Annotated in this window: 46 protein-coding genes and 1 riboswitch (2 of these 47 only partly in view); of the genes, 21 read left to right on the forward strand and 25 right to left on the reverse strand. The window is 71.9% G+C overall.

Features of this window, described 5'->3' with window-relative positions; all coding sequences use genetic code 11:
* From IF29_RS0107160 to IF29_RS0107170, 3 genes are all read right to left on the reverse strand, one after another.
* Positions 1-169, reverse strand: the 5' portion of a protein-coding gene (locus IF29_RS0107160; protein WP_030251173.1) for a DUF1697 domain-containing protein. The gene continues 392 nt to the left of window position 1, outside the view; the window shows 169 of its 561 coding nt (coding positions 1-169); it begins with the start codon at positions 167-169; the stop codon falls past the left edge of the window.
* A gap of 4 nt (positions 170-173) precedes the next feature.
* Positions 174-1,847 carry a glycosyltransferase family 39 protein gene (locus IF29_RS48460; RefSeq protein ID WP_198037324.1) on the reverse strand — a complete coding sequence of 558 codons (1,674 nt, stop codon included), beginning with the start codon at positions 1,845-1,847 and terminating at the stop codon, positions 174-176.
* A 258-nt stretch (positions 1,848-2,105) separates the two neighbouring features.
* Positions 2,106-3,092, reverse strand: a complete 987-nt coding sequence (locus IF29_RS0107170) for an aldo/keto reductase (protein WP_030251178.1) — start codon at positions 3,090-3,092, stop codon at positions 2,106-2,108.
* Between the two features lie 339 nt (positions 3,093-3,431).
* Here IF29_RS0107170 and IF29_RS0107175 point away from each other — a divergent pair, with 339 nt between their 5' ends.
* A complete protein-coding gene (locus tag IF29_RS0107175; protein ID WP_030251179.1) occupies positions 3,432-4,016 on the forward strand; it encodes a TMEM165/GDT1 family protein in 585 nt (194 codons plus the stop codon).
* Between the two features lies 1 nt (position 4,017).
* Here IF29_RS0107175 and IF29_RS0107180 read toward each other — a convergent pair whose 3' ends face one another.
* The 3 genes from IF29_RS0107180 to IF29_RS0107190 all read right to left on the reverse strand — a co-directional run bounded on the left by IF29_RS0107180 (position 4,018) and on the right by IF29_RS0107190 (position 8,607).
* Positions 4,018-5,028 carry a peptidoglycan-binding domain-containing protein gene (locus IF29_RS0107180; RefSeq protein WP_030251182.1) on the reverse strand — a complete coding sequence of 337 codons (1,011 nt, stop codon included), beginning with the start codon at positions 5,026-5,028 and terminating at the stop codon, positions 4,018-4,020.
* A 146-nt stretch (positions 5,029-5,174) separates the two neighbouring features.
* Positions 5,175-7,199 carry an MFS transporter gene (locus tag IF29_RS0107185; RefSeq protein WP_037594448.1) on the reverse strand — a complete coding sequence of 675 codons (2,025 nt, stop codon included), beginning with the start codon at positions 7,197-7,199 and terminating at the stop codon, positions 5,175-5,177.
* 175 nt (positions 7,200-7,374) lie between these two features.
* Positions 7,375-8,607 carry a cytochrome P450 gene (locus IF29_RS0107190; protein WP_030251188.1) on the reverse strand — a complete coding sequence of 411 codons (1,233 nt, stop codon included), beginning with the start codon at positions 8,605-8,607 and terminating at the stop codon, positions 7,375-7,377.
* Between the two features lie 215 nt (positions 8,608-8,822).
* Here IF29_RS0107190 and IF29_RS0107195 point away from each other — a divergent pair, with 215 nt between their 5' ends.
* Positions 8,823-9,992 carry a steroid 3-ketoacyl-CoA thiolase gene (locus IF29_RS0107195; RefSeq protein WP_030251191.1) on the forward strand — a complete coding sequence of 390 codons (1,170 nt, stop codon included), beginning with the start codon at positions 8,823-8,825 and terminating at the stop codon, positions 9,990-9,992.
* Positions 9,993-10,024: 32 nt separating this feature from the next.
* On the opposite strand, the gene IF29_RS0107200 is transcribed toward IF29_RS0107195, so the two are convergent.
* From IF29_RS0107200 to IF29_RS0107225, 6 genes are all read right to left on the reverse strand, one after another.
* Entirely contained in the window at positions 10,025-10,936 is a 912-nt protein-coding gene (locus IF29_RS0107200) for an ECF transporter S component (protein ID WP_051724973.1), read from the reverse strand.
* Positions 10,933-12,579 carry an ABC transporter ATP-binding protein gene (locus IF29_RS0107205; RefSeq protein ID WP_030251196.1) on the reverse strand — a complete coding sequence of 549 codons (1,647 nt, stop codon included), beginning with the start codon at positions 12,577-12,579 and terminating at the stop codon, positions 10,933-10,935. The genes IF29_RS0107200 and IF29_RS0107205 overlap by 4 nt, the downstream gene beginning before the upstream one ends.
* Complete coding sequence (locus IF29_RS0107210) at positions 12,576-13,724, reverse strand: CbiQ family ECF transporter T component (RefSeq protein WP_063757444.1); 1,149 nt, start codon at positions 13,722-13,724, stop codon at positions 12,576-12,578. The genes IF29_RS0107205 and IF29_RS0107210 overlap by 4 nt, the downstream gene beginning before the upstream one ends.
* A gap of 7 nt (positions 13,725-13,731) precedes the next feature.
* Positions 13,732-14,409 carry an SCO2322 family protein gene (locus tag IF29_RS0107215; protein ID WP_030251202.1) on the reverse strand — a complete coding sequence of 226 codons (678 nt, stop codon included), beginning with the start codon at positions 14,407-14,409 and terminating at the stop codon, positions 13,732-13,734.
* Positions 14,406-15,683: a prenyltransferase/squalene oxidase repeat-containing protein gene (locus tag IF29_RS0107220; RefSeq protein WP_030251204.1), complete on the reverse strand. Its 1,278-nt coding sequence runs from the start codon at positions 15,681-15,683 to the stop codon at positions 14,406-14,408. The genes IF29_RS0107215 and IF29_RS0107220 overlap by 4 nt, the downstream gene beginning before the upstream one ends.
* 44 nt (positions 15,684-15,727) lie before the next feature.
* A riboswitch (cobalamin riboswitch) is annotated at positions 15,728-15,835 on the reverse strand.
* Between the two features lie 77 nt (positions 15,836-15,912).
* Positions 15,913-16,968 (reverse strand): MBL fold metallo-hydrolase, encoded by a 1,056-nt coding sequence (locus tag IF29_RS0107225; protein WP_030251207.1) that lies wholly within the window; start codon positions 16,966-16,968, stop codon positions 15,913-15,915.
* A 189-nt stretch (positions 16,969-17,157) separates the two neighbouring features.
* Between IF29_RS0107225 and IF29_RS0107230 the strand changes: the two genes are divergently transcribed.
* Complete coding sequence (locus IF29_RS0107230; protein ID WP_030251210.1) at positions 17,158-18,660, forward strand: aldehyde dehydrogenase; 1,503 nt, start codon at positions 17,158-17,160, stop codon at positions 18,658-18,660.
* Positions 18,660-18,890 carry a ferredoxin gene (locus IF29_RS0107235; protein WP_030251213.1) on the forward strand — a complete coding sequence of 77 codons (231 nt, stop codon included), beginning with the start codon at positions 18,660-18,662 and terminating at the stop codon, positions 18,888-18,890. The genes IF29_RS0107230 and IF29_RS0107235 overlap by 1 nt, the downstream gene beginning before the upstream one ends.
* 143 nt (positions 18,891-19,033) lie before the next feature.
* Here IF29_RS0107235 and IF29_RS0107240 read toward each other — a convergent pair whose 3' ends face one another.
* A complete protein-coding gene (locus IF29_RS0107240; protein WP_030251215.1) occupies positions 19,034-19,630 on the reverse strand; it encodes a TetR family transcriptional regulator in 597 nt (198 codons plus the stop codon).
* Positions 19,631-19,855: 225 nt separating this feature from the next.
* On the opposite strand from IF29_RS0107240, the gene IF29_RS0107245 reads away from it, so the two are divergent.
* The 3 genes from IF29_RS0107245 (at position 19,856) to IF29_RS0107255 (ending at position 23,172) form a co-directional block, all read left to right on the forward strand.
* The gene (locus IF29_RS0107245; protein WP_037594450.1) at positions 19,856-21,193 is read left to right on the forward strand and encodes a glycosyltransferase family 4 protein; all 1,338 of its coding nucleotides are present in this window, start codon (positions 19,856-19,858) and stop codon (positions 21,191-21,193) included.
* A gap of 144 nt (positions 21,194-21,337) precedes the next feature.
* A complete protein-coding gene (locus IF29_RS0107250; protein WP_037594451.1) occupies positions 21,338-22,090 on the forward strand; it encodes a class I SAM-dependent methyltransferase in 753 nt (250 codons plus the stop codon).
* Complete coding sequence (locus tag IF29_RS0107255) at positions 22,087-23,172, forward strand: prenyltransferase/squalene oxidase repeat-containing protein (RefSeq protein ID WP_030251223.1); 1,086 nt, start codon at positions 22,087-22,089, stop codon at positions 23,170-23,172. The genes IF29_RS0107250 and IF29_RS0107255 overlap by 4 nt, the downstream gene beginning before the upstream one ends.
* A gap of 28 nt (positions 23,173-23,200) precedes the next feature.
* Here IF29_RS0107255 and IF29_RS0107260 read toward each other — a convergent pair whose 3' ends face one another.
* Entirely contained in the window at positions 23,201-23,479 is a 279-nt protein-coding gene (locus IF29_RS0107260) for a hypothetical protein (protein WP_030251225.1), read from the reverse strand.
* An 80-nt stretch (positions 23,480-23,559) separates the two neighbouring features.
* Between IF29_RS0107260 and IF29_RS0107265 the strand changes: the two genes are divergently transcribed.
* Positions 23,560-24,339 carry a maleylpyruvate isomerase family mycothiol-dependent enzyme gene (locus IF29_RS0107265; protein WP_030251227.1) on the forward strand — a complete coding sequence of 260 codons (780 nt, stop codon included), beginning with the start codon at positions 23,560-23,562 and terminating at the stop codon, positions 24,337-24,339.
* A gap of 7 nt (positions 24,340-24,346) precedes the next feature.
* Here the strand turns inward: IF29_RS0107265 and IF29_RS0107270 are convergent, their stop codons facing one another.
* From IF29_RS0107270 to IF29_RS0107290, 5 genes are all read right to left on the reverse strand, one after another.
* Complete coding sequence (locus tag IF29_RS0107270) at positions 24,347-25,363, reverse strand: LLM class F420-dependent oxidoreductase (RefSeq protein WP_030251228.1); 1,017 nt, start codon at positions 25,361-25,363, stop codon at positions 24,347-24,349.
* Positions 25,364-25,539: 176 nt separating this feature from the next.
* A complete protein-coding gene (locus tag IF29_RS43265; RefSeq protein WP_157623634.1) occupies positions 25,540-26,727 on the reverse strand; it encodes a hypothetical protein in 1,188 nt (395 codons plus the stop codon).
* Positions 26,728-26,903: 176 nt separating this feature from the next.
* Entirely contained in the window at positions 26,904-27,968 is a 1,065-nt protein-coding gene (locus IF29_RS0107280) for an N-acetylmuramoyl-L-alanine amidase (protein ID WP_232242048.1), read from the reverse strand.
* A complete protein-coding gene (locus IF29_RS0107285) occupies positions 27,958-29,661 on the reverse strand; it encodes a hypothetical protein (RefSeq protein WP_030251234.1) in 1,704 nt (567 codons plus the stop codon). The genes IF29_RS0107280 and IF29_RS0107285 overlap by 11 nt, the downstream gene beginning before the upstream one ends.
* Positions 29,662-29,802: 141 nt before the next feature.
* Positions 29,803-30,474 carry a class I SAM-dependent methyltransferase gene (locus IF29_RS0107290; protein WP_051724976.1) on the reverse strand — a complete coding sequence of 224 codons (672 nt, stop codon included), beginning with the start codon at positions 30,472-30,474 and terminating at the stop codon, positions 29,803-29,805.
* A gap of 250 nt (positions 30,475-30,724) precedes the next feature.
* On the opposite strand from IF29_RS0107290, the gene IF29_RS0107295 reads away from it, so the two are divergent.
* The 5 genes from IF29_RS0107295 to IF29_RS0107315 all read left to right on the forward strand — a co-directional run bounded on the left by IF29_RS0107295 (position 30,725) and on the right by IF29_RS0107315 (position 37,422).
* Complete coding sequence (locus tag IF29_RS0107295; RefSeq protein WP_030251239.1) at positions 30,725-32,890, forward strand: acyl-CoA dehydrogenase family protein; 2,166 nt, start codon at positions 30,725-30,727, stop codon at positions 32,888-32,890.
* A gap of 50 nt (positions 32,891-32,940) precedes the next feature.
* Complete coding sequence (locus IF29_RS0107300) at positions 32,941-34,134, forward strand: lipid-transfer protein (RefSeq protein WP_030251240.1); 1,194 nt, start codon at positions 32,941-32,943, stop codon at positions 34,132-34,134.
* Positions 34,135-34,410: 276 nt separating this feature from the next.
* Positions 34,411-35,274 (forward strand): MaoC/PaaZ C-terminal domain-containing protein, encoded by an 864-nt coding sequence (locus IF29_RS0107305; RefSeq protein ID WP_030251241.1) that lies wholly within the window; start codon positions 34,411-34,413, stop codon positions 35,272-35,274.
* Between the two features lie 77 nt (positions 35,275-35,351).
* A complete protein-coding gene (locus tag IF29_RS0107310) occupies positions 35,352-36,428 on the forward strand; it encodes a Zn-dependent alcohol dehydrogenase (protein ID WP_030251243.1) in 1,077 nt (358 codons plus the stop codon).
* A 49-nt stretch (positions 36,429-36,477) separates the two neighbouring features.
* A complete protein-coding gene (locus tag IF29_RS0107315) occupies positions 36,478-37,422 on the forward strand; it encodes a 3-oxoacyl-ACP reductase (protein WP_030251244.1) in 945 nt (314 codons plus the stop codon).
* 81 nt (positions 37,423-37,503) lie between these two features.
* Here IF29_RS0107315 and IF29_RS0107320 read toward each other — a convergent pair whose 3' ends face one another.
* Together IF29_RS0107320 and IF29_RS43270 are read right to left on the reverse strand one after the other, a co-directional pair.
* Positions 37,504-37,692 (reverse strand): hypothetical protein, encoded by a 189-nt coding sequence (locus IF29_RS0107320; RefSeq protein WP_030251245.1) that lies wholly within the window; start codon positions 37,690-37,692, stop codon positions 37,504-37,506.
* Between the two features lie 187 nt (positions 37,693-37,879).
* Positions 37,880-40,033, reverse strand: coding sequence for an alpha/beta hydrolase family protein (locus IF29_RS43270; RefSeq protein WP_051724977.1), 2,154 nt, complete (start codon positions 40,031-40,033; stop codon positions 37,880-37,882).
* 258 nt (positions 40,034-40,291) lie between these two features.
* Between IF29_RS43270 and IF29_RS0107330 the strand changes: the two genes are divergently transcribed.
* The 3 genes from IF29_RS0107330 to IF29_RS0107340 are packed head-to-tail and all read left to right on the forward strand — an operon-like array spanning position 40,292 to position 43,113.
* On the forward strand, positions 40,292-41,131 hold the full coding sequence (locus tag IF29_RS0107330) for a Nif3-like dinuclear metal center hexameric protein (protein ID WP_030251247.1): 840 nt from the start codon (positions 40,292-40,294) through the stop codon (positions 41,129-41,131).
* Positions 41,132-41,182: 51 nt separating this feature from the next.
* A complete protein-coding gene (locus IF29_RS0107335; protein ID WP_084713676.1) occupies positions 41,183-41,926 on the forward strand; it encodes a zinc ribbon domain-containing protein in 744 nt (247 codons plus the stop codon).
* 17 nt (positions 41,927-41,943) lie between these two features.
* A complete protein-coding gene (locus IF29_RS0107340; RefSeq protein WP_030251249.1) occupies positions 41,944-43,113 on the forward strand; it encodes a bifunctional RNase H/acid phosphatase in 1,170 nt (389 codons plus the stop codon).
* Positions 43,114-43,190: 77 nt separating this feature from the next.
* Here IF29_RS0107340 and yaaA read toward each other — a convergent pair whose 3' ends face one another.
* Positions 43,191-43,988, reverse strand: coding sequence for a peroxide stress protein YaaA (yaaA, locus tag IF29_RS0107345; protein ID WP_030251250.1), 798 nt, complete (start codon positions 43,986-43,988; stop codon positions 43,191-43,193).
* A gap of 263 nt (positions 43,989-44,251) precedes the next feature.
* Between yaaA and IF29_RS48920 the strand changes: the two genes are divergently transcribed.
* The 4 genes from IF29_RS48920 (at position 44,252) to fxsT (ending at position 53,021) form a co-directional block, all read left to right on the forward strand.
* Positions 44,252-46,345, forward strand: coding sequence for an NEW3 domain-containing protein (locus IF29_RS48920; protein ID WP_198037325.1), 2,094 nt, complete (start codon positions 44,252-44,254; stop codon positions 46,343-46,345).
* A 137-nt stretch (positions 46,346-46,482) separates the two neighbouring features.
* Positions 46,483-47,433, forward strand: coding sequence for a toll/interleukin-1 receptor domain-containing protein (locus IF29_RS46765; RefSeq protein ID WP_198037326.1), 951 nt, complete (start codon positions 46,483-46,485; stop codon positions 47,431-47,433).
* Positions 47,434-47,547: 114 nt separating this feature from the next.
* Positions 47,548-49,098, forward strand: a complete 1,551-nt coding sequence (locus tag IF29_RS0107360; RefSeq protein WP_030251255.1) for a VMAP-C domain-containing protein — start codon at positions 47,548-47,550, stop codon at positions 49,096-49,098.
* 962 nt (positions 49,099-50,060) lie between these two features.
* Entirely contained in the window at positions 50,061-53,021 is a 2,961-nt protein-coding gene (gene fxsT / locus IF29_RS0107365; protein WP_232242049.1) for an FxSxx-COOH system tetratricopeptide repeat protein, read from the forward strand.
* A gap of 14 nt (positions 53,022-53,035) precedes the next feature.
* On the opposite strand, the gene IF29_RS0107370 is transcribed toward fxsT, so the two are convergent.
* Both IF29_RS0107370 and IF29_RS45870 read right to left on the reverse strand, forming a co-directional pair.
* A complete protein-coding gene (locus tag IF29_RS0107370; protein WP_051724978.1) occupies positions 53,036-54,796 on the reverse strand; it encodes an HEXXH motif domain-containing protein in 1,761 nt (586 codons plus the stop codon).
* 156 nt (positions 54,797-54,952) lie between these two features.
* The gene (locus tag IF29_RS45870) at positions 54,953-55,132 is read right to left on the reverse strand and encodes a hypothetical protein (protein WP_157623635.1); all 180 of its coding nucleotides are present in this window, start codon (positions 55,130-55,132) and stop codon (positions 54,953-54,955) included.
* Positions 55,133-55,500: 368 nt separating this feature from the next.
* On the opposite strand from IF29_RS45870, the gene IF29_RS0107375 reads away from it, so the two are divergent.
* Positions 55,501-56,946 (forward strand): RNB domain-containing ribonuclease, encoded by a 1,446-nt coding sequence (locus IF29_RS0107375; protein WP_030251258.1) that lies wholly within the window; start codon positions 55,501-55,503, stop codon positions 56,944-56,946.
* 15 nt (positions 56,947-56,961) lie between these two features.
* Here the strand turns inward: IF29_RS0107375 and IF29_RS0107380 are convergent, their stop codons facing one another.
* On the reverse strand, positions 56,962-57,229 hold the 3' end of the coding sequence (locus IF29_RS0107380) for a Uma2 family endonuclease (RefSeq protein ID WP_051724979.1). Its footprint extends 296 nt past the window's final position; the window shows 268 of its 564 coding nt (coding positions 297-564); the start codon falls outside the window, past its right edge; it ends in the stop codon at positions 56,962-56,964.

The following is a 57,229-nucleotide window of genomic DNA, read 5'->3' on the forward strand; positions in this document are numbered from 1 at the left end:
CCGCGCCGCGCTCCCCGCCCGGCGGCCGGAAGAAGACGTTGCCGCTGGCGATGTAGCTGCGCACGTCCTCCAGCCCCAGCCCGCCGAAGAGCTCGCGGACCGTGGCCATCGGCGCCTTGCGGCCACCGACGTTGACGGCTCGCAGGAAGGCGATGTACGGCTCGGCCATGGCGTCAGCTCTTCCGCTCCAGGAGGTACAGGCTCATTCCGGGGACGTTGTACAGCTCGCTGATCCGGTACGCGCCCGAGTCCAGCAGGGCCTTCTGGACCTTGGCGTCCTCCGGGACGGGCCGCGCCGGTGCCATCACCAGCCACACCCGGTCCGGGGCCCCGGCGACACACGATGCCAGATCCGGGCACAGGGTCGGGCCGTAACTGCCGTTGTCGGCTGCGGATTCGGTCGTCAGGAACTGGTTCAGCGGCAGGCGGCCCCGCAGGTAGTACTCGACGCCCGCGCCCACCATGTAGAGGTGCGAGCCGCCGTAGTAGACGCCGTCCCCGGGCTTGGCCCGGTGCAGCAGGAACTGCGCCGCCGGCTGGTAGCCCCACGCGTCACCGGCCGAGTCCAGGGGGTAGTTCGTCCAACTGTGCGAGATGTAGGAGCGAACGGCCACCTGGTCCGAGTAGCCGACCAGGACGGCGGCCGCCACGCCCAGGGCGGTCACCGCGGCGAACACCCGGCGCCGGACGGCGGGCCCGGTCCCGCCGGCTGCGGGGGCCGCCCCGGGGGCCGGCTGACCCGCTGTCAACAGGCCTGCCGCGAGCCGGGCGACGGCGGCCAGCCCCGCACCGGTCAGCACGGACCAGGCCGGCAGGGTGAAGAGCATGTAGCGGCCGAACCAGTAGGACGTCGATCCGACCCGGGAGATCACGAAGATCGCGGCGATCGGCAGCACCACACTGGCGACCAGGAACAGCAGCGCGTCGCGGTGACGGCGCCACAGCAGCAGCGCGCACAGGCTCAGCACCGCGAAAAGCGCCAGGTACCCGGTGGAGGAGAACATCGGCCGCAGCATCTGCAGCAGGGTGGCCGTCGGATGCTTCAGCGAGGGCGGCTTCAGCCAGAACAGCTGGCCGTCCACCTGGGACTGACCCAGGATCAGCAGCGGCGTCAGCAGCGCCAGGGCCACCACGACGCTGCCCGCCCACCAGCGCAGGGCACGGGCCGAGCGGGTCCGCCGCCAGTGCAGCAGCAGCAGGACCGCGTGCCCGGCCAGACAGGCCAGGGCGACGATGTGGCACAGCCCGATCAGGACGAGCGAGGCACCGTAGGCCACCCAGCGGCCCTTCGGCACCGCCGGACGCACGCCCTCGGGGACCTGCCCGGGTGCCTGCTCCGGGGCCCGCTCCGGGGTCTGCCGCGCGGCGGCGTCGACGGCCCGCACCAGCAGCAGCGTGGCGAGGGCGACCGAGCAGACCACGAAGGCGTAGGCGCGGGTCTCCTGGCCGTACCGGCTGATGCCGGGCACGAGTGCGAACAGCAGGCCGCCGCCGAGACCGGCCCAGCGTCCGAACAGCAGCCGGCCGGTCAGGGCGACGCAGCAGGCGGCGCCGGCCATCGCCAGCGCCGAGGGCATCCGGAGCAGGGTCAGCGAATCACCGAAGGCGGCGGTCCAGAAGTGCAGGACGAGGTAGTAGAAGCCGGTCGACGCGTCGGTGTTGCCCAGCAGGTCGAACAGCTGGCCGAGGCTGCGGCCGGATGCGCTGACGCTCGCGAGCTCGTCGCGCCACAGCTCCGGACGGGACGAGTGGAACACGCCGATGAGGAAGGAGACCAGGGTCGGCACCGCCCACAGCGCCGTCCTCGCCCAACGGGACTCGTTGCGCGCAGTGGTCGGTGTCGGCACGGGGTGGCTGAGACTTGCTTGCTGCGGCACGCGCCACCTCGTTGGTCGTCGGAGTGCGCCGACTCACGTGCGTAGGCGGGCGTGACGGATCGTACAACGTGAATGTTGCGTCGAGGTCTGTCCACGGGCTGGCGTCGCCGGAGTCGACCCGGTAATGGGCGACTCCGGCTTCTTGCACAGCGCTGCCACCAGGCTCGGACCGCCCGGGGCGCTCTTACCGGTTTCCTGAAGCGCCTGATCCGCTGCCGGACCCGGTCGTCACCAGGCGTAGTCCTCGGGCGCGGTGCGGTGGCCCGGGAAGATCTCGTCGAGCCGGTCCAGGTCGCCCTGCTCCAGCTTGACGTCGAGCGCCTTCAGGGCGGTGTCCAGCTGGCCCGCCGTCCGCGGCCCGACGATCGGAGCGGTGACGGTCGGCTGGTGCAGCAGCCAGGCCAGGGCCACGGTCCCGGGCTCCTGGCCGAGCTTGTCGCAGAAGTCCTCGTACGCCTGCAGCTGCTCGCGCTCGGTGGCCGACAGCTTCTTGGCGCGGTCGGCGCTGCGGCCGCCCTCCTCGCCGGCCTTGCGCAGCACGCCGCCGAGCAGCCCGCCCTGGAGCGGGGACCAGGGGATGACGCCGAGGCCGTGGTACTCGGCCGAGGGCAGCACCTCCAGCTCGACGGTGCGCGCCAGCAGGTTGTACAGCGACTGCTCGGCGACCAGGCCGAGGAAGTTGCGCTTGGCCGCGGCGGCCTGCGCGGTGGCGATGTGCCAGCCGGCGAAGTTGCTGCTGCCCACGTAGAGGATCTTGCCCTGGGCGGTCAGCACCTCCATCGCCTGCCAGATCTCCTCCCAGGGGGTCGCCCGGTCGACGTGGTGCATCTGGTAGAGGTCGATGTAGTCGGTCTGCAGCCGCTTGAGGCTGGCGTCCACGGCCCGGCGGATGTTCAGCGCGGACAGCTTGTCCTCGTTGGGCCACTTCTTGCTGTCGTCGGCGCTCATGCTGCCGTAGAGCTTGGTCGCCAGCACGGTGCGCTCGCGGCGGCCGCCGCCCTGCGCGAACCAGGTGCCGACGATCTCCTCGGTGCGGCCCTTGTTCTCGCCCCATCCGTAGACGTTGGCGGTGTCGAAGAAGTTGATGCCGTCCTGGTGGGCGGCGTCCATGATGTGGTGGGCGTCGGCCTCGGTGGTGAGCGGGCCGAAGTTCATCGTGCCCAGGCACAGACGGGACACGGACAGGCCGGTACGGCCGAGTGAGGTGTACTCCATACCCTCACCCTCACCCTTGGGGGCATGGATTGTCGAGGGTGTCAGGCAAGTGGGTGTGTCAGGTAGACTTACGGCTGATCGAAGGGGAGTAGCCCCCTACCGGAACGTCGACATACCGGCAGCCCACGCGTCATGGCGGGCCGCCCGGCGCCCGGGGCACCGCAGGACGTCCGTTGTCGGGCGCGGTGCTGGTGAGACCTTCGGCCGCGCAGTCACTCCAGCTGGTACGTCGTCGTAGACCGACGTGCTTCGGCCCCGAGTCCTGCCGGGCCGAAGCGACTCCGGGAACGGATCATGAAGCCACGGCAGTGCTCATGACCTCCCGAGGACACTCACCACGTGAACATCATCATTCTGGGAATCACCTTCGGCATCATCTTCCTCGCCGAACTCCCCGACAAGACGGCACTGGCCAGTCTGGTCCTGGGCACCCGCTACCGCGCCAGCTATGTGTTCGCCGGAATCGCCGCCGCCTTCGCGGTCCACGCCGCCCTGGCCGTCGCGGCCGGCAGCCTGCTGACCCTGCTGCCGCACCGCTGGGTGGAACTGGTCGTCGGCCTGCTGTTCCTCGGCGGGGCGCTGATGCTGCTCCTGCAGAAGGAGGAGGACGAGGACGACGAGTCGGTGAAGGAACCCCGGTCCACCGGCTTCTGGCGGGTCGCCGGGACCGGCTTCCTGATGGTGCTGATCGCGGAGTTCGGCGACCTGACCCAGATCACCACCGCGAACCTGGCCGCGAAGTACTCCGATCCGCTGTCCGTGTTCCTGGGGTCCTGGCTGGGGCTGTGCGCGGTGGCCGGGGTTGCGATCGTGGGCGGTCAGAAGCTGATGAAGCACGTTCCGCTGGCGGTGATCACCAAGGTGGCCGCCGTGATCATGATCGTGATGGCGGGCGTCAGCCTGTTCGGCGCGATCACCGGCTGAGTCAGCGGTTCTGGGCCTGCAACTGCTGGGCCATCATGGCCTGGGAGTTCGGCCCGTACACGCCCTGCGGGTCGCCCTGGACGCCGAACCAGATCTGGAACGTCGCCACGTCGCGCTCGGTACGGGAGCCGTAGTTGCCGTCGACCTTGAGGCCGGGGTCGACCCACAGCGCGCGCAACTGCGACTGCAGCGTGGACACCGCCGACCCGGAGTCGCCCAGCTGAAGCGTGGTCGAGGCGGAGGCCAGTGCGGGCGATGCGGAGGCCGTGGTGCTCGCCGAGGCCGATGCCGCGCTGCTGGGAGCGGTGCTCGCCGAGGGGCTGCTGCTCCGCGAGGGCGTCGCTGCGGGCGTCGGCGAGGAACTGGCCGTGGACCGGGCCGCGGAGGTCTGCGCCACCGCCGCCCGCCGGGTCGCCGCGGCGGAGGCGGCGGCCGAGGACGAGGCGCTGCCGGCGGTGGCGGACGGGGCGTCGGACGTCGCGTCGTCCGGTCCCGACGAGGCCATCGCCACGGTCACTCCGGGCGCGGGCAGCGACTGGTCCGTGGTGTCGCTGTTGAGCATGTGCGGCAGGGCCGCCGCCACGGTGCCCAGTCCGGCCACCGCCAGCGCGCCCGCCGCCATCAGCAGGCCGCGCCGCCTGCGCCGGCCCTTCGCCGGGGGCGCGGCGCGGTGCCGGACGGCCGGCAGCGGGGAGGTGCGCAGCACCGGCAGCGCGTCGTTGCGTGGCTCCGGCAGCCGCGAGGTGGCCGGGAGGTACCGGGCGGCCGGCAGCAGCTCGCCGCTCGTGGCCGATGCCCCTGCGGCTTCAGCGGCTTCAGCGGCCTCGGCGGCGAGGTGCGCGGCCTCGGCCGGGTCCACCGGGTCGGCGGCGTCGGCCGGATGGACGTAGGGACGGACCAGTTCCGGTCCGCCGATCACCGGCAGCACCGCCGTCTCGGCGTCGTCCGGGCGGCAGCCGCAGCCGCCGCTCGACAGCGCCAGGCCGCATCTGCCGCAGATCTGTCCCACCATCAGCTCCCTGTGCGAAGTCGAACAGGGGACGATTATGCAGGACATCAGTTCACAGTGGCAGCGGTGTCCAGGGAGAGCAGCGGAAAACGCGGGGAGGGAGTGGAGCTGTGGGGATATGTCGCCCCGGTCAGTTCATCACCTTCCGGTCAGTTCATCACCTTTCCCGGGGCGTCCATCGAGTTGTCCGCCAACTCCTTGAGCATCGCCACCAGGTCGGCGTGCTGCTCCGGGGACCAGCCGTCCAGCTTCTCGTTGAGCAGGGCCAGCCGGGCCTCGCTCAGCTTGGTGACGATCTCCTCGCCGTGCGGGGTCAGCCGGATCGTGCCGTCCGGGTCCGTCCGGATCCGGCCCGACTGCTCCATCGCCGCGAGCTTGGGTCGGATCTCGTCCGGCTTGAACTTGTTGCGGCGGCAGATCTCCTCCAGCGTCACCGGACCTGCATGGTGCAGCCGCAACAGCCCGTACGCGGCCGGCACGCTGATGTCGATTCCGGACCTCTCGATGGCGCGGCCGTAGCGCTCCCAGATGTTCTCGCGGCTGGAGAGCCGGGTGACCATGCCCTCGATCTCCTCGGCCGAGGTGCGGAAGGTCGGCGGGCCGGCCGCCTCGCCCTGCTGCGAGGTGCGGGTCGAGGTGCGCAGCGGCACCTCGCGCAGGAACAGCGCCAGCAGGAAGGCGATCACCGCGATCGCGGCGGCCACCAGGTAGACCGTCTGCAGTGAGATCGCGTAGATGTGCAGGAACGGCTCCAGCAGCGGCTTCTCGGCGGCCGGTGCCTTGTGCACGATGGTCGGGTTGGCCAGCACCTCCTTCACCGGGAACTGCGCCGACAGGGTGCCGTTGGCCTGGGCCGTGTTGATCTTGTGGTTCAGCTGGTTGTTGAGCACTGTGCCGAAGATGGAGGCGCCGAAGGAGCCGCCGATGGAGCGGAAGTAGGTGACCCCGGAGGTCGCGGTGCCCAGGTCGGAGAAGTCCGAGGCGTTCTGCACCGCGATGATCAGCACCTGCATCACCAGGCCCAGTCCCAGGCCGAGCAGCAGCATGTAGACGCCCATGACGGTGTCGCTGGTGGTGTCGTCCACCTGGGCCAGCAGCACCAGCGAGACCGCGGTCAGCGCCGTGCCGATGATCGGGTAGATCTTGTACCTGCCGGTCCTGCTGATCAGCTGTCCGGTGCCGATCGAGGTGATCAGCACGCCCGCCATCATCGGCAGCAGCCGCAGCCCGGACACCGTCGGCGAGTTGCCATTGACCACCTGCATGTACAGCGGGATGTAGGAGAGGGCGCCGAACATGCACAGGCCGATGACGAAGCCGATGCCCGAGCAGACCGAGAAGACCGGGTTGCGGAACAGCCGCAGCGGCAGCACCGGCTCGTCCACCCGCTGCTCCACCAGCACGAAGGCGAAGATCAGCAGGGCCGCGCCGAAGGCGCAGCCCCAGACCTCGACCGAGTTCCAGGACCAGGTGGTGCCGCCGAGGCTGGTGATCAGCACCAGGCAGGTGGAGGCGGCGGCGAGCAGGAAGGTGCCGAGGTAGTCGATCTTCGGGCGGACGTCCGGGTTCTTGGCCTTGAGCGCGGTGGCGATCACGAACAGCGCGACGATGCCCACCGGCAGGTTGACGTAGAAGACCCAGCGCCAGTTGAGGTTGTCCACCAGGAAGCCGCCGAGCAGCGGCCCGACCACGGAGGACACCCCGAAGACGGCGCCGATGACGCCCTGGTAGCGGCCCCGGTCGCGGGGCGGGACCACGTCCGCGATCACGGCCATGGCCAGCACCATCAGCCCGCCCCCGCCCAGACCCTGCAGGGCCCGGAAGACGATCAGCTGGAGCATGTTCTGCGAGACGCCGCAGAGGGCCGAGCCGATCAGGAAGATGACGATGCAGATGATGAAGACGTGCTTGCGGCCGAAGAGGTCGCCGAGCTTGCCCCACAGCGGGGTGGTGGCGGTGGCGGCGAGGAGGTAGGAGGTGACCACCCAGGAGAGGTGGTTGGCACCGCCGAGGTCGCCGACGATGGTGGGCAGCGCGGTGGAGACGATGGTCTGGTCGAGGGCGGCCAGGAACATGCCCAGCATCACGCCGAGGAAGACCAGCCGGACCCGTCCGGAGCTCTCCTCGATCGGTGCCGTACCCGGTGCTCCCGCGGTTGCCTGCTGCTGGGCCATCGACCCTCCGCTGTCCGCCTGCCTGATGGATGGGACTGGGCATCAGGTTTTCAGCAGAGCGGCGGGGGTGCCTGCGGTGGGAGCCGAACGGGGTAGAGCAAGGTTCTTCGGCTGCGGATCGTAGCTGGCTGGTCGCGCAGTTCCCCGCGCCCCTGGGGGTCTGCAACTGGCCCGGCTACACGTACTGGACCGGGAGTTTCTTGACCCCGTTGAGCCAGGCCGAGCGCAGCCGGCGGGGCTCGCCGGTCAGCCGGATCGCCGGGACGGTGTCGGCGATGGCGTTGAAGATCAGGTCCAGTTCCAGCCGGGCCAGGTTGGCGCCCAGGCAGAAGTGCGGTCCGCCGCCGCCGAACCCCAGGTGCGGATTGGGGTCGCGGAGGATGTCGAACTCCTCCGGGCGGTCGAAGACCTCGGGGTCGTTGTTGGCCGAGCTGTAGAAGATTCCAACGCGCTGACCTGCGGAGATCGCGACGCCGCCGAGCTCGGTGTGCTCGGTCGCGGTGCGCTGGAAGGACATCACCGGGGTGGCCCAGCGGACGATCTCGTCGGCGGCGGTCTGCGGTCGGCGCTCCTTGTAGAGCTCCCACTGCTCGGGGTGGGTGAGCATGGCGTGCATGCCGTGGCTGGTGGCGTTGCGGGTGGTCTCGTTGCCGGCGACGGCCAGCAGCAGCACGAAGAAGCCGAACTCGTCCGAGCTGAGGTTGCCCTGCCCCTCGGCGTTGACCAGCTGGGTGACGATGTCATGGGCCGGGCAGCCCTTGCGCTCCTCGGCGATGCCCATCGCGTACATCATCAGCTCGAAGGCGGACTGCATGCCGACGTTCTGGGAGACGGCGAGCTCCGGGTCGTCGTAGGCGACCATCTTGTTGGTCCACTCGAAGATCCTGGCCCGGTCCTGCTGGGGTATTCCGACCAGCTCGGCGATCGCCTGGAGCGGCAGCTCGCAGGCGATGTCGCGGACGAAGTCGCCGCTGCCCTCCTTGAGCGCGGAGGCGACGATGCGCTCGGCCCGGTCGCGCAGCGCCTGCTGCATGGCGTTGATGGCCCGCGGGGTGAAGCCGCGCTGGACGATCTGGCGCAGCCGGGTGTGCTCGGGCGGGTCCATGTTGAGCATGATCAGCTTCTGGCCCTCGAAGCCGTCCTGGGTGATCTCCGGGTTGAAGCGGATGATCGCGGTGTTGGTGTTGGAGGAGAAGGTCTCCGGGTGCACCGACACCTCCTTGACGTCGGCGTGCCGGGTGACGGCCCAGTAGCCCCCGTCGTCGAACCCGGTGGTGCCGTGCGCCTGGGCGATCCAGTGCACCGGGGCGGTGCTGCGGAGCAGGGCGAACTCGGGCAGCGGCACCCGCTGCTGGTTCAGGTCCGGGTCGGTGAAGTCGAAGCCGTCGGGCAGGGCCGGGCAGGTCATCGGGGGCCTCCAAAGCTACCGACGGTCAGCTGCTGGGTCAGCCGCTGTTTAGCTGACGGAGTGTCAGATCTGCCTTAGACCGTAGTAACGCGTTCTAGTCCGCGCAAGAGCCTTGCGTGACAGTGCTCACGGCGAATACAAAGGGGGCCAGAACTAGAACGCGTATCAGTTCTCTTCGGTGTCCTGCGGACGCCGGAGCTTCCGGAGGGCGAGTCATGGCCGCTGAACCCGTCATCGTCGAAGCAGTGCGCACCCCCATCGGTAAGCGAGGCGGAGCCCTCGCCAACCTCCACCCGGGCTATCTGCTCGGGGAGACCTTCAGGGAGCTGCTCGCCCGCACGGGTGTGCAGCCGGACGTCGTCGAGCAGATCGTCAGCGGGACGGTCACCCACGCCGGCGAGCAGTCGATGAACCCCGCCCGCACCGCCTGGCTGGCGATGGGCCTGCCCTACGAGGTCGCCGCCACCACGGTCGACTGCCAGTGCGGGTCCTCGCAGCAGGCCAACCACATGGTCGCCAACATGGTCGCGGCCGGGGTGATCGACGTCGGCATCGCCTGCGGCGTCGAGTCGATGACCCGGGTGCCGCTGGGCGCGGCCTCCGCGCACGGGCCGGGACGGCCGTTCCCGGAGGAGTGGAACGTCGACCTGCCCAACCAGTTCGAGGCCGCCGAGCGGATCGCGCGGCGGCGCGGGCTCAGCCGCAGCGACCTGGACCGCTTCGGCGAGGCCTCGCAGCAGCGGGCCGCCAACGCCTGGGCCGAGGAGCGGTTCAAGCGGGAGACGTACGCGGTCCAGGTCCCGACCACGGAGGCCGAGCAGCTCGCAGGTCAGGGCATGTGGCGGCTGTTCGACCGGGACGAGGGGCTGCGGGACACCTCGCTGGAGGCGCTGGCCGGGCTGCGCCCGGTGCTGCCCACCGCGATGCACACGGCCGGCACCTCCTCGCAGATCTCCGACGGTTCGGCCGCGGTGATGTGGGCGTCCCGGCGTGCGGCGCGGGCGCTGGGACTGACCCCGCGCGCCCGTATCGTCGCCCAGGCGGTCGTCGGCACCGACCCGCACTACCACCTGGACGGTCCGATCGACGCGACCAGGGCGGTGCTCGGCAAGGCGGGGATGAAGCTCTCCGACATCGACGTGGTGGAGATCAACGAGGCCTTCGCGTCGGTGGTGCTCTCCTGGGCCCAGGTGCTGGAGGCCGACATGGAGAAGGTCAACGTCAACGGCGGAGCCATCGCGCTCGGGCACCCGGTGGGCTCGACCGGGGCCCGGCTGATCACCACGGCGCTGCACGAACTGGAGCGCACCGGGAAGGAGTTCGCGCTGGTCACGATGTGCGCGGGCGGGGCCCTGGCGACGGGGACGATCCTGCAGCGGATCTGAGGGGACCGGTACTGCCGTTGCCGGCCCGGGTGTCACTCCCCGGAGCCGGCATCGGCGTCGACGCCGGTGTCGGCAGCTGCGTCGCCGGCTGTGTCGGCGGCGCGCGGTCGGAAGGCCGCCGGGGCGTCGAAGGCCGCGCGTCGTGCCGCTCGGCGCAGGGCGTTGAGGAGCGGGTGGCCGAGGGTGAGGCAGAGGGCCGCGGTGAGCAGGCTGCGCGGGATGTCCCAGCCGAGGGCCGTGGTGAAGTGGTAGACGAGGAAGCGGGCCAGGTTGGCGCCGAGGGGGTCGCCGGGGACGTAGGAGATGGAGCTGCCCAGGCCGGCGATGTAGGGCCAGCCCTGAAGGTCCATCACCAGCCCGTAGAGCTCGGCCGACACCGCCCCGTACACCGCCAGTGTCCACAGTTCGCGGCGGCCGCGCAGGGTGGCCGGGCCGGGGAGCAGGCCGGCGCCCAGGCAGACCCAGCCCATGGCGAGCATCTGGAACGGCAGCCAGGGGCCCACGCCGCCGGTGAGCAGGGCCGAGGCGAAGAGCGAGAGGTTTCCGAGGACGAAGCCGAAGCCCGGGCCGAGGACCCGTCCGGAGAGCACCATCAGGAAGAAGGTGGGCTCCAGCCCGGCTGTGCCCGCGCCCAGCGGGCGCAGGGCGGCGCCGGCCGCGGCCAGGACGCCGAGCAGGGCGATGGACTTGGTCTCCAGCCCGGCCTGGCCGCCGGTGCCGGCCCGGCCCTCGGCGATCTGGGCGACCACCACCGCGAGCAGTAGCGGCAGCAGCAGGGCGAACAGCCAGGGGGCGTCGCCGGAGTGGGCCAGGCCGGAGGTGGGCGAGGCCAGCAGCGGCCAGCCGAAGCCGACCACGCCGATCGCCGAGACCAGCAGCAGCATGGCGGTGGCGCGGCGGCCCAGCGGGACCGGACGCGCGAGCGGGTTCCGGTCGGTGCTCATGCGGTGCCGTCCGCCGCCAGCGCCTCGGTGACCTGGCGGACCGTCAGCCAGGGCTCCGGGTTGAGGATCTTGGCGACCTGGGGGGCGAAGGCGGGGGAGGAGACGACGACCTCGCGGGTCGGACCGTCCGCGACGATCTCGCCCTCGGCCAGGACGACCGTGCGGTGGGCCAGTTCGGCGGCGAGTTCCACGTCGTGGGTGGCGAGCAGGACGCCGTGGCCGGCCGCGGCCAGCTCGCGGAGGATGTCGACCAGACGGGCCTTGGCGGCGTAGTCGAGGCCGCGGGTGGGCTCGTCCAGCAGGATCAGTCCGGGGCGGGCGGTGAGCACCACGGCGAGGGCCAGGGTGAGCCGCTGGCCCTCGGAGAGGTCGCGCGGGTGGGCGTCGTCGGGGATGCCGGGGATCAGCTGTTCGACCAGGGCGCGGCAGCTGCCCGGGGCGGAGCCGGTGTCCTGGTCGGCGGCGCCGCACTCGGCGCCGACGGTGTCGCAGTAGAGCAGGTCGCGCGGTTCCTGCGGGACCAGGCCCACCTGCCTGAGCAGCGTGGCCGGCTTGGCCTTGTGCGGGACCGTGCCGCCGATGTCGATCCGGCCGGTGGTGGGGGCGTGCAGGCCGACGAGCGAGCTGAGCAGGGTGGACTTGCCCGCGCCGTTGCGGCCCATGAGAGCGGTGATCTCACCGGGGCGGAGGGTGAGGTCCACCCGGCGCAGTGCTTCGACGACGCCGCGGCGGACGGCCAGGGCGGTGACCGTGGCGACGGCGGGGGATCCAGCGGGGGATCCGCTGGGGCGCGCGGGTGCGGGCGCTGGCGCCGGCGCCGGGCTCAGCTCCGCGAGCCGGGCGCGCAGCGGGGCGGCCCGGCGCCGGGCGTCGCGGACCGACAGCGGGAGCGGGGACCAGCCGACCGCCCGGCCCAGGGCGACCACCGGCGGGTGCACCGGGGAGACCGCCATGATCTCGGCGGTCTCGCCGTAGCGGGGCGGCTGCCCGCCGCCGGGCAGCAGGATGACCCGGTCCGCGTACTGGACCACGCGTTCCAGGCGGTGCTCGGCGAGCAGGACGGTGGTGCCCAGGTCGTGCACCAGGCGCTGGAGGACGGCGAGGACCTCCTCGGCGGCGCCGGGGTCCAGGGCCGAGGTGGGCTCGTCGAGGACCAGCACCTTGGGGTGGACGGTCAGCACCGAGCCGATGGCGACCCGCTGCTGCTGGCCGCCGGAGAGGGTGGCCAGCGGGCGGTTGCGGAGCTCGGCGAGGCCGAGCAGGTCCAGCGTCTCCTCGACCCGGCGCCGCATCACCTCGGGGGCGAGGCCCAGGGACTCCATGCCGTAGGCGAGTTCGTCCTCGACGGTGTCGGTGACGAAGTGCGCCAACGGGTCCTGGCCCACGGTGCCGACGACGTCGGCGAGGTCGCGCGGGCGGTGGGTGCGGGTGTCGCGCCCGGCGACGGTGACCTGGCCGTGCAGCACGCCGCCGGTGAAGTGCGGGACCAGGCCGCTGACGGTGCCGAGCAGGGTGGACTTGCCGGATCCCGAGGCGCCGACCAGCAGGCAGAGCTCGCCCTCGGGGACGGTCAGGTCGAGGGATGTCAGTGCCGGGTGCGATGCTCCGTGGTAGGTGACCGAGACCTGGTCGAAGGTGATCATCGGGCTCCTCCCGGGGAGGTGGCAGCAGTGGGTGCGGAGGTCGGGGCGGAAGCCGGGGCGGGCGCGATCCGGGGTGCGACCGGGGCGGTGAAGGCGGGCAGCAGGCCGATCAGGATCGCTGCTGCGGGAAGGAGCGGCAGCGTGGGTGCTGCGAGCGGTACGACGGGGGGATCGAGGGCGTCGGCGAAGGCCGGGCCAAGGCTGACCATGACCGCTGCGACGGCGATACCCGAGCCCGCCACGGTCCACTCCCGCCAGGCCCAGGGGTCGGGCCGGTAACGGGTTCTGACGGCGCGTCGGCCGCCGAGCAGCAGTCCGCCGGCAGTGGCCGCGGCTCCGGTGGCCAGCAGCGGCAGGGCCCAGGCGCTGCCGTCCGCGCCGAGCAGCCCGTAGGCCGCGACGCAGACGCCCAGCAGCCCGGCGAGGGTGAGCGCGGCCGTGGTGCGGCGCACGGCGGGCGGCACGTCGGCGGTGCGGCCGAAGCCCCGGGTGTCCATCGCGGCGGCCAGGCCGATGGAGCGTTCCAGGGCGTTCTCCAGCACCGGGACGCCGACGGTGAGCAGCGCCCTGGCACCGCGCCCGCTGCGGCCGCGCAGTCGGCGGGCGGCGCGGAGCCGGGTCACGTCCGCGACCAGGTTGGGCGCGAAGGTCAGCGCGACCACCACCGCGACGCCGGCCTCGTAGAGCGCTCCGGGGAGGCTGCGGAGCAGCCGGGCCGGGTTGGCCAGGGCGTTGGCCGCGCCGACGCAGGCCAGCAGCACCGCCAGTCTCATCGCGTCGTAGAGCGCGAAGAGCAGCCCCTCCAGGCTGACCGGGCCGCCCAGCTGGACGCCCTTGGCCCAGGAGGGGAGCGGAAGTTGGGGGAGCGTGAAGAGGATGTGGGTACCGGGGATCGGTGAGCCCAGCAGGGTGAAGAACACCATCCGGACGGCGAGCACCAGCAGGCCGAGCCTGAGGAACACGCTGTAGGAGCGGGCCCAGGGTGCGTCCGTCCTGCGGGCCGCCACCACGTAGCCGGCGACGGCGGTGACCAGCAGGAGCAGCAGCGGGTTGGTGGTGCGGGAGGCGGCGGTGGCCAGGCCGAGCGCCCAGAGCCACCAGGCGCCCGGGTGCAGGTTGCGCTGTGGCACGGGCGGCAGGGGCATCGCCGGGCTACTCCGGCCTGCGGCGGCGGGTCTGCCAGTAGCCGGCTCCGGCGAGGACGGCGAGCAGTACGGCGCCGACGACCCAGCCGGCGGTCTTGGACGACTTGGCGGGCGCGGCCTTGCCGGTGGCGCTCGGGGCGGCGGTGGTCGCGCCGCCGGCCGCCGTACCGGTGACGATCTCGCCGCAGCCGGTGGTCGGGTACCCGCCGATGGCGCAGAGGATGCCGTTGCTGTCGTACCGCAGCGGGGGCGCGACCTGGGCCAGCAGCTGGGCCGAGGTGGCGTCGGTGGACAGCACCGCGCAGGTGGTGAACGGGGTGCTGCGGGGCAGCGTGGAACCGGCCGGGACGTCGCCCGCGACGCCGTAGTCGATCACCACGGCGACCCGCTTCTTGCCGCTCACCGCGGGGGTGCCGGCGCAGGCCGTGGCGAAGTCCGGCGTCGCGCCGGGCTTGGCCGCGCTGGAGCTGTCGACGCTGATGCCGAAGCGCCAGCCGTCGACCGAGCCGTCGGCCGGACGGTAGGTGTTGGGTCCCGACTGCTGGTAGGTCCAGCTGCCGGCGGAGCCCTGCCAGAAGGACCAGTAGCGGTAGCTGCTGGCGGAGGCGGGGGTCACCGCGGCCAGGACCAGGAACAGCACGGTGGCCAGCAGCCCGGCCACCGTGCCGGTACGACGTACTGTCATGCCCGCCGCCTACTCCGGTTGAAGCTGATGTACATGCCGATGCCGGCGCCCGCGACCAGGCCGACGCCGATGAGCCACCAGGGGTTGAAACTACTGGAGGACTTCTCGGCGGTGGCAGTGGAGGCGGCGGTGGTGCTGGCGGTCGGGCCGGCAGCGGCGGTGGCGGCCGGGGCCGGTCCGGCGGCTTCCAGCTGCGCGACCAGGTTCGCGGCACCGAAGCGGGTCGGGTCCACGCCGGTGGCGTGGGCGCTGAGGATCAGTACGGCGTCGGCGGAGGCACCCGCTCCCCGGGCCCAGCCCGCGCTGTTGGCGCTGAGCCAGTCCACCGCCTTCCTGGCCTGGTCCACGTGGCCGGTGCCGGCCAGCGACAGGGCGGCCCAGGCGGTACTCGCGTAGTCGGGGGTGGCACTGGCGCCGGCGAGCTGGCTGGTCAGGTGCTCCTGGCCGGAGCCGAGCCGCCGGGCCAGGTACTGGGCGGCGGCCTGCTCGGAGTCCGCGCAGGCCGTGGTCCCGGAGGCAGCCGTGGCCGTCGACGCGGCGGCGGTGCCGACCGGCACCGGGAGGAAGCCGCTGCCGGTCGCGAGCGCGGCCTGGGCGCTGGCGGCGTCGTTGGCCACCAGCTTGCCGCTCTTGTCCGGCTGGTAGGCGAAGGCGCCCTGCTCGGCAGCGGCGGCGGAGCAGCCGAGCTGGAAGCCGTGCAGACCGTCCAGCGCGGTCCTGCCGCCCCTGGCCACCGAGGCCGGGTCGGCCTTGGCCGCCGCGAGCGCGCTGACGACCAGTCCGGTGGAGTTGGCGTCGCTGGCCGAGCCGGGGTTGTAGGACCAGCCGCCGTCGGCGTTCTGGACCTTCCGGTACCAGGCCACGGCCTTGGACACGGCGTCGTCGTGGCCGCCGAGGGCGGCCAGCGCCTGGACCGCGGCGGAGGTGGCGTTGGTGTCCTCGGTGGCGGCCGCGCAGCCCTTGGCGGGGTCGGCGTCGTAGGAGGGCCAGCCGCCGTCCGCGCACTGCTGGCCGGTGAGCCAGTCGACCGCCGAGGCGGCCGGGGTGACCCCCTGGGAGTGCAGGGCCAGCAGGCTCAGCCCCTGCCGCCAGACGCCGTCGTAGGTCGGGTCGCTGGTGCCGTACAGGCCGACGGGGATGCTGACCGGACTGGCGCTGGGGCTGGCGCTCAGACTGGCGCCGGTGCTTGCCGAGGAGGCGAACGCGGGTGCGGCCGTGCCGGTGAGGACGGCGGCGGACAGCGCGACGGCGCCCAGGCGGGCGGCGGTGGGCATGGGTGGAGCCTTTCGGAGAGCGGTGGGCGACCGTAGACCTCGACGGTGCCGCTCGCCTCCTGACGGGTGATCCGACTGTACGGCTGCGGGTCAGTGCCGGAATCGCACCGGCTTCCCCCGTCAGGGGGCGGGTCAAGCAAATGGAGACATGGCGGATCGAGCGGACTCAGGTTGTGCGGCCACTGTATCCGCACCGTGAGACCGGTCCGGCCGTCACCCCGTCACCCCGTCAGCCGGTGGCGACGAACCGCTGCGGCTCCCCGGAGCCGTTCTCCTCCGCCAGCCCGGTCTTCACCAGCCGGCGGACGTGCGCCGCCGCCTCGGAGAGGGCCAGGTGGCGGGCGACGAAGGTGAGCTCCGCCCAGGGGCGGTTCCAGTGCATCCGCTGGGCGCACTCCCAGACTGTCAGTGGCTCGTGCTTGAGTTGCACGTGCAGGTCGGCCAGCCGGACGGCGTGGTGGTCCAGCAGCTCACGGACGCGTCCGGGTGCGTCGTCGAAGCGGTACTGGTGCGCCGGCAGGACCTCTCGGGGGGCCAGCGCGGCGATCCGTTCCAGGGAGTCGAGGAAGTCGCCGAGCGGGTCGGCGGGGTCGTCGCCGCCCTCGTTCCCGGGATACGAGGTCTCGGGGTAGAGGCTGACCACCGGGCTGATGGTGGGCAGCAGGTGGTCGCCGGAGAGCAGCCGGGTCGGGCGGTCCGGTTCGTCCAGGTAGAGGCAGACATGGCCCGGGGTGTGCCCGGGGGTCCACATGACGCGCAGCTCACGTCCGGGCACTCCGGCCGACTCGCCGTGCACCAGCTCCCGGTCGGGCAGGGTGTCGGCCAGCGGTGCGCCGGCGCTGCCGAAGTGGCTGAGGCCGTCGAGGTGCTCCTGCGGGACGCCCGAGCCGCGCATCAGCTCGGCCATCCGGCTCATCCAGCGGCCGGAGCTGTTGCTGTGCAGGGCCCGGACGATCGCGGCCTCGGCGCCGTGCATGCCGATCCAGGCGCCGGACTGCTCGCGGACGTGGCCGGAGAGGCCGTGGTGGTCCGGGTGGTGGTGGGTGACCAGCACGCCGTGCACGTCGGAGAGGCTGTGCCCGGCCGCGGCGATGCCCGCGGCGAGGGCCTCGCGTCCGCTGGGGTCGTCCCAGCCGGTGTCCACCAGGACCGGGCCGCGGTCGCTCTCCAGCAGGTAGACCAGGGTGTAGCGGAGCGGATTGTCAGGGATCGGGACGGTGATGCTCCACACCCCGCCGCCGAGGTCCTGGGTCGGCGGGGGCGGGGACTTCTCGGTGGCGGGCATGCTGCCGTCCTCTCCGGGCCAACGGTATAGAACGTGTTCTATGTATAGGGCAACTAGTTGGGCAGCCTACTGCACGACCGTTGCCCTCAATAAGTAGAACTGATATCAGTTCTATCAACCGCCATAAGTGACGGGGCGTCAGGACATCGGGCGTTGCGTTGATCGCTGATCGTCGATCCGGAGGACGGCATGGCCGAGGTAGTGGAGTACGGCGAACTCTTCATCGGCGGCGAACTGGTCGCCCCCGCCGGGCGTGACGTCATCGAGGTGGTCTCCCCGCACACCGAGGAGGTCATCGGCCGGGTGCCGCACGCCTCCCGCGAGGACGTCGACCGGGCCGTCGCCGTCGCCCGGAAGGCCTTCGACGAGGGGCCCTGGCCCAGGATGACGCTGGCCGAGCGGCTCGCGGTCGCCGAGCGGATCAAGGACGGCATCGCGGCGCGGGCGGACGAGATCGCCCGGGTGATCAGCTCGGAGAACGGCTCGCCGTACTCGTGGAGCATCCTGGCCCAGGCCTACGGCCCGATGATGATCTGGGACGCCGCCATCGCCACCGCCAGGGACTTCTCCTTCGAGGAGCACCGCTCCGGTGTGCTCGGGCCGATCCTGGTGCGGCGCGAGCCGGTCGGAGTGGTGGCCGCCGTGGTGCCCTGGAACGTCCCGCAGTTCGTCGCCGCCGCCAAGCTGGCCCCGGCGCTGATCGCGGGCTGCCCGGTGATCCTCAAGCCCTCGCCGGAGACCCCGCTGGACTCCTACATCCTGGCCGAGATCGTCCGCGAGGCCGGGCTGCCGGAGGGGGTGCTCAGCATCCTGCCCGCGGACCGCGAGGTCAGCGAGTACCTGGTGGACCACCAGGGCGTGGACAAGGTCTCCTTCACCGGCTCGGTGGCGGCCGGCAAGCGGATCATGGAGGTGGCCTCGCGCAACCTCACCCGGGTCACCCTGGAGCTGGGCGGGAAGTCGGCGGCGATCCTGCTGCCGGACGCCGACATACCGGCCGCCGTCGCCAGCCTGATGGGCTCGGCCTACATGAACAACGGCCAGGCCTGCGTGGCGCAGACCCGCATCCTCGCCCCCAGGGCCCGCCACGACGAGATCGCCGAGCAACTGGTCGCCGCGGTGGACGCGCTGGTCGTCGGCGACCCGCTGGCCGAGGCCACCCAGCTCGGGCCGCTGGTGACCCGCCGTCAGCAGCAGCGCAACCTGGACTACATCCGGATCGGCCAGGAGGAGGGCGCCAAGGTGCTCACCGGTGGCGGGGTGCCCGCGGCCCAGCCGAAGGGCTGGTATGTCGAGCCCACCCTGCTGGGCGGCGTGGACAACCGGATGCGGGTCGCCCGCGAGGAGATCTTCGGCCCGGTGGTCTGCCTGATCCCGTACGAGGACGAGGCGGACGCGCTGCGCATCGCCAACGACTCCGACTACGGACTGTCCGGCTCGGTGTGGTGCGGGGACGTCGAGCACGGCATCGAGGTGGGGCGGCAGATCCGTACCGGGACGTTCTCGGTGAACACCTTTAGCCTGGACTTCAAGGGCCCCTTCGGCGGCTACAAGCAGTCCGGGATCGGGCGTGAGTTCGGCCCGGAGGGGCTGGACTCGTACCTGGAGGCCAAGACGATCCACCTGCCGCAGGGGTACAGCGCGGTGGCGCCGGCGGCTGCGGACGGGGCTGCGCAGGGCGGGGAGGGTTGATGGGGGACCGCTGGCAGGTGGAGGTGGACCGGGCGGTGTGCATCGGCTCCGGGCTCTGCGTCGCCTCCGCGCCGGACGGCTTCCGGCTGGACGGGGCGCGGCAGTCGCATCCGGTCGAGGACGAGGCGGACGCCGCCGAGTCCTTGCTGGCGGCGGCGGAGAGCTGTCCCGTCGAGGCCATTCGCCTGCGGCTGGCCGGGAGTAGTGAACCCGTTTTTCCGCCGGATTGACGGTCTGTTCTTCGGGTGCGGACCGTAGGGGGTTGGGCGCGCAGTTCCCCGCGCCCCTATGGGGCTGCAACTGAACCGCTGTGGGGAAGTTGCAGCCCCCAGGGGCGCGGGGAACTGCGCGACCAGCCCTGCAAGTGCTGCACCTACTCTGCAAGGAGCTTGCAGGCCGTCTCCAGATCGATTCGCACCTGCGCGATGGACGCGCGCCCGCTGAGCCAGGTGACCAGCGCCGAGTGCCACGTGTGCTCGATCACCCGCACCGCGGCCAGCTGGTCCCGGCTCAGCGGGTGGTCCAGCGCCATGGCCTCGGTGATCAGCACCGCGGTGAGCCGGCTGACCTGGTCCACCTCCGCGCTCACCGAGCGGTCGGCGAAGGTCAGCGCCCGCACCATGGCCTCGGCCAACTGCGGCTCGCGCTGCAGCCCGCGGAAGGTGCCCATCAGGGTCTCGGTCACCCGGGCGCCCGGGTCGGTGGCCGAGGGCGGGTGCTTGCGCAGCTGCGACTGCATCAGCTGGAGCTGGTCCTGCATGGTCGCGACCAGCAGGTGCACCTTGGAGGGGAAGTAGCGGTACAGCGTGCCCAGGGCGACGCCGGAGCTCTCGGCGACCTCGCGCATCTGCACGGCGTCGAACCCCCCGCGGGAGGCGAGCTGCGCGGCCGTGTGCAGGATCCGGCGGCGGCGGGCCTCCTGCCGCTCGGTGAGCGGCGGCGCGGCCGGCGGCCTGGGATTGGTGGTCAGGTCGCTCACCCCGTCTGGTGTGGTTCCGTCTCGTGGCGTTCCGTCAGCGTTCCGTCAGCGCTCCGAATGATGGCGCAGACACCACGGGTGGCGCGAATCACCAGCCCTGCCCCGGAGCGCAAAGCTACGGGCCGGTAATCTCAGGGACTCCATACGCTGCATCATTGGAACGTGTTCTAGATTACCCTGACCGAGGCAGCCGTTGACAGAGGAGAAGAATCCAAGGTGACCAGTGCCGTGCGAGGCCTCGCGCCCGCTGACCGGCCGCTGCGGATCGCGTTGCTCTCCTACAAGGGCAACCCCTTCTGTGGTGGGCAGGGTGTCTACGTCCGCCACCTCTCCCGGGAGCTGGCCCGCCTCGGCCATGACGTCGAGGTGCTCGGCGGCCAGCCGTACCCGGTGCTTGACGAGGTCGGGGACGGCCACGTGGGGCGGCTCTCCTTCACCGAGATCGCCAGCCTGGACCTGTACCGGCAGCCCGACCCCTTCCGCAACCCCCGCCTCGGCGAGTACCGCAGCGTGGCCGACGTGGTCGAGTACGCGACCATGCGCACCGGAGGCTTCCCCGAGCCGCTGACCTTCAGCATGCGGGCCCGCCGGCACCTGGCCCGGCACCGCGGCCGCTACGACGTCGTGCACGACAACCAGACCCTCGGCTACGGGCTGCTCGGCCTGGAGCGCATCGGCTTCCCGCTGGTCACCACGGTCCACCACCCGGTCACCGTCGACCGCGAGCTGGACCTGGCCGCCGCCGAGGGCCTGGTCAAGCAGCTCTCGGTGCGCCGCTGGTACGGCTTCACCCGGATGCAGCGGCGGGTGGCCCAGCGGCTGGAGTCGGTGCTGACGGTGTCGCAGAGCTCGGCCCGGGAGATCAGCGAGCACCTGGGCGTGCGCCCCGAACGGGTCCATGTGGTGCCCATCGGCGCCGACGTCCGGCTGTGGTCGCCGGACGCGTCCGTGCCCGTGGTGCCCGGGCGCATCGTCACCACCTCCAGCGCGGACGTCCCGCTCAAGGGCCTGATACATCTGGTCGAGGCGCTGGCCAAGGTCCGCACCGAGCGCGAGGCGCATCTGGTCGTGGTCGGCCGGCGGCGCGAGGACGGCCCGGTGGCCGACGCGATCCGCAGGCTCGGCCTGGAGGGCGCCGTGGAGTTCCGCGGCGGCATCGACGACCGTGACTTCGTCGACCTGGTGCGCAGCGCCGAGGTCGCCTGCGTCCCCTCCCTCTACGAGGGCTTCTCGCTGCCCGCCGCCGAGGCCATGGCCACCGGGACCCCGCTGGTCGCCACCACCGGCGGCGCGATCCCCGAGGTGGCCGGCGCCGACGGCGAGACCTGCCTGGCGGTGCCCCCGGGCGACGCCGGAGCGCTCGCGGTGGCGCTGGGCCGGCTGCTGGACGATCCCGACCTGCGGGCCAGGATCGGGGCCGCCGGACGCGAGCGGGTGCTGGCCAGGTTCACCTGGGAGCGCGCCGCCGAGCTCACCGCGGAGCGCTACCGCGAGGCCATCGCCACCGGGGCCGGGCAACGCGCCCGGGCCGGCGACGGCTGGAGGTACGTGTAGTCGGCGGCTGGTCCGACGCCCCTGACCCCCGCTCCGAACCTCCGCTCCGACCTTCCGCCCTGACCTTCCCCTCGTCTTTCCACGTGACTGACGCCCGCTGCCCGAAGCGGCCGGCGTCGACGACGCGAATGGAGCCCTGCGACCGTGCTGACCGTCGACTTCTCCCGCTTCCCGATCGCCCCCGGCGACCGGGTGCTCGACCTCGGCTGCGGTGGCGGCCGGCACGCCTTCGAGGTCTACCGGCGCGGCGGCCGCGTCGTCGCCCTGGACCGCAACGCGGAGGAGATCCGCGAGGTCAAGCGCTGGTTCTCGGCCATGGAGCAGGAGGGTGAGGCTCCGGCGGGTGCCTCGGCCGTGGCGATGGAGGGCGACGCGCTGGCGCTGCCGTTCCCCGACGACAGCTTCGACAAGGTCATCATCTCCGAGGTGATGGAGCACATCCCGGACGACAAGGGGGTGCTCGCCGAGATGGTCCGGGTGCTCAAGCCCGGCGGCTCCATCGCGATCACCGTGCCGCGCTGGCTCCCCGAGCAGGTCTGCTGGGCGCTCTCGGACGCGTACCACGAGGTCGAGGGCGGTCACATCCGGATCTACCGCGGCGACGAGCTGGTCGGCAAGATGCGCGAGGCCGGCCTGGAGCCCTACGGGCAGCACCACGCCCATGCGCTGCACTCGCCGTACTGGTGGATCAAGTGCGCGGTCGGCGTCGACAACGACAAGGCGCTGCCGGTCCGCGCCTACCACCAGCTGCTGGTGTGGGATATCGTCGGCACCCCGGTGATCAGCAAGCTCACCCGGGCCGCCGAGAGCGCCCTCAACCCGCTGATCGGCAAGAGCTTCGTCGCCTACGCCACCAAGCCCCGCGACACCGCCTCGCTCGCGGAGCAGCTCGGATGACGGCGGGGTCCGGGCCCGTCGCAGTTCCGGACGTCCTGGTCCTGCCGGGCGTGCTGGACGCCGAGCAGGCCGCCGCCACGGTCGGCAGCATCCTCGCCGACCAGCGCGCCGACGGCGGCATCCCCTGGTTCGCCGGGGGCCACCTCGACCCCTGGGACCACACCGAGGCCGCCATGGCCCTGGACGTGGCCGGCGAGCACGCCGCCGCCGAGGCCGCCTACCGCTGGCTGATGAAGCATCAGAACCCGGACGGCTCCTGGTACTCCGCCTACACGGACGGAGCGGTGACGGACCGCAACCGGGAGTCCAACTTCTGCGCCTACATCGCCGTCGGCGTCTGGCACCACCACCTGGCCACCGGCGACGACACCTTCCTGGAGGAGGTCTGGCCCACCGTCGTCCGCGCCGTCGAGTTCGTGCTCGACCTGCAGCGGCCCGACGGCACCGTCGCCTGGCGCCGGGACGAGGACGGCAGCGCGCCCGACGAGGCGCTGCTCACCGGCTGCTCCAGCGTCCACCACGCGCTGCGCTGTGCGCTGGCCATCGCCGACTGCCTGGAGGAGCCGCAGCCCGACTGGGAGTTGGCCGCGGGCCGGCTCGGCCACGCGGTCACCGGCCACCCGGAGGCGTTCCTGGACAAGGACCGCTACTCGATGGACTGGTACTACCCGGTGCTGGGGACGGCGCTGCGCGGAGCGGCCGCGCAGGAGCGGATCGAACGCGACTGGAACCGCTTCGTGGTGCCGGGGCTGGGCGTCCGCTGCGTCTCGGACCGGCCCTGGGTCACCGGCGGCGAGAGCGCCGAACTGGCCCTGGCGCTCTGGGCGATCGGCGAGTCGGACCGCGCCGTCGAGATACTCCGCTCGATCCAGCACCTGCGCCACCGCGACGGCGGCTACTGGACCGGCTACGTCTTCGAGGACGACGCGGTCTGGCCCGAGGAGCGCACCACCTGGACCGCGGGCGCGCTGCTGCTGGCCGTGGCGGCCCTCGGCGGGGACGAGGCCACCGCGACCGTGTTCGGCGGCGCGCGGCTGCCGACCGGACTGGCCGACGAGTGCTGCGCGCCGCAGGACTGCTGACGCTACGTCAATGCTGTTCGGATTCCGCCTACTCGCGGGAGCCGGTGCGGCCGAGAGCGTTGCCGACGGCTCCGTAGACCAGGGCCGGGAGGCCGAAGATCAGCAGGGCGCGCAGCTTGCTGTTGTGGATGCCGTTGTTGTTGAAGATGTTGCGGGACCAGGTGGCGAGCCAGTCTGCTGCCTCACGGAACCAGTTGACCACCGTGTTGCCGGTGTTCGCGTCGAAGAGGTACAGCAGGAACCAGATGACGAGGATCAACGCCCCTATATAAAGGGCGAGTCCGATCAGGCGAATGAGTCCACTCATGTGCTGTCGCCTGCCCCGCCCCGCAGGATGCTAACTTCCACGCAGTCGGAAGAAGTTTCCAGAAGGGGGCGTGACCTGCGATGGCCTGGCTCGGACACGAGCAGTACCTGGATCGGGTGAAGGCGGACGCGAGGCGTTTCGCCGAGATGGTGGCCGCCGGCGACCCCGAGGCCGAGGTGCCGAGCTGCCCGGATTGGCAACTGGCGGACCTCTGCGCCCACCTGGGCCGTGTGCACCGCTGGGTGAACCAGATCGTCACCACCCGCTCCCAGGAGAGGGTCGGCTGGGACGCGCTTCCCGACGCGGCGATCCCCACCGACCCCGCGGGGCAGGCCGAATGGCTGCTGCGCGGAGCGTCGGCGGTGGCCGCGGTGCTGCGCGAGGTCGGGACCGGGCTGGAGGTGTGGGGCTGGGCCGGGGAGTTCAGCACCGGCTGGTGGGGCCGGCGGATGGCCCACGAGACGCTGGTCCACCGGATCGACGCCGAACTCGCGGTCGACGGACGGCCGGGGCGGATCGATGCCGAGCTGGCCGCCGACAACATCGACGAGCTGCTGCACAACGCCGCGGCCCCTGCCTCCAGGGCGTTCCCCAATCGGGGCCGGCTGCGGGGCGATGGCGGCACCCTGCACCTGCACTGCACCGATGTGCGAGGGGAGTGGCTGCTGCGGCGCGCCCAGCTGCCGGAGGGCTTCGCCTACGAGGAGGGGCACGCCAAGGGCGATGCCGCCGTGCGCGGATCCGCCGAGGAGCTGATGCTGCTGCTCAACAAGCGGCTGCCGGACGGCAGGAACGACCTCCAGGTGATCGGCGACCACCATGCGGTGGCGCTCTGGCTCGAAGGGCTGACCCTGGACTGACGCTTCGTCAGAGCACCAGTTCGGCGAGGGTGCGCAGGGTCAGCGGGTCGCGGGTGGTGACCAGCAGGTCGGTGACCGGGCTCGCCTCCCAGGCCTGGAGCCGGTCGGCGATCCGGGCCCGGGGTCCGACCAGGGAGATCTCGTCGGCGAAGGCGGCCGGGACGGTGGCCACGGCTTCGGCCTGCCGGCCGGCCAGGAAGAGTTCCTGGATCCGGTGGGCCTCGGCCTCGTAGCCCATCCTGGCCATCAGGTCGGCGTGGAAGTTGCGGCCGCGTGCCCCCATCCCGCCGACGTAGAAGCCCAGCATGGCCTGGATCGGGGCCAGGCCCTCGGCGACGTCCTCGCAGACCCGGGCATGGACCAGGGGTGCGACGGTGAAGCCGGGCCGGGCCGGGGCGAGCGCTTCTGCGTAGAGGTCGGCGCGTCCGGGGGTGGGGGAGAAGTAGAGCGGCAGCCAGCCGTCGGCGATGCGGACCGTCTGGGCGACGTTCTTCGGGCCCTCCGCACCCAGCAGGATCGGCAGGTCGGCGCGGAGCGGGTGCAGGATCGGCTTCAGCGGCTTGCCGAGGCCGGTCCCGTCGGGGCCCGGATAGGGGAGTGGATGGTAGGCGCCGTCCAGGGTGACCGGCTTCTCGCGGCGCAGCACCTGGCGGACCACGTCCACGTACTCGCGGACGGCGGTCAGCGGGGAGCGGGGGAACGGCCGCCCGTACCAGCCCTCGACGACCTGCGGTCCGGACAGCCCGAGGCCGAGCAGCAGCCGGCCGCCGGAGAGGTGGTCCAGAGTCATCGCGTGCATCGCGGTCGCGGTCGGGGTGCGGGCCGCCATCTGCGCGATCCCGGTGCCCAGCAGGATCCGGCTGGTGCGGGCGGCGATCCAGGTGAGCGGGGTGAAGGCGTCGGAGCCCCAGGCCTCCGCCGTCCAGACGCTGTGGTAGCCGAGGCTCTCGGCCTCGACGGCGAGGTCGACGAAGCCGGGGGAGGGGGCGGCGCCCCAGTAGCCGAGTGCGAGCCCGAGGCGCATGGTGGGGACCCCCAAGGTATCCGTTATCTGATGGACCGTCAGTTCTGCTTGGGGGTGAGCGTAGGGCGCGGGACGTGAGGCCACAACGGGCGCGGGCCGGGACAGTGGGTACTGTCCCGGCCCGCGCCCGTGTCGGTTGCGGCTACGGCTGCCGCCGCGCTGTGCGCGGCGCGTGGTCAGCCGCGCTGGATGCCCGAGGTGTCCGAGAGCAGCCCGCGCTTGCCCTCCTGGGTCTGGGTCAGCAGGGCGTCACCGCGCTGCGCGATGGCCAGGTACCAGGTGCCGGGGACGAGTTCCCCGACCGAGGGACCACCGGAGTCGCCCTCCGGAGCCAGCGAGCGGGGCGCCGGCACGGCGAACCAGAACGGCGCGAACGCCGGGGCGGCCGGGTTCTCCGCCGCCGGTGCGGGCTCCGGCTGCTCCGCGCCCTTCTCCAGACTGTGCGGCTGGGCCGCTGCTCCTGCCGCAGCAGCTGCGGCGGGCGTCTCCGCTGCGGCCTGCTCCTCCGCGGCGGCGGAGGACTGCGGCTTCACCACCGGGGTGAGCAGCGCCGTCGCACTGTCCTCGCGCTCGCGGGGCGGGGCGTCCTGCGGGGTCGCGGCGGGAGCCGGTGCGGGAGCGGGTGCGGGGGACGGCGCGGGCGCCGGGGCTGCTGCCGCGGCGGGCTGCGGGTAGCCGTAGCCGCTGGGCTGCGGCTGGTACGCCTGGGCCGGGTTGGGGCCGGGCGCGGGGGCGACCGGTCCGCTGAAGGGCTGTCCCGGCTGGGCCTGCTGCACCGGCTGGCCGTGGTGGAACTGCTGCGCGGGCTGCGGCTGGTAGGGCTGCTGACCGGGCTGACCGGGATGTCCGACCTGCCCGGGCTGACCAGGCTGACCGTACGTCGGGTAGCCGCCGGGGCCGGTCATCTGCTGCGGACCCGTCGGCGACGCGGCGGTCAGCGGGGCGGCCAGTGCGGGCAGCAGCGGCGTCGCGATCGCGGCGCCCGCCGTCAGCAGGGCGAACAGGAAGCCGAGATAGGCCCCGAACGAGTGACTGAGCAGCGGGGACGGGGTGGAGAACAGCGACCACAGCGAGGACCACAGCGATGCGACGGTCAGGACCGTGCCCCAGTGCGCCAGTTCGATTCCTGCGACCTTGGGAGCCTGCGGCGCCAGCCGGCCGACCAGTACCAGCGCTGCGCCGATCACGCCGAGGAAGAACACTGCGGGCAGCAGCGGGAAGAAGCTGCCGTGCCAGGCGTTGGCGGTGCAGCTGCCGGTGGAACCGCAGTCTGCGCTGTAGTAGGGCAGGAACGAGGAGATCAGCAACAGGAGCGCCGCAGCCGCGAGCGCCGCGTCTCCCCTGGTGACGGTTCTGGGGTTCACCGTGAGAGCCCTCTCGTGATTGGTGGGGCGGAAGCTTGGACCGCCCATAGCGTACGGTGCTCGGGCTTTGAACGGAGACGTCTGGATCATTCCGGTTTCGTGTGCGCGTCAAAGTCGCTGCCGGTGACGGCGCTGCCGACGCCGCCGACGGGCTGCGGCACGCGGCGGACGGTCCGTCAGTTGCCGCTCTTCAGGAAGGTGGTGATCCCGTTGACGACCCCCTGTGCGGCCAGCTGCCGCCAGGACGCGCTGGTCATCTCCTTCGCGTCGGTGGCGTTGCGCATGTTGCCGCACTCGATGAAGACCTTGGGCACGGTCGACAGGTTCAGGCCGCCCAGGTCGCTGCGCACGTCCAGGCCGGACCCGTCGCTGATGTAGTTGGCGAAGGGCTCGCCGGTCACGCTGTGGAACGCCGAGCGCACGTCGAGGCCCAGCGAGCGGGAGGGGGCGACGATGGCGCGGTTGTCTGCGGCGCCCTCGTCCACTGCGGCCGGGAGGATCACGTGGAAGCCGTGGTCGCTCGCCCCGGCGCCGTCGCCGTGGATGGAGATCGCCGCATCGGCGTGGGCGGCGTTGCCGATGGCGGCGCGCTCGGTGACGCACGGTCCCCAGGCGCGGTCGCCGTCCTGGGTGAACACCACCTTGGCGCCCTCGGCCTCCAGCAGGGTGCGGGCCCGCCGGGCCACGTCCAGGGTGAAGTCCGCCTCCAGGTAGCCGGCGTTGGTCTCGGTCCCGGTGGTGTCGCAGTTGGTCGTGCCGTTGCCGATCTGGACCAGCTTGTTGATCTCGGTCGCGTACCTGCCGTTGTCGGGGTTGTGGCCCGGGTCGATCACCACGGTCTTCCCCGCCAGGGGGTGCCCGGCGGATACCGCCGGGGCCTTGCCCGCGGCGGAACTCGACGCCGAGGCCGAGCTCGCTGCCGAGGTCGACTTCGAGGCGGGGGAGCGGGTGGCGGTCGGATGCGAGGAGGACACCCCGGCGTTCCCGGAGCCGGCCGCCGGGGAGGACGAACCCCCGGGCTGCGCTCCCGCGTCGACGGTGGCGAGGCCGGGGCCGGGGCCGCCGCCCACCGCCACGCTGTGCCCGCTGTCCTGCGGTCCGGCTACGGCCTTCCAGCCCAGCCAGCCGGCGAACCCCAGCGGCACCAGGGCGGCCAGCACCACGGCGGTGGTCGCTGCCCGGCCTCGGCGGCGGCGCTGCTCTGGGACGTCGTAACGGTCCAGCGGGTGTTCAGATCTCACCGTCTGTCCTTGTCGCCAGGCCGTACTGCGTCGCGATCGGATTCCAGGCCGCGACGAAGCTCTTCTTGTCGGTGGTGGCGGAGGTGCTCTGACTCAAACCGTTGTTCCAATCGGCATTGTGCGGGGAGTTGCCGGGGGTGCAGCCGCCGTTGGCCATCGCTCCCGCCCAGTTGGCGAAGTCGGTGTCGGCCGCAGCCGACTCGGACCAGGCGCGGCTCAGTGTCTGCAACGCGGCCGCGGCTCCGGCCGGGAGCTGCGACACGTCGAGCGAGGCCGCCTGCTGGGAGAGCGACTGCCTGGCCTGCGCGGCCTGGTTCAGCACGCTCTGCGCATTGGAGACCGCACCGGAGTCGGTGCAGTTGTCGACCGCCTGGACGGCGTTGGCGACCTGCGAGCGGGAGCTCGCCGAGGTGGAGAGCAACTGGTCGACGGCAGCGGCCTGGGACCGTGCCTGCGCCGTGTCGCTCGCCGATGGGCTCGCGGACGCGCTCGCCGAGGCGGAGGCCGAGTCCGAGGGATTGGCGCTGTCCGAGGGCGAACCGGCGGACGACCCGGACGGGGTGGCGCCGGTGGTCGCCACCGGTGGCGTGGAGGTGTGGCCCGAGGCCTGCTTGTTGTCCTTGGTCAGGCCGAGGCCCCAGACCACGCCGACGCCCAGCAGCGCGGCGACCACGACGACCAGGGCGATCAGCAGCGGAAGGTTTCTGCGGCCGCCGTCACCGCCGCCGGGGTCCTCGGGGCCGTTGGGGCCACTGGGGCCACCGGGATAGGCGGGCGGCTGACCGAACTGCTGGTGCTGCGGTTGGAGCGGGTAGAGCGGAGGCTGACCGGGCTGCTGGCGCGGGCCGGGGCCCGGACCTTGGCCGTAGCCCGGTCCGTACCCCTGGCCGGGCATCGTCGCACCTTGGCCCTGGCCCTGGTAGGAGGCCGGGGGGCTGCCGGGCGGCGGGCCGTAGGACGGGCCGGCCGGGGCTCCCGGCGCGCGGTAGCCCGGTGCGCCGTAGCCGGGAGCGCCGTAGCTCGGCGAGCCCTGTCCCGGCTGCGGGTAGCCGTATCGGGCCCCGGGCGCGGTCGGGGGCGCTTGGGGGGCGGGCGGCGGCGTCCGGGGCGCCTGGGGCAGCTGGGGAGGCCGGGACGCCTGCTGCGCCTGAGGCTCGGTGACCTTCGGGAGGTCCTTGGCCGTGGGGACGTAGGGGCGGCCCGCCGCCGGGTCGGACTGCGTCGGCGGCGACTGCGGCGACGGCACATTCGGCTGCGCGGGCGGGACCGGGGGAATGACCGAGGTCGGCGCATCGTCGGAGGCCGGGGCCGGGACGGCGGGGGCGGGGCTGGTGGGGCCGCCCGAGCCGGAGCCGCCGGCGACTGTCGGCCGGGTCGGAAGGGTCGACTGGAGCGGAAGGGTCGGTGGGGCCGAAGGGACCGGCGGAACAGGCGGAGGCGACAGGTCGGAGGCCGCCCGCGGGTCGTCCGCGGACCCGGCGCCCTGCGGCCGGCCCTCCGGGCCCTGCGCGGACTCCGGGCTCGCCGGAGACTCCGGCGTCTCCGGCGTTGCCGGATTCTCCGGGCCCTCCGGGGGCTCCTGCCTCTGCCACATCGCGGCTGTCTTCGGGTCGCGGCGGCGTACCCAGCCCCCCGCGCCGTTCCTGGCTGTGGGGTCCCATACCGCGGGCGCGGTCTCCTCCGGTTCGGCCATTGCCGGTCCCTCCCCGCCTCCCGCATGCGTGACTGTTCCCGCAACCGTACCGAAGGCGGCCTCCGAGGTGCGGAGCTTGTCCGTGATCAGTGCCGGTGCGGGACGGGCGGGTACCCTGGCCCGCGCCGTGCGCCGGTACCGCTACCCCCGCCGCAGCACCCGCAGCGAGCCCGTCACCGAGACCTCGACGAAGCCCTCGGCGAGCGCACGCAGGTACACCCGGTACGGGGCCTGGCCGCCGTCGGCCGGATCGGGGAACACGTCGTGGACCACCAGCAGCCCGCCCGGGGCCAGATGCGGCGTCCAGCCCTCGTAGTCGCCGGTGGCGTGCTCGTCGGTGTGACCGCCGTCGATGAACACCAGCCCCAGCGGCGTCCCCCACACGGCCGCCACCTGCGGCGACCGGCCCACCAGGGCGATCACATGGTCCTCGAGACCGGCCGCGTGCAGGGTCCGGCGGAACCGGGGCAGAGTGTCCATCCGCCCGACCTCGGGGTCGACCAGCGAGGTGTCGTGGTACTCCCAGCCGGGCTGCTGCTCCTCGGAGCCGCGGTGATGGTCGACGGTCAGCGCGACCACGCCCGCCCGTCGAGCGGCATCGGCGAGCAGGATGGTGGAGCGCCCGCAGTACGTCCCCACCTCCAGCAACGGCAACCCGGTCCGGGCAGCGGCCTCGGCCGCCACGCCGTAGAGGGCCAGCCCCTCGTCCACCGGCATGAACCCGGTCGCCGCCTCGAACGCCGCGAGCACTCCGGCAGAGGGCGCATCGGCTGAGGTCGCGCCGCTACTGGCCGCCGTGTCGGTGTCCGTCATGCTCGCCGCTCCTGCCTGTGACTTCCTGCGTTCCGCGTTCCGGAGTGGACACTACTGGACGGTCCGCGGGGGACGGTTACCGGTTCGACGGCTGCAGACGTTCCGGTTCTGCGGGTGATTGCCCCGAAGTGTCGGTCGGTCGAATTAACGGGCGGGGGGTTTCCGAAAGCTGGAACGGGTTCTAATCTGACGGTGCGTCAGATTGTGGGCGGCGTACGCCACCGGGGCGACCTGAGCTGAAGGGGAGCGCATGGCCATAGGGATCAGCGAGGACCATCGCCAGCTGCAGGCGGCCGTGCGGGGCCGGTTGGAGCGGGAGGTTCCGCCGGAGGTCGTGCGTGACGGGTTCGGGGAGCACGGGCGTGCGCCGGTGCGCCATGGTCGGGCGGAGTGGTGGGACGGGCTGGCCGGGCAGGGGCTGTTGGGGTTGCACCTGCCCGGCGAGTTCGGCGGAGGTGGGGGAGACCTGCTGGACCTGGCCGTGGTCCTGGAGGAGACGGGCCGTGCGGTGCTGCCGGGCGCCTATCTGCCGACGGTGCTGGCGTCCACCGTGCTTGCCGCCGCCGGCGGGGCGGAGGCCAAGCGGCGGCTGGCCGCGCTGGCCGAGGGGAGCTGCACCGGGGCGCTGGCGTTGGAACCGGGGGGTCTGCGTGCCGAGCCGGTCACCGGTGGGTGGCGGCTGAGTGGGGACGCCGGCCCGGTGCTCGGGGGTGACCAGGCGGATCTGCTGCTGCTCGCCGCGGCGCTTGAGGGCGGGGAGTCCGCCTGGTTCGCCGTGGAGGCCGCCGAACCGGCCGTCCGGCCGCTGCCGGCGCTGGACCTGACCCGGGGCGTGGCGTCCGTCGAGGCCGACGGGCTGCGGGTGGGGGAGGAGCAGCGGCTCGCCGTCGACGCCGAGCAGGTGGCCGCGCTGGCGTCGGTGGTGCTTGCGGCGGAGGCCTGCGGGATCGCGGGGTGGGCGCTGGACACGGCTGCCGGCCATGCCAGGGTCCGCGAGCAGTTCGGGCGGCCGATCGGGAAGTTCCAGGCGGTCAAGCACCTCTGCGCCTGGATGCTGGTCCGTGCCGAGGCGGCACGCGCGGCGACCTGGCAGGCGGCGCGTGAACCGGAGCCCCTGGCCGCGGCGATCGCTGCGGCGCTGGCGCTGGAGGCGGCGTTCGAGAACGCCAAGGACTGTATCCAGGTGCTCGGCGGAATCGGTTTCACCTGGGAGCATCCGGCGCATCTGCGGTTGCGCCGGGCACTGGCGGTGCGTCAGTTCCTGGGCATCGGGGCCGCGCTGAACGGGCGGGTGGCTCGGATCGCCGGGGAGCGGGGCCTGCACCGCCCGGCGCTGGAACTGCCGCCCGAGGCCGAGGAGTTCCGTACCGCGCCGCGGGCCGCGGCGGCGGCCGTGCAGGGGCTGGCGCCGGCCGAGCAGCGCCGCAGGCTGGCCCCGGGCGGCTGGACGGCTCCGCATCTGCCGCCGCCCTACGGGCTGGGGGCGGATGCGCTGCGGCAGTTGGTGGTCGAGCAGGAGCTGCGGGCGGCGGGGGTGGTGCTTCCGGACCTCACCATCGGCACCTGGGTGATCCCCTCCATCGTCGCCCATGGCACGCCGGAGCAGCGCGAGCGGTTCGTGATGCCGACGCTCAAGGGTGAACTGACGTGGTGTCAGCTGTTCTCCGAGCCCGAGGCCGGCTCCGATCTCGCCTCGCTGCGCACTCGGGCCGTCCGGCTGCCGGACGGGTGCTGGCAGGTGGACGGGCAGAAGGTGTGGACGTCGAGTGCGCGCACCGCGGACTTCGGGATCCTGCTGGCGCGGACCTCGCCGGACCGGCCCAAGCACCAGGGGTTGACCTACTTCCTTGTCGACATGCGGACGACTCCAGGTATCGACATCCGGCCGCTGCGCGAGCTCACCGGCGACGCGGTCTTCAACGAGGTGTTCCTCGACGGTGTGGTGCTTCCGGCTGACGCGGTGGTGGGCGAGGTCGACGGCGGTTGGCGGGTGGCCAGGCACACCCTGGGCCATGAGCGGGTGCACATGGCGGACTCCAGTCCGACCGCCGACGCGGTACGGCGGCTGCTGACCCTGCCGGGCGCGGACAGCGAGCGGAGCACCCGCCTGGGCCGGCTGGTCGCCGTCGAGCACGCGCTGGCCTGCATCGACCTCAGGACGGCGCTGAGCAGCCTGGACGGTCTCGACCCCGGCCCCGGTGCCAGCGTCCGCAAGCTGCTGTCCGCTCCGCACGCCCAGAACGTGGCCGAGCTGGCGCTGGAGCTGTGCGGTCCGGCGGGCGCGGTGGCGGAGGGGGTGGGCGGTCAGGCGGCCCGGGCCTTTCTGATGGCGCGCTGCCTGACCATCGCGGGCGGTACCACGCAGGTGCAGCTGAATGTCGTCGCGGAGCGGATCCTCGGCCTGCCGAGGGACTGAGCCGCCGCCGGGCGGACGGGAAAGTCACGACCATGGACTGGAGTGGGGCAATGCCTGGAAAGAGCTACCTCGTCGGCGTCGGCATGACGAACTTCGAGAAGCCGGAGAGCCGGGACTGGCAGTATTGGGACATGGCCCGCGAGGCGGGGCAGGCCGCGCTGGCCGACGCCGGGATCGACTACGCGCTGGTCGAACAGGCCCCGGTGGGCTACTGCCAGCAGCAGTCGACGGCGGGCCAGCGCGCCGTCTACGAGCTGGGCCTGACCGGCATCCCGGTCTACAACGTCAACAACAACTGCGCGACCGGCTCCACGGCGCTGATGATGGCCCGCCAGTTCGTCGCCGGCGGGATCAGCGACTGCGTCCTGGCGCTGGGCTTCGAGAAGATGAGCCGGGGCGCGCTCGGCGCGGGCGCGGGGGCCGGTGATTTCGCGACCAGTCCGGTGGCCCGGCACTACGGGGTGATGGCGGCCAAGCATGGCTTCGCCGCGACGCCGCCGACCGCGCAGATCTTCGGCAACGCCGCCCGGGAGCACATGGAGCGCTACGGCACCACCGCGGAGCAGCTGGCCCTGGTCGGGGTGAAGAACCACCGCCACTCGGCCGCCAACCCCCGGGCCCAGTTCCGCGACAGCTACACCCTGGAGCAGGTGCTGGCGTCCAGGACCATCCACGACCCGCTGACCAAGCTCCAGTGCTCGCCCACCTCGGACGGCGCCGCGGCGGCGGTCGTGGTCTCGGAGCGCTTCGTGGAGCAGCACGGTCTGCAGGACCGCGCCGTGGAGATCCTGGGCCAGGCGATGACCACCGACACCGAGGCCAGTTTCGGCTCGGGATCGTCCATCGACGTGGTCGGCAAGCCGATGAGCCGGGCCGCCGCACTGGCGGTGTACCGGCAGTCGGGGCTCGGCATCGAGGACGTGGACGTGGTCGAGCTGCACGACTGCTTCTCCGTCAACGAGCTGCTGACCTACGAGGCGCTGGGCATGTGCGCGGACGGCGAGAGCGGCAAGCTGGTCGCCGAGGGCGCGACGACCTACGGCGGACGGTGGGTGGTGAATCCGTCCGGGGGCCTGATCTCCAAGGGGCATCCGCTGGGCGCCACCGGGCTGGCGCAGTGCGCCGAACTGGTCTGGCAGCTGCGCGGCGAGGCGGGGGAACGCCAGGTCGCGGGCGCCAGGGTGGGCCTGGCCCACAACATCGGGCTGGGCGGCGCCGCCGTGGTGACCATGCTGCGGCGCTGACCTGCCGACGGCCTGCCGAGGGCGGGCCGACGGCCGGTCAGGTGGCTCGGGGGAGTTCTCAAGGGCCCCGCGATGCGTTATACCTGACGGTGAGTCAGATGAAACACGTTCTACTAAGGTGCCAGCAGGGGTTCCAGCGGGAGCCCCACCACCAGACCCGCGGGTGCGGCCGTCCCACGGAGCCGTGGCCCGCGCAGAGCGGCCCCGACGCGTACGACGGTGCGGACGGACGCGTCGGGGTCCACCAGACGGCACGACACGAGGAGAGCAGGACCGATGCCCATCGACGCCGCCACGGCACTCGCGGCCCCGCCGCGCACCACCGACCTGGCCTGGGAGGCCAAGGACGTCCTGCTCTACCACCTGGGCGTCGGCGCCGGGGCCCAGCGCCCGGCCACCGACCCGGACGAGCTGCGCTACACCTACGAGAAGGACCTCCAGGTGCTGCCCAGCTTCGTCACCGTGGCCGGCGGCGGACTGGCCAAGGCGGGTGCCTTCACCCTGCCGGGGCTGGACATCAACCTCGCCCAGGTGCTGCACGGCGGCCAGCGGATCGAGCTGCACCGGCCGGTCCCGGCCGAGGGCCGGGCCGTCCTCACCAGCAGCCTCGCCGCGGCGTACGACAAGGGCAAGGCGGCGGTGCTGGTGATGCGCGGCGAGGCCGCCGACGAGGCGGGTCCGCTGTGGACCACCGACACCGAGATCTTCGTCCGCGGCGAGGGCGGCTTCGGCGGGGAGCGCGGCGAGAGCAACCGGATCGCGCTGCCCGAGCGGGCGCCCGAGTGGGAGCGCGAGGTCCCGGTCCGCCACGACCAGGCACTGCTCTACCGGCTCTCCGGCGACTGGAACCCGCTGCACGCCGACCCCGACTTCGCCAAGCTGGCCGGCTTCGACCGCCCCATCCTGCACGGGCTCTGCTCGTACGGGACCACCCTGAAGGCCGTCGTGGACACCGTCCTCGGCGGCGACGCGAGCCGCGTCCTCAGCTACAGCACCCGCTTCGCCGGGATCTTCTTCCCCGGCGAGACGCTCCGGATCCGGGTCTGGGACGAGGGCGGCAGCAGGCTCCTGGTCTCCGCGACCTCGGTGGACCGCGCCGACGCGCCGGTCCTCGCCGACACCGTCATCACCTACCACTGAGCGCCGGCACCGAGCGCCCAGCACCGAGAACCGACCCACCGACCCACCCGATCCGCACCAGCCACAGGGGAGCAGCCATGCGCGCAGCAGTCCTGCACGAGACAGGTCAGGAGAAGCTCGAGGTCCACGAGGGGGTCACCCTTCCCGAGGTGGGCCCCGGCAAGGTCAAGGTCCGGCTGCGGGCGGCCAGCCTGTGCCACTCCGACCTGTCCGCGATGAGCGGCGTGCTGCCGCAGCCCGCCCCCTTCGTGCCGGGCCACGAGGGCGCCGGCGAGGTGACCGAGGTCGGCGAGGGCGTCGAGGGGCTGGCCGTCGGCGACCATGTCGTCGTCTGCTGGATGCCGCCCTGCGGCAGGTGTCCCAGCTGCGTCCGGGGCGAGGGCAACCTGTGCCTGGCCGGCTTCGCCAACATGGGCAGCCCCAACTACCACCACGACGGCACCGACATCTTCGGCTTCTCCGGCACCGGGACCTTCGCCGAGGAGAGCGTGGTGGCGGCCGGCTGCGCGGTGAAGCTGCCGGACGACGTGCCGTTCGAGGTCGGCGCGCTGATCGGCTGCGGGGTGACCACCGGCGTGGGCGCGGCGATCCACACCGCGAAGGTCGAACCGGGCTCCTCGGTGGTGGTGATCGGCTGCGGCGGGGTGGGCATCGCCGCCATCCAGGGCGCCAGAGTGGCCGGCGCCGCGCAGATCGTCGCGGTGGACCCGGTCGCCGGCCGCCGGGAGTGGGCGCTGCGCTTCGGCGCGACCGAGGCGGTGGCACCCGAGGGACTGGCCGAGGTGCAGCAGCGGCTGACCGGCGGCGAGGGCTTCGACTACGCCTTCGAGGTCGTCGGCCGCTCGTCCACGGTCAGGGCGGCGTACGACGCGGTACGGCGCGGCGGCGCGCTGGTGGTGGTCGGCGCGGGGGCCATGGACGACATGGTGCAGTTCAACATGTTCGAGCTGTTCTTCAACGAGAAGCGCATCCTGCCCTCGCTCTACGGCGGCACCGACGTGCTCCGCGGCTACCGCACCGTCATCGACCTGTGGCGGGCTGGACGGCTGGACCTGGAGGGCATGGTGACCCACCACGTCCGGCTGGAGGGGATCAACGACGCGGTGCAGCAGATGCGCAGCGGCGAGGCCCTCCGCACCGTCATCGACCTCTGAGACCCCAGACCTTGATACCCCCAGACCCCGGCGAAGGAGTCACCCCGGTATGAGCACCTCTCTCTCCGGCAGGACCGCGATCGTCACCGGTGCGGGCCGCGGCCTCGGCCGCGCCGAGGCGCTGGAACTGGCCAGGCTCGGCGCCAATGTGGTCGTCAACGACTTCGGCGCGCCCGGCCGGGACGGCAGCGGCGGGGCCTCGGCCGCCCCGGCGGACCAGACCGTCGCGGAGATCGTCGCCGAAGGCGGCCGGGCGGTGGCCCACTACGGCGACGTCGCCGACCTGGACGCCGCCCGCGCCCTGGTCGACCTGGCCGTGGACACCTACGGGCAGCTCGACATCCTGGTCAACAACGCCGGCATCCTGCGCGACCGGATGGTCTTCTCGATGACCGAGGAGGAGTGGGACTCGGTCGTCCACGTCCACCTCAAGGGCCACTTCGCGACGACCCGCTTCGCCGCCGCGCACTGGCGCGAGCGCTCCAAGGCCGCGGGCGGGCCGGTGTACGGACGGATCGTCAACACCTCCTCGGAGGCGTTCGTGGCCGGCTCGGCCGGGCAGCCCAACTACGCCGCCGCCAAGGGCGGCATCGTCGGGCTGACGATGAGCTGCGCCTCGGCGCTGGCCCGCTACGGGGTGACGTCCAATGTGATCTGCCCGAGGGCGCGCACCCGGATGACCGACGACGTGTTCGTGGGATCGATGGGCGCTCCCGAGCAGGGGTTGGACCCGCTGGCGCCGGAGCATGTGTCACCGCTGGTCGGCTATCTGGCCTCGCCCGCCGCCGAGCGGGTCAACGGCCAGCTGTTCGTGGTGCACGGCGGGATGGTCGCGATCCTGGGACAGCCGCCGGTGCTGGCGAAGTTCGACACCGCCAAGGACCAGTTCACCCCGGCCGAGCTGGACGATCTGCTCAGCCCCTTCTACCAGGGGCGCACCCCGGGCGACGGCTACGCCAACCTCGCCGTCCTGGGCCTGCGGCACGGGAGTTGACGGACCGTCGGGTACTACCGGGAGGTCGGGTACTGGCGGCCGCCGTTCCGCAGGGGTCGTGTCCTGCGGAACGGCGGCAGGTCAGTCGGCCACCGTCCCGTTGTGCAGCACCCGGCGGTGCCGGCCGTGGCCGGCCGGTTCACGCCGGCCCTCCACGTCGTCGTCGGCCACCGAGCCGCGGTGCTTGCCCGCGGTGTCGAACCGGTCGTGCGTGTCCCCCGGAGCAGCGTCCAGGCGGTTCTCAGTGATGTCTGTGAGGGCATCTGACATGAGAAGTCGTCTCTCCGTTGTGTGAGCTTCAATGCCTTTGTTGCGTCATCTGTCGTGATCACCCTATGCAATGCACCCTGCTCGGGTCCTGTCGGGTCTGTAACAAAGCGTCCACGATCGGTACTCGCCGGTACGTTCCCTCGGGCACGGATCCGGGTGCGGATCCGCATCTGCATCACGGGTGCGGTCAGGTCGGGCGCCCGGTCCGCAGGAAGCCTGCCAGCAGTTCGTGCAGCACCGGAGCGCCGTCCTCCGCCAGCACCTCGTGGCCCGCCCCCGCGGCCTCCACATAGCGGAAGTCGGCACCCTCGGTGTGGCCCATCCGCAGCAGTTCCTGACGCAGCGTGCGCGACTGCGTCACCGGCACCACCTCGTCCCGGTCGCCGTGCACCACCAGCAGTGGCGCGGCCAGCCGGTGGCACACCCGCAGGACGTCCCGGGCGCCGCTGCCGTCCTCCGGTTCGTGCGCCCCGCCGAGACGCTGCGTCAGCGCCCGGACGGCGGGGCCGGCCTCGGCCAGCAGCCGCGGACCGGACAGGAACGGTGCGACCACCGCGCAGCGGGCGATCTGCTCCGGCGCCGAACAGGCGGCCAGCAGGGCCAGGAACGCCCCGTAGCTGACCCCGAACAGTGACGCCGGCTCAAGTCCCAGCGCCGCCCGCTGGCCGCTCACCGACGACAGCAGCGCCAGCACGTCGTCCAGGTCGGGACCGCCCCAGGCGTTCTGCAGCGCCTGCGCGTACTCGACGCCGTAGCCGGTGCTGCCGCGCTGGTTGACCGCGACCACGGCCAGGCCCTCGCCGGCCATCCGCTGCAGCGCCGGATCGAACTCCAGCCGCCAGGCGTCCGCCGGACCCCCGTGCAGCGCGACCACCAGGTGCTGCGCCGTCAGCCAGGTGTCCCCGCCGTAGACCACGGCCTCCATCGGACCGACCGCTCCGGCCAGTTCCACGGTGCGGGCGCCGTGCCAGCGGCCGCCGTCGCCCGGCGCAGCACTGCCGTCCAGCCGCCAGCCGGACGCCGTGCCGGCCCGGCTCTCGCGGAGCGCCCGGGGCGACGGGAGTATCCGGATGACGCTGCCCATCCCGGCGGCGCCGCCCTGCAGCGGGGCAAGTCGCAGCGGCATCGTCGGCACCGGCTCCTCGGCCTCCGGCGGACCCTCCAGCAGCCGGTCCACCTGCACGGTGGCGATGCCCGCCGGATGGTCCGGGGAGGAGTAGGGCAGCCGCAGCCCGGCCGCCGACCAGTGGCCCACGCCGCCCAGCCGCCCCGCCGGCACCGGCAGCGTCTCCAGCTGCCCGGACGAGGGCCGCCAGGTCGCCAGTGTGGAGCCGGCCCCCCAGTCGCCCTGCAGGGCCACCCGCTGCTCGGCCGCCGGAAGCCCGGCCCGGCCCGGTTCGATCGCCACCGGCCGCAGGAACTCCCTGGTCCGGTGCAGGCAGTCGGGGAAGCGCAGCGGTTCGTCGCCGCCGAGGACGCCCCAGCCCAGGCGGTCCTGTCCCGGGGCGTCGCTGCGCACCAGGATCAGCCCGCTCGCCGGGTCCGCGGCGACCAGGCGGTCGTTGCTGCCGGGGGCCAGCTCCAGGAAGGGGCTGACCGACCCGGTGGCCAGGTCCAGCACCACCGTCCGCACCGAGGGCACGGTGGGTCCCCCGGTGGCGCCGGGCACCAGATGGTCCAGGGCCAGCATCCGGCCGCCCCGGTCCAGCCAGACCCCGCCGCCGGACATCCCGGCGAACTCCGCGACCTGCTGCGGCTGCACCCCGCCGTCGGCGCTCACCAGCCAGACCGAGGTCACCGCGCGGCCGTCGCTGCCCAGCGCCACCGCGACCGGCGCGCCGGGTTCGGGCGAGGGCATCGCCATCAGCCGCAGCCCGGGCAGCCGCAGCATGCCCACGAAGGTCTCCCGCACCGAGGCGGGGGTGCGCACCACCAGGTCGTACCGGTCGCCCTGGAACCGGCAGACCAGTACCCGGCCGTCGGGCAGCGAGACCAGCTGCGAGCGCAGGCTCTCCGGAGCCGCGCCCGGTGCCTGCGGCAGCGCGACCGGTATGGCCCCGCCACGCTCGGCGCCACCGGGGTCCGTCCCCCCGGCGGCGACCGGGCCGCCGAGGCTGCCGAGACCGCCCACGATCAGACCGCCGACGACCTGCTCCGCGGACTCCTCGTTCGCGGCCGTGTCCAGCCGCCAGCTCTCCACGTACCAGCCGCCCTCGCCCGAGGACGCCATACAGGCCGCGTAGCCGCCGCCGGCCGAGAACGTGAAGCCGACCCGGCGCAGCGCGGGCGCCGCCCTGGTGTGCGGGAAGGAGCCGACGAGAGTGAGAGGTGTCGCAGTCATGGGAGGTCACCAACCAGGTGTCATGGGGGTCGGACCCGAACGGCTCCCCGCCGCGGGTCCGCAGCCGGGACCAACCGAGCGTTGCCGCCCCCGCCGCACCACAGACGCTACTTACGCCACCCCCCGCACCCGAACGGATCGATGCCCCTTCACTCATAAGGGTGAGCCCGTGGATGACCGGGGCCACCGGTGTCCGGGCGGCGGGGGACCACCCGGCAGGAGGGCGGCGGGCGCCGGGCCTGCGTGTAATCTCGACGGGTGCCGATCCTTTCCGACGTCCTCAGCGTGTTCGACGAGCTCTACCCGCCCGCCAGGGCGGAGTCCTGGGACGCGGTCGGGCTGGTCTGCGGGGATCCGGACGCCGAGGTGGGCCGGGTGATGTTCGCCGTGGACCCGGTCGCCGCAGTGGTCGACGAGGCCGTGGAGTGGGGCGCCGACCTGCTGGTCACCCACCATCCGCTGTACCTCCGCGGGGTCACCTCGGTCGCCGCCACCGGCTTCAAGGGCCGCGTCGTGCACACCCTGATCAGGCACGGCGTCGGCCTGCTCACCGCCCACACCAACGCCGACTCCGCCGACCCGGGCGTCTCCGACGCCCTCGCCGAAGCGGTCGGCCTGCGGGTGACCGGACCGCTGATCCCCGACCCGACCGACCCGGCCGGCCGCCGGGGCACCGGACGGATCGGCGAGCTGCCCGCCCCGGAACCCCTCGCCGCCTTCGCCGCCCGGGTCGCCGCCGGACTCCCGGCCACTGTGCAGGGCGTCCGCACCGCGGGCGACCCGGACGCGCCGGTGCGCCGGGTGGCCGTCTGCGGCGGCTCCGGCGACTCCTTCTTCGACGCGGTCCGCGCGGCCGGTGTCGACGCCTACCTGACCGCCGACCTGCGGCACCACCCGGTCTCCGAGGCCCGCGAAGCCAGCCCGCTGGCCCTGCTGGACGCGGCCCACTGGGCCACCGAGTGGCCCTGGCTGCGCAGTGCCGAACGCGAGCTGCTGGCGGCCGCCGGCAAGCACGGCTGGACCCTCGACACCCGGGTGTCCACGCAGGTCACCGACGCCTGGACGCTGCACACGCCGATGCTGGCCGCCGCCCCGTAACAGCCACGCAAGCCCCCTGACCGACCGACGCACCACCCCGAGGAGCACCCCCTGAACGCCGCGCCCGCCGACCAGATCCGCCTGCTCGACCTGCAGGCCCTCGACTCCCGCCTGGACCAGCTCGCCCACCGCTCCAGCACCCTGCCCGAGCACGCCGACATCCAGCAGCGCAGCAGCGACCTGACCGAGCTGCGCTCGCTCACCGTCGCCGCCGAGACCCAGCTCAGCGACACCCGCCGCGAGCTGGTCAAGGCCGAGCAGGACGTGGACCAGGTCCGCACCCGCGCCGCCCGCAACCAGCAGCGGATGGACTCCGGTGCGGTCGGCTCCGCCAAGGACCTCGCCAACCTGCAGCACGAGGTCGGCGCCCTGGCGAAGCGTCAGAGCGACCTGGAGGACGTCGTCCTGGAGATCATGGAGCGGGTGGAGACCGGGCAGGCCCGGATCTCCGAGATGACCGCGCGCCGCGACGACGCCCAGCACAGCCTCGCCGAGGCCGAGACCCGCCGCGACGCCGCCCAGACCGAGATCGACGCCGAGGCCGAGAAGGTCACCAGGGAGCGTGCGGCGGTCGCCGCGGTCATCCCCGCCGACCTGCTGAAGCTCTACACCCGGCTGCGCGAGACCCAGGGCGGCACCGGGGCGGCCCGGCTCTACCAGCGCCGCTGCGAGGGCTGCCGGGTCGAGTTCGCCACCGCTGACCTGCGCACCATCCGCGCCGCCGCGCCGGACGAGGTGGTCCGCTGCGAGAACTGCAGCCGCATCCTGATCCGCACCGCCGACTCCGGCCTCTAGAGAGCGGTCCGGCCCACATGGCGTCCACCCGACGGTTCATCATCGAGGCCGACGGCGGCTCCCGGGGCAACCCGGGGCCGGCCGGCTACGGCGCGGCCGTCCGCGACGGCGACACCGGCGAACTGCTGGCCGAGGCGGCCGAGTTCATCGGCGTGGCGACCAACAACGTCGCCGAGTACCGGGGGCTGATCGCGGGGCTTCGGGCGGCGCACGCGATCGACCCGGAGGCGACGGTCGAGGTCCGGATGGACTCCAAGCTGGTCGTCGAGCAGATGTCGGGCCGCTGGAAGATCAAGCACCCGGACATGCAGCCGCTGGCCGCCGAGGCCCGGGGGATCTTCCCGCGCGGCCGGGTCGGCTACCAGTGGATGCCGCGGGCGCAGAACAAGCACGCGGACCGGCTCGCCAACGAGGCGATGGACGCGGGCAAGGCCGGCAGGCAGTGGGTCGTCGCCAAGCCGCTGCCGCACGCGCAGACGCTGCCGCAGCAACAACCCCAGGAGACGCTTCCCAAGCCGCTCCCGCAGGTTCCTGCCGCCCCCGTGGGCTGGGGCGCTGCCGACATGGGCACCCCCACCACCCTGGTGCTGCTGCGCCACGGCGAGACCGCGCTGACCCCCGAGAAGCGCTTCTCCGGCAGCGGCGGCGCCGACCCCGAGCTGTCCGAACGCGGTCGCGCCCAGGCCGAGCTGGTCGCCGAGGCCCTTGCCGCGCGCGGCACCGTCCAGGCGATCGTCAGCTCGCCGCTGCTCCGCTGCCGGCAGACCGCGCAGGCCGCGGCGGACCGGCTCGGTCTGGAGGTGCGGATCGAGGAGGGGCTGCGGGAGACCGACTTCGGCACCTTCGAAGGGCTGACCTTCGCCGAGGCCAAGGAGCGGTTCCCGGCCGAACTCGACGCCTGGCTGGCCTCGGCCGACGCCGCACCCCCGGGCGGCGAGAGCTTCACCGCCGTCGCCCGCCGGGTCTCGGTCGCCCGCGACCGGCTGCTGGCCCGCTACCCGGGTCGGACCGTCCTGGTGGTCTCCCATGTCACCCCGGTCAAGACCCTGGTCAGGCTGGCCCTGGGGGCTCCGCCGGAGTCGCTGTTCCGGATGGAGCTGTCGGCGGCCTCGTTCTCCGCGATCCAGTACTACGCGGACGGCAACGCGTCGCTGCGGCTGCTGAACGACACCGCACACCTGCGCTAGGCCGCTGCACCGTCAGGGGCGCGGGGAACTGCGCGAGAAGCCCCTACGGCTCGCAGTCAAGATCCGTCAGAAGCCTGTCACAGCTCGCTGACGACGACGTCGAGCGTCCAGGCCTTCCCCGCCGCGGGTGCCTCGGCTTCCACGGTGTACTTCAACTCCCGCAGTACGTCCACGAGTTCGGCGGGGGAGCCCGGCTCGGCCGAGGACTCCAGCAGCTCTCTGACGATTCGTCCCTTTGTCGCCTTGTTGAAGTGGCTCACCACCGTCCGCGTCAGCACCCCGCGCACCTCGCGCTCGTGCAGCACCCGCACCATGGCGGTCCGTCCGGCGACCTCCCCCTGCGGGCGCCACAGCGCCGCGTACGCCGACGACCGCAGGTCCAGCACCAGCCCGCCGCCGGCAGCGCGCGGCATCGCCTCCGCCGTCTCCTTGCGCCAGTAGCTGCCCAGCGGTCCCAGCGGCGGCAGCTTCACCCCGCCCGAGCAGCGGTACGGCGGGATCCGGTCACTGATCCGGACCGGACCCCACAGTCCCGAGAACACCAGCAGCGAGCGCTCGGCCCGGGCGTAGGCCTCGGGGCTGAGCGTGGACAGCTCCAGCGCGTCGTACAGGACGCCGGTGTAGAGCTCGCCGGCCGGCAGCGTCGGGGCCGTGCGCAGCACCGCGTTGCGGGCGATCTCCCCGCGCAGCCCCGGGCTGAGTCCGAGCACCGCTGCGGCCCGGTCCTCGTCACCGCTGGTGCACAGCGCGACCAGCGCGGCCAGGACCCGGGTCCGGGCCGGGCCGAGCTCCGGCAGGACCAGTCCGTCCAGCGCCAGCGGAGCCCCCGATCCGGTGACGGCCTTTCCCTCGGACGGCGGCAACAGCACCAGCACAGCAGTACCCCTCGGTGACGCGGCGGATCGGGAAAACGGCGGGGACCGATCGAGAACGGCCCCCGCGTCACTGTAGGGCCTGATGCCGCCGGGGCGAATCCAAACCAATCCACCATCGCTGGGCCCTATATCACGTGAGTCTGTGTTTGATATTGACGGTTGCTGTGTGTTTTGGTTCGCTAGATCACGCCCTGCGCAGGGAGCACTGCCTGCACTGCCGAACCACACCTGTCCGTTCCACCCACTCGGATACAGGAGAAGGCATGCGCAAGACCTGGGCCGCGTTCGTCGCGGCCGTGCTCACCACGGCGTCCCTCGCCGCCGTCCCGCTCAGCGCCACCCCCGCCGCCGCCCTCGACAACGGCCTGGCGCTCACCCCGCCGATGGGCTGGAACGACTGGAACGCCTTCGGCTGCAACGTCAGCGAGCAGCTGGTCGAGCAGACCGCCGACAAGATCGTCAGCAGCGGTCTGGCGGCCGCCGGCTACCAGTACGTCAACATCGACGACTGCTGGCTCACCCACAGCCGCGACGCCGACGGCAACCTGGTCCCCGACCCGGTGAAGTTCCCCGACGGCATCAAGGGCGTCGCGGACTACGTCCACTCCAAGGGCCTCAAGCTGGGCATCTACGAGACCGCGGGCACCCTCACCTGCGCCGGGTACCCGGGCAGCCTCGGGCACGAGCAGCAGGACGCGGACTCCTTCGCGGCCTGGGGCGTCGACTACCTCAAGTACGACAACTGCAACAACCAGGGCGTGCCGGACCAGACCCGGTACCAGGCCATGGGCGACGCCCTGGCGAAGACCGGCCGTCCCATCGTCTACAGCCTCTGCAGCTGGGGCGACGATTCCGTGGCGAGCTGGGGCGGTTCGGTCGGCAACCTCTGGCGGACCACCGGGGACATCAGCGCCTCGTACAGCTCGATGCTGTCGATCTTCCACCAGAACGTCGGCCTCACCGCCGGTGCCAAGCCCGGCGCCTGGAACGACCCCGACATGCTGGAGGTCGGCAACGGCATGACCCAGACCGAGGACCGCTCCGAGTTCTCGCTCTGGGCCGAGATGGCCGCCCCGCTGATCTCCGGCACCGACCTGCGCACCGCCAGCGCCGACACCCTGGCGATCTACGCCAACAAGGACGTCATCGCGGTCGACCAGGACAGCCTGGGCAAGCAGGCCACCGAGGTCTCCTCGGCCGGCGGCCTGGACGTCCTCGCCAAGCCGCTCGCCGACGGCAGCGTCGCGGTCACCCTCTTCAATGAGAACAGCGCCCCGGCGACCATCTCCACCGACGCCGCCGCGGTGGGACTGGGCAGCGCCAAGGCCTACACCCTGCACGACCTGTGGTCGAAGACGACGACCACGACCAAGGGCGTGATCAGCGCCTCCGTCCCGGGCCACGGCACGGTGATGTACCGGGTCGCGGGCACCTCCAAGCCCAAGCAGTACCCGCCGCAGCTGACCCTGAGCAGCGTGGTGCCGCAGCAGGCGGCGGGCCAGTCCACCACCGTCAACACCATCTTCGTCAACAACGGCGCCGAGACGGTCACCGGCGTCAAGGTCGGGCTCAAGGCCCCGACCGGCTGGACCGTCAAGGCGCTGACCGCGACCAAGGCGGACCGGGTGGCCGTCGGCCACGAGGTCCTCGCCGCCTTCAAGGTGACCGCGCCCGCCACGCTGCCGGCCCCCATCGCCACCTACGACCTGACCGCCACCGCCTCGGCGGGCTGGAGCGGAGGCACCGAGAAGGCCTCCGTCACCGCCTCGACGCTGCTCGCCTCGCCGGTGCAGGCGCCCTGGAAGACCTACACCGACAACACCGCGCTCTTCGGCCAGCAGGGCGCCAACCTGGCCATCAGCGGCGCGGGCGCCGACGTCTACGGCAGCACCGACCAGTACAGCACCATCTACCAGCAGGGCGCCGAGCACGACGGGTCCACCACCATCGTCAAGATCACCGCACAGGCCGACACCAACCCCTGGGCCAAGTCCGGCATCATGATCCGCAACGACATCACCAAGCCCGGCTCCTCGCCCGGCTACGCCATCCTCGCCGAGGCCCCCAGCAAGGGCTACGTCCTGCAGTGGGACAGCAACGGCGACGGGCAGCTCGACAGCAACAGCGCCCCCAGCGACAGCGGCAGCGGCACCGCCAGCTACCCGAGCTGGCTCAAGCTGGTCCGCTCCGGCTCCGCCGTCACCGGCTACTACTCCACCGACGGCAGCACCTGGACCCAGGTCGGCACCGCCACCCTGCCCGGCATCGCCGCCACCGGGGACGTGGGCCTGTTCACCACCTCCCACAGCGACGGCACCAGCGGCGAGGCCGACTTCACCGGCTTCAGCCAGAACTGACGCAGCGTCGGCTGCGCGCACACGGTGCAGCCGCCCATGACCGGGTCGGGGACGTTGAGGGGCGTCCCCGACCCCGCTGCTTCTTCCCGTCCGTCCGGGCCCGCTCCTACCCTGGAATCCGGCAGAGGGGACTGAGCATGACCGAACCCGAGAACGCCCTCACAGGACCGGAGCGAGCCCGGCTGACCGACGCGATGGTGACGGCTCTGCAGGACATCCCCGAACTCAGCAGCAGAGAGGCACGGGCCCTGCTGGTCGATGCGGTGGGCGGCCGGCTCGGCCGCCGGCTGTCACTGCGGGAGCAGCCCACCGCCCGCACCCAGTTGCTGGAACTGTTCCACCAGTGCTCCAAGGAGGAGGACGGGGTGGACGCCTTGGCCGAGGCCGTGTCTGCACTCGCGGGGCGTTCTCGCGCGACGGAGGACGTGCGGGAGTTGGCTGGGGCCTGGCGCCGGGCCGGGGAGGCGTGGACGTCGGTCCGCTTCACGGTGGAACGCACCGATGCCGGCGACCGTGATCGTCGTGCCGACGGCACTCGGCCGCCACCACCCATGCCCATGTTGTCCTCCCCGCCCCACCGGACCGCCATCGGCCGCATTCCCGCCGTGTCCTCGGCTGCTGCCCCGGCAGTCCCCCCGGCCCCTGACCGTTGGGACTTCTTCATCTCCTACACCGGCGTGGACCGCGGCTGGGCGGTGTGGATCGCCTGGCAGCTGGAGGAGGCCGGCTATCGGACCCTGATCCAGGAGTGGGACATCGTTCCTGGCAGCAACTGGTATGCCGTCATGGAACGCGGGGTGCAGCACTGTGAGCGGACCATCGCGCTGCTCTCCCCTGCCTACCTCGACTCCGCCTACGGCTCGCAGGAGCGGCAGGCGGCGCAGCGTCAGGATCCTGGCGGCCTTGCCCGCAAACTGGTACCGATCCGCATCGCCCCCTGCGACCAGTCCGGGCTGTTGGGAGGCGTCGTCTCCTTCGACCTGTTCGACCTGAGTCCCGACCGTGCCAGGGAAGTGCTGTTGGAGAAGATCGCTGCGCTGCTCACCGGTCGCTCCAAACCGCATCTGCCCCCTGCGTTCCCTGCCTGACTGGCTCGCCCGACCGAGGTCTACTCCGGAGCCCCCGCTCCAGCTAACGTTGTGTCAGCGGCCGGGCAGCCAACTCGCAAGTCCGTGAGGCTTCCTGGGGAACCCGGAGTCCTCGTGGGGCAGGAGGCGGTCACAGCGAACGCACCTCACCTCGACGCCGCCGATCCGTCCGGTGACCCCGCGCAGATGGCGCTGCGCATCAGGGAGCGGATCAGAGAACGCATCCGGGACGCCATCGTGGACGCGCTGATGGAAATTCCGGCACTGGAGAGCAGAGAAGCACGAGCCCTCCTGGTCGACCTGGTTGCCGAGGCCACTGGTCGCAGGGTGTCACTTCGTGAGCAGCCGACCGAGCAGTTGCACCTCATCGAGCTCTTCCGATTCTGTGCCGCCGCCGAGGACGGCATCTCCAGCCTCGCCCGTTGTGTGTCGGCCATCGAGCGGGACACCCCGCAGGGCTCCGCCGTCCGGCAGCTCGCCGACGAGTGGAACGCACTGGAGGCAGTACCAGAGCTGATCCACTCCTGGGGTTATCTGGAGCACGTCATGGCCGCGCTGCCGCTGCCGCGGGCGGTCCGTTCGCGCTTCGTCCAGGAGGCCACCAACGCTCAGTTGTCGGCGCCTCCCGCGCACAGCGGTACACCCTGGACGGACCTGTTGTACTTGATGGGGCAGAACGCAGCACCGGCACGGCTGCCGCCCTGGATGCTCTACCTCGAACGGGCGACGTCCTGGATGGAACACGCTGCCGCACTCGAGGTTCGGGCCCGCAACCGCAAGTGGGCGTTCCGTTGGAAGATTGCCGGCGAGCTGGACCGCGCCCGTTGGATATCCCCCGAGCACAGCCCGTTCGTCCCGCCCCGGCACCAGGAGTACCTGGCCATCCAGATATCTCCGGACCCGCTCCAGGAGGAGTACTACACCGTCTCGCACTCCTTCCTCACGGATGCCCGCGATCAGGGCTGGGAACAGGGGGACGTGATGCACAGGGTGTGCCGCTCGGAGTTGGAGCACGCCGTCAGCCGGCTGGTGTCACAGGTGGAACGGGCGAACGGTGACCGCGCCGCCCACCTGGGACTCGAGTTCGTACTCCCTTTCGAACTGCTGAACCTGCCGGTCGACTGGTGGCCCCGTGACGTGGACGAGACGCCGGGTATACCGCTTGCGCTGGACTACCCCGTGGTCGTCCGCAGCCTGGACCGGTTGCTGAACGGCGACTGGCACCGGCGCTGGCGCAACCGCTGGGACCGGTTGCTGATGGGTGGTGCGGTCGGCGCAAGTGTCTGCATCAACGGACCCCAGCATCCGGACGCCGCCTTGCGGAGCCTGGAGGCGAGGCTGAGCGACGAGCAGTATGTCGCGCTGGTCCTCAGCGAGCCTCCCACTCCCGACCGGGAGCAGGGGCACCGGGAAATCCGGGCTGCCCTCCGCAGCGGGCTCCCCGTGGTCATCTGGCACCGCAGCAGCGGCCTCACGTCCGAGTTCAGGGCCGCCCTGGACGATCTGCTGGCAGAGGGCCTGCAGAACCTCCCGGCCAGACTGGCCGCCTTCAGGCGGCAGGCAGCGGGGATCGATCCGGAACGGCAGTCCCAGCACATCGGCCGCCACCTGGCCGTGCTCTGGGACGACCCGGACCACAAGCCCATCCCCAGCACCCCGTACTGACGGTGGACAAAAGAAGATCCAGCGATCGGAGGTGTCTCATGGCAGCGGTGTCGGATCCCCAGCCGCCGATCGGAGGTCGGTCCGGGCTGGAGGACCGCGAGGGTCTGATCGCTGCACTCCGTCGCCTCGTCGCCGCCCTGCCCGGTACGTCGACTGGTGAGCGAGGATCGGACTGGGGCCTGGAGCTGGTCCTGGACCGGGGCCCCACCCAGCCGTTCTGGGAGGACACGCTCCAGGAACTGGTGGTGATTCTCAGCGGCGCGGAGGCCTTCGGCCGCCCTGCTGTGCGGGTGCTGGGGAGCCACCCGAACCCTTCGGACGGTTCCGAGGAGACTCGGAAGGCGGCGGCCCCCTGCCGGGAGGGCGACCGGCGGATCGTGCTGTTCGTGACCGATGGCAGTTCCTCCTCCTGGCGCAGTGGCGCGCTCGAGCCGTTGCTGCGCAGATGGGCCCGGCAGGGGCCGGTTGCCGTGCTCCAACTGCTGCCGATCGCCGCTTGGCAGCCGACTGGCTTCGCCACCTGGCCGGCCCTGGTCAGAGCCCCTGCACCAGGGGTTCCCAATGAGGAACTCGAATGGCGCTACCGAGGTCTCGGACCGGACGATCCTGAGGTGGCAGTCGGTTCGGTGCCGTCGAATCCGGTGGCTGTTCCGGTACTCGCTCTCAGCCGCAGGTCGCTGGACGTCTGGGTGGACCTGCTCACGGGCCCTCAACAACGAGTGGCGCTGCCGGTTGTACCGATCGGCTCGGATCCGTCACCGCCCGCGGATCCGGGCCCCGATCCGGTGGTGCCGCCTGCCGACCGGGTGGCGGTACTGCGGCGGCTGGCGGGTCCGGGGGTGTCGGAGCTCGCCACGGTACTCGCTGCCACCCCGCTGACGCTCCCACTCGTCCTGCGTGTCCAGCGGGTGCTGCTCCCGACCGGCGGCCCTGCTGACCTCGCCCAACTGGTACTGCTCGGCGTGCTCGAACCGGTGGCCGACCAGCAGGGTACCGGTGAGCGCTTCGCCTTCACGATGCCGTCCGGCGTCCGGGAGGAACTGCTCGCCAAGGGGCGCAAGGACACTCTTCGGCGCGTGGTCCAGGTCGTGGGTGACCACCTCGATCCCCGGTGCGAGCGCCTGTGGCGGCTGCCGGCCCTGCTCCAGAGCTCGGCCCGTCCCGACTGGGGGCCGGTGACCTCGGCCACGCTGCCCTGGGTCGAGGTCGAGAAGGCAGTGCTCCAGGCCCTGTCCAATGAGTGCCTGGCTCCGGCGCACGAACTGGAACTCCTGATCACCGAATACCTGGGCACGGCGATGACTGTCCCCGGGGCCGGGCGTGCCAAGCACCATCCCAAGCAGGAGAAGGGGACAGCCATGTCGGAGCAGACCACCCGAGCGACGGTGAATCAGCGGGGCAGGACGGCGCCCACGGTGTGGGGCAACATCCCGCCCAGGAACCCCAACTTCACCGGCCGTGAGGCGTTGCTGGACTCCCTGCACGCGAGGTTGCTCCAGGGCAAGGCCACGGCGGTGCTTCCGCACGCCCTGCACGGTATGGGTGGTGTGGGCAAGTCCTTGCTCGCGGTCGAGTACCTCTACCGCAGGCTGGGTGAGTACGACGTGGTCTGGTGGATTCCGGCCGAGCGCACCACGCAGATCTCGCTCTCCTTGGTGGAGTTGGCGCCTCGGCTGGGGTTGCAGCCCGGCAGCGACTCGTCCTCCACGGTGACTGCGGTTCTGGAGGCATTGCGCCGTGGCGAGCCCTACGCCAACTGGCTGCTGGTGTTCGACAATGCGGAGAGTCCGGAGGCCGTGCGCGCCTTCTTCCCGTCCGGGGGGCCGGGGAACATTCTGATCACGTCGCGCAATCCGCAGTGGGCCAGCATCGCGCATCCGCTCGAGGTGGACGTCTTCCGGCGTGAGGAGAGCAAGCAGTTGCTCCGCATCCGCGGCCCCGAGATCAGCGACGCGGACGCGGACCGGCTGGCGGAGGCACTGGGCGATCTCCCGCTGGCCATCGAACAGGCGGCCGCCTGGCATGCCGAGACCGGAATGCTCGCCGACGAGTACCTGCGGCTGCTGGACGAGAAGCGGGTGGACCTGCTCTCGGTCTCCGCACCCCTCGACTACCAGATGCCGGTCATCGCAGCCTGGAACATCTCCCTGGACCAGTTGGAGAGCAAGAACCCTGCAGCGCTCCAACTCCTCCAGGTCTGCTCGTTCTGTGCTCCGGACCCGATATCGCGATCGCTCTTCGCGCGCATGCAGGGCCGCCCCATCGCACCGGAACTGGATGCCGCGTTGGCAGACCCGATCCGGTTGGGGCAGGTGATCCGAGAGATAGGCCGGTACTCGCTGGCTCGCTTCGACCACCGCACCAACTCCATCCAGATGCACCGCCTGGTGCAGACCGCCCTGTTGTCCCGGATGACCGAGGAGGAGCGCATCAGGATGCGGCAGGGCACTCATCTCCTGCTTGCCGCCAATGACCCCAATGACCCCACCAATGTGACCCGGTGGAGCCGCTACGGGGAGCTCTACCCGCATGTGCTGGTCTCCGAGGCGGTTCAGTCAGGCGATCCCTGGGTGCGGAATCTGGTCATCAACGAAGTCCGGTACCTGATGTACTGGGGTGACTACGAGCCGGGCCGGGCCATGGCACAGACCGCCTACGACCTGTGGTCCCAGGAACTCGGCGCGGATCACCCGCGAACCCTGGAGGTGGCCCGTTGGCTCGGGTTCCTCCTGTTCAGCATGGGACGGTACACGGAGGCCGCCTCGCTCAACGCCGTCGTGGTGGAGGCCTATCGCCGGTCGTTCGGCGAGGACCACCAGGACACCGTCGACGCGACCGGGAATGTCGCCATCGACCGTCGGGTGCAGGGGGAGTTCAGCGCCGCCCTGGAGCTGTCCCGGTCCGTGCACCAGCGCTATCTTCGACTGCTCGGCCCTGATGAACCGGAGACGCTGCGGGCGGCGCACAACCTGGGCGTCAGTCTGCGGCTGACCGGTGACTTCAACGGCGCCCAGAACCTGGACCGGGAGACCTGGCACAGCTGGACCCAGATATACGGGCAGGACCACGTGGACAGTCTTCGGACCTGGCTCGGACTCATCCTGGACATCCGTGAACTGGGGGACTACGGCGCGGCGCTGACCTATCACCGGGAGATCGTCGAACAGGCGCGCAGCCTGTTGGGCCCCGAGAACCCGTTGACGCTGTCGGCAGTCCGCCACCTGGCGGTGGCGCTACGCAAGGCTGGAGAGCACAACGAAGCCCGAGAGGTGGCCGAACTGGCCAGGGGAAGCCTCATTCGACGGTACGGTGAGCACAATCCGGAGTCGATGGCCGCGACGCTGGAACTGACCGTTCACCTCAGGCATCCCGAGCAGACCGATTCCGCGCAGCGCACCCCTGAGGAACTGAGCGAATCCCGCAGTCTGGGTGAGCAGATTCTGGACGAATACGCCGCCACCTACGGGACCGACCACCCGCACACCCTCTCGGCTGCTGTGAATCTCGCGATCACCCACCGCCTCCTCGGCCATCCGGAAACCGCACGCGACATCAACGACCGGGTTCTGAGCAAGTTCCGCGACTGCCTCGGAGAGGATCACCCAGCCAGTCTCGTCTGTCGGACGAACCTGGCCAGCGACTTCTTCAGCCTCGGCGACTTCGCGCAGGCGGAGGCACTGGATCAGGACACATTACGACGTACCAGCAGGGTCTTTGACGCCGGACATCCTTCGACGCTGGCTTGTGCAGTGAACCTCTCCATGGACCTTCGGGCGTTGGGGCAGCAGGACGCGGCGTCGATCCTCCACGACGAGACGGTGAACCGGCTTCGCGATCGTCTCGGTTCCGAACACCCGGCAGTCGCCCAGGCGGTGGCAGGCGACCACCGTGCCGACTGCGACATAGATCCGATGCCGCTATGAGAACAGCGCCCGGGTCACCGGCTTCCGGCGGAGAGGAACCAACGCACCAGCTCCGTCGGCTGCGTTGAGGATGCTGACAAGGACGAACTGAGCGTCCGATGGACGGCTCTGATCAGTTCTGTCCGAGTGAACGGGGGATCGTACGGCTCATTGGCGCTGCGTTCCACGTCGTCGGCACTACCGCTCGCGCACGACGACATGGCCAGTACCAAGCCTGCCCAGGCGTTCGGCCGCGGTTCCGGGCAGAGCAACTCCTCCTCGTAGAGCTTCACTGCGTCCCCGGTTTCTCCCGCGACCAGCGCGAGGTCGGCGCGGGTCGCGCCGGGGACCTCCGCCGGCAGAAGCGTGGGGTGATGCCGCAACCGTTCGAATTCCTCAGGTCGGACGATGCGCATCCGGTGCAGCACGGCCAACACGTCGAGACGGCAGGCCAGCGGATCGATGTGGAGGAACGGATCCTCGCTTTCACCGTCGCCCCTGCTCCAGGCCGCCGGAGCGGCCTGGCCGGCCTTCCAGGCAGCAACGGCTCGACGCACCGTCGCGTTCGCCGGCGTGAGATGGTGAGCGCGCCAGCCCAGGTGGTGATGCCAGGCTGCGACCGCGGCGGATTGCCGCGGCCCCTCGGCCACCGGCTCCCTCAGCCAGGGCGCCACCTGCGCCTGCAGCGAGCGGACCAGGTCCGCACCGGTTCCGGTCAGTGCGGTATGGGAATCCAAGGAGCTGAGGACCGACCAGGTCTGTCGACGCCAGAGCGAGAATTCAAATGCGGCAAGCTCGGCTTCAGGGCCGCTGTCCCGGTGGAGCCGATCGCGCCAGAAGGCGGTCACGCCGGAGAAGGAATAGGCGCCGTGCAGAAGCCCGCCGAGCGGTCGCGGGTCGTCGCGCCAAGGGGCGTGAAACAGATCTGAACATTCCCTGAACAACGGTACTTGGTAGAGAAGGCCATTGAGCAGCGAATGGCGGAATTCGTGAATGAGTGTCACCGCCAGCTGTACTGCGGCCTGATGCTCGTCACTTCCTTCCGGTTCCGAAAGAAGGACGCATCCCGGGGCGTCCGAGGTGGAGGCACTGTACGGCCGCAGGATCTCACCGCGTGGCAGCGGTATCACCGACAGCAGTCCCGCCGAGAGTGCACGCGCGCTCGTGGGGTGCTCGCGCGACAGCAGGGACCAGGCCGCCTCGGTCAACTCCTGCCAGCGCCGGTGCGAGGCGGCATCGATCCGGGCAGCAGGTGCGGCAGTCTCGGTTAGTCCGTAGGGGCCCAGGTCGTCGACGGCCACGACGAGCAGGTGCTCGCCCGCCGCGGCCCGCAGCCGACGCAGGCCCTCCCATCCGGGCGCGTCGTTCTCGGGGTCGGCGGGGAGTTCCATGGTCTGGCCGTATGCGGACACGGTCGCGGCCCCGGACACAACGCGGACCTCGGCGAAGCCGCCCTCGCCCGGGTGGTCGAAGGTGGCGCGACCGAGGCCGGGCAACATGACGCTGCCGTCGCGGAGGGGGACGTCGATGGTGGCGTCGAGACAGGAGGCAATCGCTGCTCCTGCTGCGAGCTGACTCAGATAGCCGAGGTCGACCGCAAGTGGGAACCGGTAGGGTCCGTCCTCGGCGTCGGTGCTGCCGAGACGTCGGAGCAGCTGAGTGAGCCAGAGCCCGGTCTGCGGGTCGAGCAGGAGGCGTCGCACCAGGTCCGGGTTGCACTTTTCGGCGAGTACCAGAAGGTTCCAGGCTTCACTCAGTCGCCCCTGGGGCGCGCGGAACAGCAGCGTGCGCAGCATGAGCAGACGGTTGCTGAGTGCCGCTCCGAGGAGTGGCGCGACCACGGACTCGTGCTCGTACGCCGAACTCAGGGCCAGAAGGGCCTGGGATGATAAACGATGGCCGGCGGGGACACCAGCGGCTCCCCCCAGGGGCGAACTCTGCACGGGACTGCCTCAGCTCCCGTTGCTGCCGGCGATGGTTGCCAGCGGGCGTTCGACCCGGCTCAGCATGGACGCAATGGCTGGGCCAAGTGTGGTTTGGTCCAGTGAGGTGAGTTCTGCCAGCGAGACGCGAGTGAGATCAGGCAGCCATGACGTGAGCACACGGCTTGGCGGCGTCTCGGACAGGTCCATCGGCGGGCTCCTGAATGGGCTCGACCGGCCGAATCGCGCACATGTCTGAGGCGCGATTCAACCAGAGAAACAGATGGTGGGTAACTTTGCCATGAGTGGACAGTGAGTACCAATCGTGGGGTGCCCGTAGGGCCCCTGGTCGTTCAGGTTCTCCTGGTGTTCTGATCTGACGATGCGAGTGTCCCGTATTAGGAGTAATTGAACAGCTGCGTCCGGCCGGGCGATAGGTCCAGGAAAGGTGGCGGCGGGCGAAGTCCCGCGTTCGACCCGTTGGGAGCTGCTCGCCCTTCGAATGTGTTTGCGTCGAACAGGACGGAGACTGGAGCGTCGCCACGCACTCACCTGTCCTTGCTCGTACGCTGGCCCCCATGCCCCGCCGCCATCTCAACCTGCGCACCGCAGGCACCGCGCTGATCGACAGGGAACTCGCCGCAGTCCGGGAGAGGATGGAGATCCCGGAGGGCTGGAGCCCCGAGGTGCTGGCCGAGGTCGAGCAGGCGGCCCGGACGCCCAGACCACCGCTCCACGACGCCACGGCGCTGCCGCTGTTCACCGTCGACCCGCCCGACTCACGCGACCTCGACCAGGCCATGCACCTGGAGCGACGCGGCAGCGGCTATCGGGTTTTTTACGCCATCGCCGACGTGGGCGCATTCGTCCGTCCCGGCGGGGCGATCGACGCCGAGGCCAGGCGCCGGGTGGAGACCCTGTACTTTCCCGACGTCCGGGTGCCGCTGCACCCGCCGCAGCTCTCCGAGGGAGCGGCCAGCCTACTTCCGGGCCAGGACGTCCCCGCCCTGCTCTGGCAGCTCGACCTGGACGCCGACGGGGTGCTGCTCTGCACCGACCTGCGCCGCGCCCTGGTCCGCAGCCGTCGCAAGCTCGACTACGCGGGCGTACAGCACGCCATCGACAGCGGCACCGCCGACGAGGCCCTGGCACTGCTCGGCGTCATCGGACCGCTGCGCGAGGAACGCGAACAGGACCGCGGCGGCATCAGCCTGCCTATCCCCGAGCAGGAGATCGAGCCGGTCGACGGCGGCTACGCCCTCAGCTACCGCGCACCGCGTCCCGCCGACGGCTGGAACGCGCAGATCTCCCTGCTCACCGGCATGGCGGCGGCGGAGATGATGCTCGACGGCGCCGTCGGCCTGCTGCGCACCTTGTCGGCTGCCCCGCGGAGCGCGCAGGACCGGCTGCGCCGCACCGCTGCCGCGCTCGGCGTGGACTGGCCGGCCGGCCTCCCGTACCCGCAGCTGATCCGCTCGCTCAACCCCGAGCTCCCGGCGCACGCCGCCTTCCTGAACGAGTGCACCGGCCTGCTGCGGGGCGCCGGCTACACCGCCTTCGACGGCAGCGTCCCGCCGGAGCCCGGCCATGCGGCCGTCGCCGCCCCGTACGCGCACTGCACCGCCCCGCTGCGCCGCCTGGCCGACCGCTTCGCCGGCGAGGTCTGCGCGGCGCTGGCGGCGGGCGAGCCGGTGCCGGACTGGGTACGGGCCGCGCTGCCGGAGATCCCCAAGCTGATGGAGACCGGCGACCGCCGCGCCCACGAGGTGGAACGCGCCAGCGTCGACCTGGTCGAGGCGGAACTGCTGCGCGGCCGCGAGGGCGAGGTCTTCGACGGCGTGGTCGTCGACGTGGACGAGCGCAAGCAGCTCACCGGCACCGTCCAACTCCGTGACCCGGCCGTCCGCGCCCGCCTCACCGACGACCGCCCGGGCGCCCTGGCCCTCCCGCTGGGCACCCACCTCCGGGTCCGCCTCACCATCGTCGAGCCCGGCAGCGGGACGGTGCGCTTCGCCCCGGCGTGAGGATCGGCTAGCCGACTAGCCGATCCGGGGCCAGTCGGAGGTGTCGAGAACGAAGTCGGTGCCGTCGGCGGTGAAGGTCACCGTCTCCCCGAAGGGGTAGGTCTGGGGCTCCGGGGACACCCCGTTCTCCAGCCTGGTGAACAGCGTGCACAGGCCCTTGTACGGGTCGGCGATGAGGTAGGAATCAATCCCGGCGACCGCGTACTCCTGGACCTTGATGCCGTAGTCCTTCTCCCCGAGGTCGCTGGAGATGACCTCGATGGCCCCGGCGATGTCGCTTCGG

Origin of the sequence: Streptacidiphilus jeojiense (genome assembly GCF_000719095.1) — a bacterium.
Taxonomy (GTDB): domain Bacteria; phylum Actinomycetota; class Actinomycetes; order Streptomycetales; family Streptomycetaceae; genus Streptacidiphilus; species Streptacidiphilus jeojiensis.

What these genes read in the sequence shown, in the direction of transcription:
- IF29_RS0107170 (WP_030251178.1), bottom strand. Translation starts at nt 3,092, where the DNA reads ATGGAGTACACCTCACTCGGCCGTACCGGCCTGTCCGTGTCCCGTCTG.
- IF29_RS0107180 (WP_030251182.1), bottom strand. Translation starts at nt 5,028, where the DNA reads ATGGTGGGACAGATCTGCGGCAGATGCGGCCTGGCGCTGTCGAGCGGC.
- IF29_RS0107185 (WP_037594448.1), bottom strand. Translation starts at nt 7,199, where the DNA reads ATGGCCCAGCAGCAGGCAACCGCGGGAGCACCGGGTACGGCACCGATC.
- IF29_RS0107190 (WP_030251188.1), bottom strand. Translation starts at nt 8,607, where the DNA reads ATGACCTGCCCGGCCCTGCCCGACGGCTTCGACTTCACCGACCCGGAC.
- IF29_RS0107195 (WP_030251191.1), top strand. Translation starts at nt 8,823, where the DNA reads ATGGCCGCTGAACCCGTCATCGTCGAAGCAGTGCGCACCCCCATCGGT.
- IF29_RS0107200 (WP_051724973.1), bottom strand. Translation starts at nt 10,936, where the DNA reads ATGAGCACCGACCGGAACCCGCTCGCGCGTCCGGTCCCGCTGGGCCGC.
- IF29_RS0107205 (WP_030251196.1), bottom strand. Translation starts at nt 12,579, where the DNA reads ATGATCACCTTCGACCAGGTCTCGGTCACCTACCACGGAGCATCGCAC.
- IF29_RS0107210 (WP_063757444.1), bottom strand. Translation starts at nt 13,724, where the DNA reads ATGCCCCTGCCGCCCGTGCCACAGCGCAACCTGCACCCGGGCGCCTGG.
- IF29_RS0107215 (WP_030251202.1), bottom strand. Translation starts at nt 14,409, where the DNA reads ATGACAGTACGTCGTACCGGCACGGTGGCCGGGCTGCTGGCCACCGTG.
- IF29_RS0107220 (WP_030251204.1), bottom strand. Translation starts at nt 15,683, where the DNA reads ATGCCCACCGCCGCCCGCCTGGGCGCCGTCGCGCTGTCCGCCGCCGTC.
- IF29_RS0107225 (WP_030251207.1), bottom strand. Translation starts at nt 16,968, where the DNA reads ATGCCCGCCACCGAGAAGTCCCCGCCCCCGCCGACCCAGGACCTCGGC.
- IF29_RS0107230 (WP_030251210.1), top strand. Translation starts at nt 17,158, where the DNA reads ATGGCCGAGGTAGTGGAGTACGGCGAACTCTTCATCGGCGGCGAACTG.
- IF29_RS0107235 (WP_030251213.1), top strand. Translation starts at nt 18,660, where the DNA reads ATGGGGGACCGCTGGCAGGTGGAGGTGGACCGGGCGGTGTGCATCGGC.
- IF29_RS0107255 (WP_030251223.1), top strand. Translation starts at nt 22,087, where the DNA reads ATGACGGCGGGGTCCGGGCCCGTCGCAGTTCCGGACGTCCTGGTCCTG.
- IF29_RS0107260 (WP_030251225.1), bottom strand. Translation starts at nt 23,479, where the DNA reads ATGAGTGGACTCATTCGCCTGATCGGACTCGCCCTTTATATAGGGGCG.
- IF29_RS0107265 (WP_030251227.1), top strand. Translation starts at nt 23,560, where the DNA reads ATGGCCTGGCTCGGACACGAGCAGTACCTGGATCGGGTGAAGGCGGAC.
- IF29_RS0107270 (WP_030251228.1), bottom strand. Translation starts at nt 25,363, where the DNA reads ATGCGCCTCGGGCTCGCACTCGGCTACTGGGGCGCCGCCCCCTCCCCC.
- IF29_RS0107285 (WP_030251234.1), bottom strand. Translation starts at nt 29,661, where the DNA reads ATGGCCGAACCGGAGGAGACCGCGCCCGCGGTATGGGACCCCACAGCC.
- IF29_RS0107290 (WP_051724976.1), bottom strand. Translation starts at nt 30,474, where the DNA reads ATGACGGACACCGACACGGCGGCCAGTAGCGGCGCGACCTCAGCCGAT.
- IF29_RS0107295 (WP_030251239.1), top strand. Translation starts at nt 30,725, where the DNA reads ATGGCCATAGGGATCAGCGAGGACCATCGCCAGCTGCAGGCGGCCGTG.
- IF29_RS0107300 (WP_030251240.1), top strand. Translation starts at nt 32,941, where the DNA reads ATGCCTGGAAAGAGCTACCTCGTCGGCGTCGGCATGACGAACTTCGAG.
- IF29_RS0107305 (WP_030251241.1), top strand. Translation starts at nt 34,411, where the DNA reads ATGCCCATCGACGCCGCCACGGCACTCGCGGCCCCGCCGCGCACCACC.
- IF29_RS0107310 (WP_030251243.1), top strand. Translation starts at nt 35,352, where the DNA reads ATGCGCGCAGCAGTCCTGCACGAGACAGGTCAGGAGAAGCTCGAGGTC.
- IF29_RS0107315 (WP_030251244.1), top strand. Translation starts at nt 36,478, where the DNA reads ATGAGCACCTCTCTCTCCGGCAGGACCGCGATCGTCACCGGTGCGGGC.
- IF29_RS0107320 (WP_030251245.1), bottom strand. Translation starts at nt 37,692, where the DNA reads ATGTCAGATGCCCTCACAGACATCACTGAGAACCGCCTGGACGCTGCT.
- IF29_RS43270 (WP_051724977.1), bottom strand. Translation starts at nt 40,033, where the DNA reads ATGACTGCGACACCTCTCACTCTCGTCGGCTCCTTCCCGCACACCAGG.
- IF29_RS0107340 (WP_030251249.1), top strand. Translation starts at nt 41,944, where the DNA reads ATGGCGTCCACCCGACGGTTCATCATCGAGGCCGACGGCGGCTCCCGG.
- IF29_RS48920 (WP_198037325.1), top strand. Translation starts at nt 44,252, where the DNA reads ATGCGCAAGACCTGGGCCGCGTTCGTCGCGGCCGTGCTCACCACGGCG.
- IF29_RS46765 (WP_198037326.1), top strand. Translation starts at nt 46,483, where the DNA reads ATGACCGAACCCGAGAACGCCCTCACAGGACCGGAGCGAGCCCGGCTG.
- IF29_RS0107370 (WP_051724978.1), bottom strand. Translation starts at nt 54,796, where the DNA reads ATGCTGCGCACGCTGCTGTTCCGCGCGCCCCAGGGGCGACTGAGTGAA.
- IF29_RS45870 (WP_157623635.1), bottom strand. Translation starts at nt 55,132, where the DNA reads ATGGACCTGTCCGAGACGCCGCCAAGCCGTGTGCTCACGTCATGGCTG.
- IF29_RS0107375 (WP_030251258.1), top strand. Translation starts at nt 55,501, where the DNA reads ATGCCCCGCCGCCATCTCAACCTGCGCACCGCAGGCACCGCGCTGATC.